Genomic DNA, 57671 nt, shown 5'->3' with positions numbered 1-57671 from the left:
ATACAAACTAACTATGTTACCAGATACAGTGATAGACAATCGTTATAAAATTATCAAGTCGCTTGGTGGCGGGGGCATGGCCAATGTTTACTTGGCTTATGATAAGTTTCTTAATCGCCACGTGACATTTAAAATGATGCGATTGGATATGAAAGACGATACCAATCTGGCTAAGCGTTTTAAACGTGAAGCAATTGCTGCAACAGAGCTTGTGCATGATAATATTGTGCAAGTCTATGATACTGGTGAATATGAAGGGACACAGTATTTGGTGATGGAATATGTTGAGGGGATGGATTTAAAAACATTCATTACCGATAATTTTCCAATTCCTTATCAGCAAGTCGTTGACATTATGACACAGATTTTAAGTGCCGTTCAAGCCGCCCACGCTGCTGATATTATTCATCGTGACCTTAAACCACAAAATATTCTAATCAATGATGCTGGGCAGGTCAAAATTACTGATTTTGGTATAGCTGTTGCTAAGTCACTGCAAAATATGACGCAAACCAATACAGTTATTGGCTCAGTTCACTATTTGTCACCCGAACAGACACGTGGTGGCATGGCTTCTACTAAGTCAGATATTTATGCACTTGGCGTCATGCTTTATGAGATGCTGACTAAACAAGTCCCGTATGAAGGCGATACACCTGTCGCTGTTGCGATGAAACATGCTACAGAAGACATGCCTTCTGTGCGCGATTTTGATCCACGTATCCCACAGGCACTTGAAAATGTCATACTCAAAGCAACAGCCAAACGACCACAAGATCGTTATAGCAGTGCAGCTGCGATGTCAGATGATTTGAGTACGGCACTATCACCAAGAAGATCTGATGAAGAACGATTTGCGCCGATGTCTGAAACCACTGATGAGACACGAATCATACCGATGGCGCAAATTCAGGATCAATTAAAAACTGGTGTTTCGTCCGATAAATCCTTACCTGATGACGCGCCAGAAGAGCCATCGATTAAAGATGCGATTATCGAGCATGGTAAAAAGGGATATGCGGTTAAAAGTATTGCTAAAATGGTTGATCGCACCCCAAGTTATGTCCGTCAAGTATTGAAAGAAAATGGCATTAAATTTCGTAAAGCGCCAAAATGGCCGTGGGCCATTTTGGGCGTAGTCATCTTGGGCACATTGGTTGTGATGTTTTTAAATTATCAATCCAGTAAATTGGTCGTGCCTGATGTAACCAATCTGACGCAGGATAGTGCAACGAACAAATTGCAGAAAGCTGGTTTGACAGTGGGCAGTGTCAGTTCAACGACTTCAACGACAGTTGATAAGGGAAATGTGGTTAGAACAAGTCCTAAGAGCGGATCAGAAGCCAAAAAGGGCGATACCATTAACCTCATTATTTCTTCTGGTCGTGCTAAAGTACGTTTTGGTGACTATGTTGGCTCAGATTATGCGATGACAGCAGCACAATTAAGAGCACAGGGCTATACGGTGAATAAACAGGATAGCGCATCTGATGATGTGGCTGAAGGTAAGATTATGTCACAATCTGTTGATGCCGACGGAAAAGTTGATCCGACATCAACGACAGTTGTGTTTACCGTTTCAACTGGTGCAGCTAAAGTCACAGTACCAGATTTTACAAATAAAGCAACACAACAACAAGTGCAAGACTGGGCGTCACAACACGATATTGTTGTGAATTTCAACACGCAGTACGATGGCACAACTAAAAAAGATTACGTCATTAGCCAATCAATTCGCGGTGGCTCTAATATTACAAAAGATATGGTTTTGCTGGTAACAATCTCTCGTGGCCCACAAACAGATAGTAGTTCGTCGTCTAGTGTTAGTTCATCATCAAGTAGTAGTGACGCATCAAAAAGTAGCTCTAGTTCAGCAAGTAGTAGTGACAGCAGTCATAAAAACTAGTATATCGTTAATGAAAGTCGATTAATATCGGCTTTTTTTGTTACAATAAATATATGGAAAAAGGACGCATTATTCGCTCGTTGAGCGGTTATTATGATATAGAAACAGACAAAGGTAAAATTCAGCGTACGCGGGCGCGTGGGGAATTTAGAAAATCAGGTCAAAAGCCAATTGTGGGTGACTTCGTTGATTTCGAAAGTGAGAATGATGACGGGTTAATTTGGAAAATTTATCCGCGCATCAACGCTTTAGTGAGGCCGCCAATTGCAAATATTGATATTGCTGTGATTGTCACTGCGCTAAAAGAGCCAAATTTTGCTGCGAATTTATTGGACAGACAATTGGTGGCTTTAGAAGCTGCACATGTAAAGCCGGTCATTTATTTTTCAAAAGCTGATTTGTTAACTGACGAGGCTTACGCGGCAATAACAACAATTGCTGAGGACTATCGTCAAATTGGGTATACTGTTCTTTTGCCAGCAAGCAACAATAATGTTGTTGCACGTCAAGCGCTACAAAGCCTTTTGGACGGGCGAGTATCAGTATTTATGGGGCAGACTGGCGCTGGAAAATCGACCCTACTCAACCAATTATCGCCTAAATTAGGTTTAGAGACCGGTATCGTTTCAAAAGCACTGAGCCGTGGTAAACATACTACGCGTCAAGTTACGCTAATTAAAGTTAACGATGCCTTAATTGCTGATACGCCTGGATTTTCATCATACGAGGTATTTGATTTTCCAGCGGAGGCATTAGATGACTACTTTCCAGAATTTGTGGCGGTACGCGATGGCTGTCGTTTTCGTGGTTGCTTACATTTAAATGAGCCTGCTTGTGCTGTGAAAGAAGCCGTCTCTCTTGGCGCAATACCCGAATCACGGTATAATAGTTACAAGGCGTTCTACGAATTAATCAAATCGCAAAAGCCAAAATACAAAACAGATAATCGGAATTTTTAGGAAGAAGGAAACAATAATGTCAGGAATTATTTCACCATCGATTTTGAGCGCGGACTATACTAATTTAGAACGTGATGTTAAGTTAGTTGAAAAGGCCGGTGCTGAATACTTACATATTGATGTCATGGATGGTAGTTTTGTACCTTCAATTTCTTATGGACCAAATTGGGTCAAACAATTACGCCCAGAAACAGATATGATATTGGACGTTCATTTGATGGTTATCAATCCTGAAAAAATTGTTGATGCGTTTGCCGATGCTGGTGCAAATATTATTGGTGTCCATGTTGAGGCGACAGCACATATTCATCGTGCCCTACAAATGATTAAAAATAAAGGGGTTAAGGCTGAGGTTGTAATTAATCCTGGGACACCAGTAACCGCGATTGAACCTGTTTTAGACATGGTTGACCAAGTCCTTGTAATGACGGTTAATCCAGGATTTGGTGGACAAAAGTTTTTGCCATCAACAATTAAAAAGATTGCACAATTAAAAGCGTTGAAAGATGCTATGGGTTATCAATTTGATATAGAAATTGATGGTGGCGTCAATAATGAAACTATTACAGCTGCCTATGAAGCAGGGGCAAATGTTTTTGTAGCCGGTTCATATGTTTATGATAAAGTTGATCCAGCTGCTAAAATTGCAACATTGAAAGCGTTGACAGATTAATGCAAATTAATATCTTGGCGGGTGGTCCCAAGACATTATGGCCAGATAATTTATTTGAAACATCAGGCGACTGGATAGGTGCTGATAGAGGGGCGTGGTGGTTATATCAACACGGTATTCCCATGCAAATGGCAGTGGGGGATTTTGACTCACTGACACCCAGTGAGTATCAAGAATTAACGACTCATCTATCTGCGCATAAGATTGTTCGTGTCAAGGCGGAAAAAGATGAAACGGATACTGAATTAGCATTACTATATGCACAAAAAAAACGACCTGATCACATTACGGTTTTTGGTGCAACAGGTGGCCGTATCGATCACTTGCTGAGTAATCTTTGGCTAATGGCTAACCCAGTATTTAAGGATATCGTTGACAGAGTTACTTTTGTTGATCGCGTGAATCATATAGCCTATGCATTGCCAGGAAATGTTACAGTACATCGGCAACCGGCAATCAAATATCTCGGATTCATGCCTTTAAATCAAGTTGAAAATTTTCATATAATAGATGCTAAGTATCCATTGAGATTAACGAGCAACATCGCCAAAATGTGGTCTTCCAATGAATTTTTAGAAGACACGGTTCATATTAGCTTTGACACAGGCATAATCATGATAACGCAGACAAAAGACTGATATAATCAATAAAGAACAATGTAAGGATTAATAGGAGGTAACAAATATGGTAGTTAAAGCAATTACAGACGCCGAATTTAAGGAAGACACAGCTAAGGGTGTTAGTATTACTGATTTTTGGGCTACTTGGTGTGGCCCATGTCGTATGCAATCACCAGTCTTGGAAGCACTGTCTGAAGAAACAGAACATGTTAATTTTGTTAAGATGGACGTTGATCAGAACCCGGAAACACCTTCTGCATTTAGTATTCGTGCAATCCCAACACTATTAGTACAAAAAGATGGTGAAGTTGTTGAACGCCTAACTGGCTTTCATACAAAAGATCAGTTGGCCAAAGTTTTGGCAAAATACACAAATTAACTTGCCAAAGTATTTAAAATCTGGTAAAATTTACTAATGTTGTAGAAAGAGCTTTTTAAAACTAATGGCTCGAAAAGGAGGGTCGAACATGGCAAAGGATGCTATTACAGGCGCACGCACACGTTTTGGTAACCAACGTTCACACGCGTTGAATTCAAGTCGTCGTAGCTGGAAGCCAAACTTGCAAAAAGTGACTGTTAAGATTAACGGTGCTGCCGCAAAGAAAGTTTACTTGACAGCGCGTACTTTGAAGGCCGGGTTGAAGAACGGTTCTATCGAACGCGTTTAATCAATTATTGTAATTTATTGCAATGACTTGCTTAAGATAAGCATAGTTGACATAAAACGACCACCTTACTGGTGGTTTTTTTATGTTAAAATAGTAGCAGTAAACCTTTAAGGAGGAAATGCAATAATACACTAAATAGTCAGCGTATTATTGTTTTGAATATTATGGCAATCAAAATCAAAGCTAAAAATGGTGACATTACAATTGAAAACGATGTTATCGCAACAATAGTTGGTGGATCGGCCATTGAGAATCCAGGTGTTGTGGGCATGGCATCTAAAGCCGCTTTTCGTGATGGTATGAATCAAATTTTAAATCGTGAAAATTACGCTAAGGGTGTTGTTGTTCATCAAGGAGGCAGCGGGGTTAGTGTTGACGTGTATTTAGTTGCACAGTATGGCACTAAATTATCAGAAATTTCGAAATCGGTTCAAGGAAAAGTGAGATATAATCTTGATGCGCTCTTGGGCATTCACGCAGCTGAAGTTAACGTGATTGTTCAAGGCGTGCGTGTCACAGACTAGGAGTGTCATGAGTAAAATAACAGTGATTACCAATGTTGAGTTTGGTAAAATGATTAATGCGGCTTCAGCTGCGCTTGCGGCTAATGCTGCAAAAATTAACAAATTAAATGTTTTTCCGGTACCAGATGGTGATACTGGTACGAATATGAGCTTATCGATGGCAAGTGGTGCACAGTATGAGCGTGATGCGTTAGATACACATATCGGGGCATTGGCGAAGGCGACCTCAAAGGGCTTGCTTATGGGTGCCCGTGGTAATTCAGGTGTTATTCTGTCACAAATTTTTCGTGGGTTTGCTACTTCAGTTGAAAATAAAGAGACATTAACCGCGCGCGACTTAGCTGATGCATTGATGTCTGGTGCACAAATTGCCTATAAATCAGTGATGAAGCCGACAGAAGGGACAATCCTAACGGTTATTCGTGAAGCTGCTGCAAAAGCTAATCAAGTAGCTAATGAATCAGACGATATTGTTGTTTTGATGCGTGCAGTAGACGAAGCAGCTCAAGTAGCTTTAGCATCGACACCTGACCTATTGCCTGTATTAAAAGAAGTTGGGGTTGTGGATTCTGGTGGGCAGGGCCTTGTTTTTGTTTTGAATGCTTTCTACCAAGTTTTAAGTGGCGAATTTAACGAAGATGAGCTCAAAACGCCTGATAATGCTGAGTTAGACCAAATGGTCAAAGAACTTCATGCTGGGGCTCAAGCAAATGTTAATCTTGATCCTAATGATATTGCCTATGGCTACTGTACTGAAGTTATGGTACAAATTGGCAAAGGGACGACCTATGATCATGAGTTTGATTACGACACATTTTATAATCATTTAGCTGAATTAGGTGACTCACTTCTGGTTATCAACGATGACGAGATTGTGAAGGTACACGTTCATACTGAAAACCCTGGTGAAGTTATTAGTTGGGGCACGCATTTTGGCTCACTTGTTAAAGTGAAAGTTGATAATATGCGTGACCAACAACAGGCCGTGATTGATGCGCAACGTGCTGAAGAAGCCCAAGTCGCTAAAATAGCGATGACGCAAAAACAAGTTGATACAGCTGTTATTACTATTGCTGCCGGCGATGGTATTGCAGCGTTGTTTAAAAGTTTAGGTGTCCAAACTGTGATATCTGGCGGACAAACTATGAATCCAGCAACGTCAGACCTCGTGGATGCTATCAATGCCAGTGATGCTAAACAAGTTATTATTTTGCCTAACAATTCAAATATTTTTATGGCTGCAGAACAAGCCGTTGATTTGGTGGACATTCCTGCACAAGTAGTGAAAACGCGGACTATTCAACAAGGCCTAACAGCAATGATGGGTTATAATCCAGAAGCTAAGTTGGATGATAATGTACGTGAGATGGCAGCTATGATGACTGAGGTTAAGTCTTTACAGGTCACACAAGCTGTACGCGATACCATGTTAGACGGTGTCGAGATTCATCATGGTGATTGGATGGGTATTATCGATGGTGATATTGCTGTTGTGTCTAAGAAATTACAGGATACAGCCATTGAATCAGTTGCCAAAATGTTGGATTCAGATTCAGAAATAGTAACAATTATCGTTGGTGAAGGCACTAAATTAAAAGATGCTGATAGATTAAAAAAAGCCATTGAGGCACTTGATGATGACCTAGAAATCGAAGTTCATGAAGGGAAGCAACCTTTGTATCCATTTTTGATTTCAGTTGAATAAATGAAACATGACAAAAAGGAAGTCGCAGATCATCTGCGACTTCCTTTTTGTCATGTTATTAGAACCAGCCTAATGCGTTGGCAGCGGCATAAAAAATACCACCAACCATTAAGACGACCATAAACCATGACATGACAAGTGTCATCTTTTCAATGCGTGTTCGTGATTTCTGTTCGTACTTGGGCATACGATGTTGATTCAGCTTTGCATCAATTTCGGCTTGTAATTTTGCGTTACCAGCTGATTGATTCATTTTTTCTGCCATAATTCACCTCGACATTATTTTCAAAGGTAAGTTTAACATAGTTTTAGCTCGGCATGCAATAATATCCTATATATCGCGTTAGGTTAGCTTTTGAAACTTGTTTTTTAAAGCGGGTTCAGGTATGGTTATTAGGATAAAGAAATAAATGAGGTAAAGTAATGCATTGGTGGACTTGGCCAATTTTGGCAATCGGGTTAATAATTCTAACAATTGTTATTTGTCGTTGGTTGCGTATACCGCAACGATACCGTATACAAGTGATTGATATTTTGGTTGTGCCGATGTGGTATATTGTGCATGAAACTATGGGTTCGCGTTTTGGTACAAGTTATGTATTATGGTTTTTACTCATTTGGTGGTTTGTGGGTGCTATATTGGCTTGGTTCTTGATGTCTAATGGCTGGTCTTTTAGAAGTTTTTGGCGTAAATATTGGGTATGGACTGGTTTATTAGCCTGTGTGTTATTAATCATTGTGACAATATTGGGTTTTGTATACCACTAATCCCCACTTATAAAAAGCACTGTTATCTATTAGATAACAGTGCTTTTTAGTGTCTTGAAATTTACTAAAATATGACAAATTGATAATTAGGTGGAGGGAAATGGGGAAATGTGGTAAATTAATAGTATAGAATTTTTAATGGAGGTGGTCCCGATGTTCATGGGCGAATATTCACATACGCTCGATGTCAAGGGGCGACTTATAATTCCGGCGAAATTTCGAAACCAATTAGGCGAAAAATTTATCGTAACACGTTGGATGGAGCATGCATTACGTGCTATGCCAATGCCTGTTTGGGAAAAATTAGAACAACAACTCAATCAATTACCATTAGGAAAAAAAGAAGCACGTCAATTTAAGCGTTTTGTTATGGCTGGTGCGATGGAAGCTGAAATTGACAAACAGGGACGTATCATTATCCCATCTAATTTAAAAACGTATGCTGGACTGGCAAAAAATGTGATTGTTACAGGATCGGGCGACTCATTTGAAATTTGGAGCGATGAGAATTGGCAATCATATACAGCTGAGACTGCTGAAAATTTTGATGACATTGCCGAAGGACTTGTGGACTTTGATTTCTAAACAAAAGGACGGATGTTAATGGCTGAATTTGAACATGTCACAGTATTATTGCACGAAGCAGTAGCTTTATTAGCTATAAATCCCACTGGCACATATGTTGATGCAACATTGGGCGGTGGTGGCCATACAGGTGAAATATTAAAACAATTGACTACTGGGAAATTGTACAGTTTTGACCAAGATGATACCGCAATTAAGTACAATCAAACGCGTTATGCGGATGAGATTGCTGCAGGTAAATTAATCTTAATACATCAAAATTTTCGACAATTAAAGGTTGCATTAGCAGAACAACATGTAACAGCTGTTGACGGCATTGTTTATGATTTAGGCGTTAGTTCGGTACAATTTGATGATGGTCAACGTGGTTTTAGTTATAACTATGATGCTGAATTAGACATGAGAATGGATCAACGTCAAACGTTAACGGCCAAGACTATTGTTAATGATTGGCCCTTTAATGATATATTGCGTGTCCTGAGTCGCTATGGTGAAGATCGCTTTCCAAAACAGGTGGCACGGAAAATTGAGCAGCATCGTGATAAAGGACCCATCAATACAACATTTGAGCTTGTTGATATTATCAAAGAGGCGATTCCTGCACCGGCCCGTCGTAAGGGCGGACATCCAGCAAAACGCACATTTCAGGCTTTGCGTGTCGCTGTGAATGACGAACTGGGTGCATTAGAGGATTCATTGACGCAAGCGTTAGAGTTGTTAGCACCCAGTGGTCGCATTAGTGTGATTACTTTCCAGTCACTGGAAGATCGGCTTGTTAAACAAATGTTTCGGGAAAAAACAAGTATGCCTGACTTGCCAGCAGGCTTACCAGTATTGCCCGGGCAATTTGAACCAGATTATAAGTTATTAACGCGTAAACCAGTTTTGCCAAGTGAAACTGAAATGACTGATAACCATCGGTCAGAATCAGCAAAGTTACGTGGTATTGAACGACAATAAGAGTTAGGAGCTGTCGCATGGCACAGAATGCATATCAATATACAACATCAGCAGAAGCAATTCCCTTTGCACCATCTCAGACACGTGTTAAATATAAGGCAGCACGTTGGACAAGACGTGAACGATTAATGGTGACGTTTGTTTCTGCAGTTATTATGATACTAATGATTGGTGTTGTGTTTTCAAGTATGCAAGCAAATGCGGCACGTACAAACGCAGCAACAATGCAATCAAAAATAGATGCAACAAAAGAATCAAATGATGCCTTGCGTAGCGATATCCAGAGTAAGACAAGCAAGAAAAATCTAGATGAGGTCGCCAAAAAGTATAATATGACGTTATCAAATAATAATGTCAGAAATATTAATCAATAATTATGAGAAATAAAGTGAGACGGATACCAAATAAAAGAGTCACAAAAAATGCCAAGATTTTTGGCGGTGTATTGTTGGGTGCAATGACCATCGTGATTCTTGGACTTGGCGTGCGTCTTTTTATTATTGCTGGTGGTTCAGTTGATGGCCATAACTTAAATGATGCCACACGCCAAGCCTTTATGGCTAAACAGATAGTACCGGCTAGCCGTGGTAAAATTTATGATGCTACTGGGCAAGTTTTGGCCGAAAATACAACAGTTTATGATATGTATGCGGTGTTGGACAAGAAAGCAACGCGTGTGAAAGATGCTAAGACTGGTAAATATGTGGCTGGTTCAGGTCATGTTGTTGATAAAGAAGCAACAGCTGATAAGTTAAGTCAAGTGATTAATATGAGTAAAGAAGATATTTTAAAGCGACTAGATAAAAAAGCTTATCAAGTTGAATTTATCTCAGACAAAGCACAAGCTAGTAAAAACCTTAGCATTGAACAATACAAGAAAATACAGGCGTTTAATTTACCAGGCATTAATTTCACACCACATCCATCACGTGTTTACCCTGAAGACAGTACAGCTTCTCATTTAATTGGTACAATGAAAACAGATGAAGATGCTAAAACAGGTCAACCAACACAATATGGTTTTATGGGAATAGAGGCAGCAGAAAACAGTGTCTTATCTGGTAAAAATGGTGTGAAGAAGTATGATGGCCAGACGGAAAATATACAAGATAGTAAAACAGTTGAAAATGGGCACGACGTCTACTTAACATTGGATTCTGGCCTGCAAAATACCTTAGAGACACGTATGTCAGAATTGTTTGACAAAACAAAGGCTGACTCTGCTGTGGGTGTGTTAATGGAAGCTAAGACAGGTCGCATTGTTGCTGCGACGCAGCGCCCTAATTTTAATGCAAATGACAAGCCGGTGGCGCCCAAGCTTTGGGCGAATTTATTAGATCAAAATCCTTTTGAGCCTGGTTCGACAATGAAAGGCATTACTTTAGCTGCTGCCATTGAAACTGGTAAGTGGCGGCCAGAGGATACCTATCAATCAGGGACGTTGTTGATTGATGGCAAAAAAGTGGTTGATGCGTTTGGTCAAGACCAAGGCATGTTAACCTACCGTGAAGGTTTTTGGCGTTCATCTAACGTCGCCTTTGCACGTGTAGAGCAGCAACTAGGACCGACAGTTTGGCGTAATTATTTGGAAAAGTTTAGATTTTTACAGTCAACAAATTCTGGATTGAATGGCGAGCAATCTGGTGGTATTTCATTTACTTATCCAATTGATCAAGCCAACACGGCCTATGGTCAAGGGATTAGTGTGACACCCCTGCAAATGATACAGGCTTACTCAGCCATTGCTAATAATGGTCAAGAAGTGAAGCCATACTTTGTGGATAAGGTTGTTAATGCTAGTACTGGTGCGGTTATTAAGCAAAATAAAACTGAAAACGTTGCTAAACCTATTAAAGCCAGTACAGCTGAACAAGTACGGCAATATATGATTGATGTTGTCAACCAGCCAACGGGAACGGCAAAAGAATTTGATTTGCGACCTTATGGCTATCAGATTGCTGCTAAGACTGGTACTGCACAAGTGGCTGAGCATGGTCAGTATCTACAAGGGCTAAATAATGCGATTCACTCAGTCATGGTGTTGGCACCTGAAAAAAATCCTAAGTACATTTTTTATTTGGCTGTTAAGCAACCAAAGGTCTTCCCAGATCCAACAATTCAGACAACAATGAATAAGGTTTTTCAGCCATTAATGCTACAAGCTTTAAATGATAGCGATAGTGCGATAAAATCAAAGACAACGAAACAGACTGTACCAAATGTCATGGGGCAGTCAATCAAGCAGGCATCTGATGATTTAACAAAGGCTGGCTTCAGAGTAGCTGTTGTGGGTAGTAACGGAAAAGTGACGGAACAATCGTTGTTACCACAGCAAAAGTCATTAACCAATCAATTAGTGATTCTAACTGCCAAAGGTAACACGCATCTGCCCGATATGACTGGTTGGAGTTTAACTGATGCACAGGCATTTGCTCATGCGGCTGGTTTTGACTTAACTTGGTCTGGGTCGGGATATGTGACAAGACAATTGACCCCCAAAGATCAACTCGTTGTGGGCAATAGCAAGGTTGCAATTGAATTAAAAGAGAAGCAATAGGGAGAGAAAAATGTCTGATAATTTATGGGCACTAGCACGAGCGTTTATTATTACTGTGGTTTTCATGCCATTCTTAATTAAATTTTTGAAACAATCCAAAGAACAAGCGGTTATTCGAAAATTGGGACCTGATCACCAGTCAAAAGCTGGCACACCAAGTATGGGTGGTCTCTTGTTTGTTTTAGCTGCAGCGATTAGTGCGTTTATTGGTGGCGCTGCATATCATGGCATGTCTGGTGTTGTTGCTATGATTATTCCTGTATTTGCATTAGTCGCTTATGCTATTATAGGCGGCATTGACGACGCATTGAAACTCATTAATCATGCTGATGATGGGTTTGCCTTTAAGCCCAAACTCCTAGCACAAACCTTAAGTGCAGTAGTTATTATGTTAATCATGTGGCTGTTAGGAGTGCCGTTTACGCTCTATATTCCCATGATTGGAACAATTAATTTAGGGCTTTTCTACTTTGTTTTCCTGTGGTTTTGGTTAGTTGGCTGGTCAAATGCAACCAATTTAACCGATGGGTTAGATGGTTTGCTTGCAGGTAATAGTGTGGTTGTATATGCCGCTTATACAGTTATTGCCATGCATATGCATAACCATATCATTGTTTTATTTAATTTTTCAATTATTGGTGGTTTGTTAGGTTTCTTAATCTTTAATCGACCAAAAGCAAAAATTTTCATGGGTGATACGGGATCGTTGGCTCTGGGTGCTGGTTTAGCTATTGAATCAATTTTGCTTGGGGTACCATTTTCGTTGATCTGGTTTGGTTTGATATTTGTGATTGAGACACTATCAGTGATTATCCAAACAGTCGGTTATCATTTTTGGCATAAAAGAATTTTCCCTATGGCGCCAATCCATCATTCATTTGAGAAGTTTGGTTGGAGCGAATGGCAAATTGATTTGCTATTTTGGATTGTTTCATCAATCTTGGCTGTAGCCGGTATATTCTACATGAATTAACAAGCGATGTATGTCGCGTACATATTAAATTTTTAAGAAATCAGGTTAATGATGAAAATACAAGATTTTAAAAATAAAAAAGTGATGGTATTTGGTTGGGCACGCTCAGGTAAAGCTGCTGCGCAACGTTTAGTAGAGTTGTCAGCCATTGTGACTGTTGTTAATGGTGGCGCATTTGATACCGACGAGACAATTTATCAAAAGTTGCTAGCAGCAGGCGTAACATTTATCAATCATGATGATGATCAAGCAATAGATAAATCATTTGATTTTTTGGTGAAGAATCCTGGCATTCCATATGAAACGGCAATCGTTAAAAAAGCACTTGGTCTTGATATTCCGGTCTTAACAGAAGTTGAAGTGGCGCTAAGTTCGTTTGATGGACGACTCATTGCTGTGACGGGATCAAATGGCAAAACCACAACGACGTCTTTGATACGTGACATGCTAAAGGCAAGTGGACAAACAGTCACAACTGCAGGTAATATTGGCACGCCTGTCAGTGAAGTTGTTGGTCCATTAACTAGCCAAGATACCTTATTACTCGAGTTGTCTAGCTTTCAATTAATGGGCTTACCAGATATTAAACCTGATATTGCACTCATTACCAATATATTTGCTAACCATCTGGATTATCATGGCGATCGGGCACATTACGTTGCTGCCAAATATCAAATTACAAAAAATCAAACAGCAAATCAAAAGTTAATTCTAAATGCGGATGGCGCTGACACCCCAGACTTTGCTGCCAAAACACAAGCACAAGTCGTCTTGTTTTCACGAGATAATTCCTCTGATATGGCATGGACCGATGGCCACGATTTAATTATTGAAGGAGAACATGTTATGCCACTAACAGCAATTAAGTTAGTTGGACCACATAACTTAGAAAATATTTTGGCAGCTATCACCGTCTCTAAAATAGCTGGGGTCACTAATGAGGCTATTAAGTCAGTACTTGAAGTGTTTGGCGGGGTGCCACATCGGTTACAATACCTTTTGACTGAAAATGGGGTTAGATATTATAACGATTCGAAGGCCACTGATATAGAAGCGACACAAACAGCGCTAGATAGTTTTCACGAACCAACAATTTGGTTGGCGGGTGGGCTAGACCGTGGTGACGACTTAACACGATTAATACCAAACTTATCGCATGTTAAGCTAGTCATTGCATTTGGTGAAACGCAACAAAAAGTTGTTGCCATAGCACGTCAAGCACATAAGCCAGTTATTACAGTTACAAGTGTTAAAGAAGCGGTGCCAGTTGCCATCAGTAGTTCTTCAGCTGGAGATGTTGTTTTGCTTTCGCCAGCGGCGGCGAGTTGGGACCAATATCCCAACTTTGAAGTCCGCGGTGATGAATTTGTCAATGAATTGAAAGAAAATTTGGGGGTATAATATGCGTGTTATTTTATCTGGTGGTGGTACAGGTGGTCACATTTATCCAGCACTTGCTTTGGCAGAGGTTATTAAGCAGCATGAACCAGATGCAGAATTTTTGTATGTTGGCTCAGAACGTGGCGTAGAAGCTAATATTGTACCAAAAACGGGAATGGCATTTAAGCAACTTGCAGTTCAGGGTTTTAGTCGATCACTTTCTTTACATAATATTAAAACTGTGCAACTATTCCTGAAAGCGGTCAAAGTATCTAAAAAAATTATTAAAGAGTTTAAACCAGATGTTGTCATTGGCACAGGCGGCTATGTTGCTGGGGCGGTTGTCTATGCTGCACAGCGCATGAATATTCCGACAGTCATTCATGAACAGAACTCTGTTGCAGGTGTAACAAATAAATTTTTAGCACGTGGTGCCACAAAAATCGGTGTGGCCTTCGAAGTTGCCAAGCAACAATTTCCGAGTGAAAAAGTCGTTTTGGTTGGTAACCCAAGAGCACAGCAGGTTGCGCAGTTAAAGTCAACATTTTCATGGCAGACAATTGGCTTGCGGGATGATAAAGCAACGGTACTTATATTTGGTGGGTCTCAAGGGGCGCCAGCCATTAATCTAGCCGTTATCGATGCTATACCAGAATTTAATGAACGTAGCTATCAAGTTGTTATTGTGACTGGACCAAAACGTTACGATAATGTGCTAGATTTATTGCGTGAGAGAAACATTGAGGCCGCTGATAATATTCGTATATTGCCTTATATTGATAATATGCCGAATGTATTAAAGCAAACAGACGCCATTGTATCTCGTGCCGGGGCAACGTCAATTGCTGAAATTACAGCATTGGGAATTCCTTCAATATTAATACCGAGTCTACATGTGACAGGTGATCATCAAACTAAAAATGCACAAAGCTTAGTAGATGTTGGTGCTGCAATTAACATTAATGAATCTGATTTGAATGGACAGAGTTTGATTGCGGCGGTTGACACATTGTTATTAGATGAAAATGTGAGTGATAAGATGGCCGCTCAGGCAACAAAAGTTGGTATGCCAGATGCGGGTGAGCGCTTGTATCAATTAATTTTACAGGCGATGGCTAATAAGAAAGATTAGTGAATTGAATGTTGAACAGTTTAACAACAGAATAATGACTCGGCGACCAAGACAGTTATGGCTTAGTCTCGTTATTTTTGCCATTTTGATTATAGGGACGTTGGCAATCATTCGGCCTTGGCAATCTATTAAACAAGTGACTGTTAACGCCATGGAATTGCCAGACAAAAAGGTGCAGACATACGCGCAAGTCATGGTGGGCACACCTTATTGGCAAGTGGCTGGGCAAACGCAATTTATTGCTGAGCGTCTAGTAAAAAGCAGTGATAAAATTGATTCTGCGCAAGTGAAGCAGCAAGGTACCCATGTGACCATTAAAGTGATCGAAAAAGTAACCGCTGGATATATTCAGAAAAAAGGACAATGGTATCTTATTGATCGCAATGGGTATTTAACAACAATTGGACAACCAAAAGGGGATGCGCCAATTTATGCTGGTTTTCGAACACAGACAGCACTGCAAGAAGTGGCAACGCAATTTGTCACTTTGGAATTGACGTTGCGCCAAAATATAAGTCAGATTACTTTTTCACCAGTCAAAGACAATGCAAAACGATTAGTTATTGTCATGGATGATGGCAACACAGTCTATGCGACACAGGATACTTTTGGCAAGAAGATTAGTTTTTATCCAGGTATTGCCGCCCAGATGCCAGATAAAGGCATTGTTGATTTACAGTTTGGCGCCTATTCATATAAGTATGGGACCAATGCGCAAAAAGATGATAACAAAAAGAAATAATATGTATTAAAAAGTCATAAAATGAAAGCAAATGAAACCAGCTAATTGGTAGCGGGAAGTGCGTCATTTATGATATTATTATTATTAGGTATAATTTATTAAAAAAAATTGTAAAGGGGCACGACGCATGAATAACTCAGGCGTGACAGTTGGTTTAGACATTGGCACAACATCGATTAAAGTTGTCATTGCACAAACAACTGGCAACCAATTCAATGTGATTGGCGCAGGTAATGCACCTTCTCGTGGTTTGCATAAGGGTGTAATTGTTGATATTGATGCAACAGCCGGTGCAATTCGTGAAGCCATTGATCAAGCACAAGAAAAAGCTAATTTTCAAATTAATGAAGTCGTTGCTGGTGTGCCAGCAAACCAAATTGAAATGTTACATGTTGATGGACTCGTTTCCATTGCAAATCAAAATAAACGTATTACGTATGAAGATGTGCAGCACGTTGCACAACAAGCATTGTCAAATAGCTTGCCCTCAGATCGTGATGTAATAGATTTAATCGCTGAAGAATTTAGTGTTGACGGTTTTGATGGTATTAAAGATCCCCACGAAATGATTGGTGTTCGCCTTGAAATGCACGGAACTGCTTACCTTGGGCCAACTAAAATACTAGATAATACACGTATGGCGATCCAAAAAGCTGGCTTGACATTGCGAGAATTCGTGTTGGCTCCATTAGCTGTTGGGACAAGTATCTTAAACGATGGCGAGCAAGACTTTGGCACAGTATTGATTGATTTGGGTGGCGGTCAAACTACTACTTCAATTATTCACGATCGCAAACTGAAATTTAATAGTGTTGACTTAGAGGGTGGTGACAACGTCACAAAAGACATTTCAACTGTATTAAGTACCTCTTATGCCAATGCCGAAAAGCTAAAGCGCGATTATGGGTTTGCTGACCCAACGCAAACAAACGTTAAAAATGAATTTGCAGTTGAAGTTGTTGGTGATGCAACACCTAGAACCGCAAATGAACATTATCTTTCAGAAATTATTGCAGCTCGGCTAGAACAAATTTTTACTAGGGCATTTGAACCATTGAATACTGTAAATGGCTTAAATATGCCTGGTGGCTTTGTTCTTACTGGTGGAAATGCTGCATTACCCCGTATGGTTGATTTTGCAAAAACAATTTTGGGCGAAAATGTGCGTTTATTTGTACCAGATCAAATTGGCTTAAGACATCCATCTTATACTAGAGCAATGGCTTATGCGATGTTTGCATCACGTGAAAGTATGACACAACAAGTGATTAAGCAAGTGATTATGGCACGACATGATGACACAAGTTATGTACAGCCAACGTCACAAGTTACAAGTCAGGCTCCTGTGACTTATATCGAGACTTCCGAGTCAAATACACAAGCACAAGGTTTTGATGAGTATCACTATAATAGTAATCAAGGTAATCAAATAGAGCAGCCTAAAAAAGGTTTCTTTGGGCGCTGGATGCAGACAATTAAAAATTTATTTAGAGAAGACTAGTATAGTTTAAGGAGACAACTCATGGATTTTTCAATTGATGACGCCCAACAAGCAGGCGCAATCATTAAAGTTATCGGTGTTGGTGGCGGCGGTTCTAATGCTGTCAATCACATGATTGAAGAAGGGGTTAACGGTGTTGAATTCATCGTTGCTAATACAGATGTACAGGCTTTGGACAAATCAAAAGCCGACGTTAAAATTCAAATTGGTCCCAAGTTAACTGGTGGTTTGGGTGCTGGTTCTAATCCTGAACGTGGTACAAAAGCCGCAGAAGAAAGTGCCGAAGATATTGCCTCTGCACTTTCAGGCGCAGATATGGTTGTTATCACTGCTGGTATGGGTGGTGGTACTGGAAACGGCGCTGCACCCGTTGTGGCACGTATTGCCAAAGAGCAAGGGGCATTGACAGTTGCCGTTGTAACACGACCATTTAAATGGGAAGGACCAAAGCGCGGTCGTTTTGCAGCTGAAGGGCTCCAAGCACTATCAGAATCAGTTGATTCACTAATTGTTATCACGAACGAACGTTTGAAAGATCGTATTGATTTACGCACACCACTATCAGAAGCCTTTAAGGTCGTTGATGAAGTCGTGGCACAAGGTGTTCGTGGTATTTCAGAATTAATTACTAATCCAGGGTTCATTAATCTGGACTTTGCTGACGTTAAAACAGTTATGCAAGATGCCGGCCCTGCATTAATGGGTGTTGGTCAAGCTAGCGGTGAAACACGTGCTGCTGATGCAACAAAACAGGCAATTTCATCACCATTATTAGAAGTTGATATGTCGGGTGCAGAAGACGTTTTGCTCAACATTACTGGTGGCTTGGACATGTCTTTGTTTGAAGCACAAACAGCTTCTGAAGTTATTGCTCAAGAGGCCGGTCGTGAAGTCAATGTTATTTTTGGTACATCGATTGATGAAAATCTTGAAGATTCAATCCGCGTAACGGTTATTGCAACTGGCCTTCAAAACATTACAAGTGATGGCACGCAAAAGAAGGGGGCTAACCCTAAAGCTAACGCAGCTAGCGTTTTCGGTAATGCGGCTAACACTGATAACAAGACATCAACTTCGGCGCCACAGTCGTCAGTGTTTGAAAAGCCAGCTACGGAGCAGACTAGTCAACTAGTACAACCAACACAAAAAGATCCATTTGCTGATTGGAATATCAGTGGTGCTTCGAAGGATGCTTTTGCAGAAGATAATCGTTTTGACGGTGTGCAAAAGCAGTCATTTGATGTATTCAATACCCCTACATCAAATACTTCATCCGTTGATTTCTCAAGTACAGATGATGATAATGAACAACCACCATTCTTTAAAAAACGTTAAAAAAGGAATCGTGAATTGGTGCAACTAATCATGAATCGTGTCAACTAAGACTAGCGCCTTGATTGCGTTTGAACTATTGGCCACATGACAAGCCCCAGTTGCGTGTTTAAGGAGAAAACATGGCAGTAGTCGACACAATTAAGCGTCTATTTAGTAATGAAGAAGACGATTTATATGAAAAAAATTATGGCAGTACAGCATATCAAGAGCAACCTCAGCCACAGCAGACAGCACAGCGTCAATCGCAACAACAAACAGCGTCTTATTTTGCTGGTCGACAAACAGTGCAACAGTCTGCTATGACGGATCCAAATAATGCAAATAGCAAGATTGCCTTATTTGAACCGAAAGTTTATTCCGATTCGCGTGCTATTGCATCACAGATTTTAGGTGGAGAAGCCGTCATTGTGAATTTTACACAAATTGATGAAGCGCAAGCCAAGCGAATTTTAGATTTTCTAGGTGGTGCAATTTATGCTGTCAATGGCGAAATCGAACGCATTGGACAATCTATTTTCTTAGTCACGCCAGACACGTTTGAAATTTCGGGTACATTGACTGATAATTTAGAACCAAATACAAGGTACTAAGCCTATGCTGGAAATTTTAGATTGGATTATTCGCATTGCACGTTATTATGAGTATGCAATAATTATTTATGTTTTAATGTCATGGCTACCGGGGGCTCAACAGTCTCCAGTGGGTCGGTGGTTAGGTCGCATTGTGTTACCATATCTTAATTTATTTAGAGTCATACCACCGATAGCCGGTATCATTGATATCTCGCCAATTGTTGCTATATTAGCTTGGAATTTTGCAGTCAGTGGCCTAGCACATCTTATCTTATTGTTGGTCTAGTGCGACCATGTCAGATGTTTCTATAGCAATTGAACAGCATTTTAGACCAGATGAGGCAGACTTTATACAACAAGCAGGTGATTGGATAAGACAAAGTCAAGATGAGTATCGGTTTATTTTAACTTACTTTTTAAATCCACGAGAGCAATATATTTTAAAGACACTCGTTAACCGAATGAACGATTTGAAAGTAGTATTTAATGGTGGCGTTGATGGCGCTGAAAGCCAACGAGCAATTATTTCGCCAAACTTTTATTCACCAGAACTTGATGATTTTGAATTAGCTGTGTTCGAGATTAAATATCCAAAAAAGTTTACAACATTACATCATAGTACGATTCTAGGTACTTTAATGCATTCAGGCATTAAACGTGCTATTATTGGGGATATCCTAAATGATGCACAGCAGTGGCAAATTATTGTGGATAAAAAAATGTTAGCTTATATCCAGCAAACAGTTTTGACAGTGGGACGTACCAAAGTATCATTGGTAGCGACAACACTGAATCATGCGATTCAACCCAAGGATGATTGGGAAGAGACCTTTGTATTACTAGCTTCTCTACGTATTGATACGGTAATTGCTACCATTTTTGATTTACCGAGAAGCGTGACGAAAAGTTTGGTTGAACAACAGCAAGTTCGTTTGAATTGGCACACAGTCATTAAGCCGGATACTACTGTGACCGTTGGTGATGTTATTTCTGTACGTGGATATGGTCGTATTCAACCAAAAATGCTTGACGGATTAAGCAAAAAAGATAAAATTAAAACGGTAGTAAATGTTATTCGGCGTTGATTAGCATGGCTACACTGTAATTAAAAGGAGAGTATGATGGCACTAACACCTGACGAAATATTAAATCATGATTTTACTAAGAAAGGCTCTCGTGCTTATATTGCATCCGAAGTTGACGCCTTTTTAGACCAAGTAAACGGTGATTATGAAGCAATTATTGCAGAGCGTGATCGTTTTGCAAATGAAAAGGAACAGTTACAAGTTAAGGTTGATGAGCTAGAAGCTAAGCGTGAGCAAGTTAACCAGTCCATCTTTGTGGCACAAGAAGCGGCTGAGCGCTTGAAAAAAGATGCTGATGCAGAAGTAAAAAAGCAATTAATGCATGCACAAGAGTCAGCCACAAAGATTATTAGTGATGCACGTACAAAAGCTGAGGCAGAAGCCACAAAGTTGGCACAAGAAAATGCTGATTTAGTTGCCGAGCAAAACGAATTACGTCAAGAAGTTGAAAGTTTTAAAGATTCGTTCTTGAAATTATTGACAGTTCAGCGTACACTATTAGACAACGATGAGTTAGCCGAGGCAGTTCATCGTTTGCCAATGGGTCAGGCAACTGCCGCTCGTATTGAAAAAGCTGATTTGAATTCAGCAGCTGAAGCAGCAACTAATGTTGCTGACGAGATAGTTGACGACGCAGCAACGTCTGATACGACGGTTGAACAAGGACCAGTAGTTGTGTTTCCAGAGACGGAAGACACAGCAGATAATAAATCATAAAAAGCGTAACACAGCAAGATTGGCGTACATACGCGCAGCGAGTCATGGTGGTTAGAGATGATCGTCCCTGTAGCCTTTCAGATCAGTTACAAGTTTGTTGAACTGAATTTTAAGTAAGTTCAAACGGTGCAGATCGTTAAAACTGATTTGAGGGTTATTTTATGAGTATAGCCGAATGTATGGGTGGTACCACGCGTAAGCGTCCCTGTGTCGATTGACACAGGGACGCTTTTTTATTTTTTTGATACATAATGATTATTACTGCGATATTAGAGGAGAAACAGTATGAAATATAAAGATACATTAAATCTAGGAAAAACAGGATTTCCCATGCGTGGGTCATTGCCTAAAACAGAACCATTGCGTCAACAAAAATGGTACGATGCCGATTTGTATAAGCAAAGATTATCTCAAAACGAGAAAAAGCCACATTTTAATTTGCATGATGGACCACCATATGCCAATGGAAATATTCATCTCGGTCATGCCTTGAATAAAATCTCCAAAGATATTATTGTGCGCTACAAAAATATGGCTGGTTTTTATGCACCTTATGTTCCTGGGTGGGATACGCATGGTTTGCCTATTGAGCAACAGCTAACTAAGGCAGGGCATGATCGTAAATCAATGCCTAAGGCTGCTTGGCGTAATTTAGCTAAAGACTTTGCTTTGGCTCAAGTCGATAAGCAGCGTAATGACTTTAAACGGTTGGGTATTATGGCAGACTGGCAGCACCCATATATCACGTTACAACCTGAATTTGAAGCCGCACAAGTTCGTGTTTTTGGCGAAATGGCAGGTAAAGGCTATATTTTTAAAGGCTCAAAGCCAGTTTACTGGTCATGGTCATCTGAATCAGCTTTAGCTGAAGCTGAAATTGAATATCACGATATTGATTCAACATCTTTGTACTATGCTAACAGAGTCAAAGATGGTAAAGGTATTTTGGACAATGACACGTATTTTGTTGTTTGGACAACCACGCCATTTACAGTAACAGCATCACGAGGGATTACATTAGGTCCTGACATGTCGTATGCGGTTATTCGACCAGAAGGTGAGACGCGCAAATTTGTTGTGGCAGTTGGTCGTTTAGAAGCTATTGCGCCTAAGTTTGGTTGGACAAATTATGAAACACTGGCAACATATAAGGGACAGGAATTAGACCGCATCACAGCTTATCATCCTTGGGATGAAGCGGCTGAAGAACTTGTTATGAATGCCGACCATGTGACGCTAGATTCTGGTACTGGTTTGGTCCATACAGCACCTGGTTTTGGTGAAGACGATTTTAATGTTGGTAAAACCTATGGTCTCGAAGTCGCTGTGACAGTTGACGAAAAAGGTTACATGACGAAAAGTGCTGGCGCTGATTTTGAAGGCAAGTTTTATGACGATGTTGTCGGTTTAGTAATCAATAAATTAACGGCCGCTAATCTATTTTTAGCCAAAGAAAAAATTACGCATTCTTACCCATTCGATTGGCGTACCAAAAAGCCAATTATCTGGCGTGCAGTGCCGCAATGGTTTGCATCAGTTGAAAAATTCCGTCAAAATATTTTGAATGAATTAGACAATGTGAACTTTTATCCTGAGTGGGGTAAGAAGCGTTTATACAATATGATACGTGATCGAGGTGACTGGGTTATTTCTCGTCAACGCGTGTGGGGCGTGCCATTGCCAATTTTTTATGCCGAAGATCAAACGCCTATTTTAGATCAATCTATAATTAACCATGTGGCAGATTTATTTGAAAAACACGGTTCAAACTATTGGTTTGAACACGAGGCTAAAGATTTATTGCCTGAAGGTTATACGAATGAACATTCACCAAATGGGCTATTCACAAAAGAAGAAGATATTATGGATGTTTGGTTTGACTCTGGTTCATCTTGGGCGGGTGTCATGAACACGCGTGATCAACTTGATTATCCAGCGGATCTCTACTTAGAAGGCTCAGATCAATATCGTGGTTGGTTTAACTCATCTTTGATTACTTCTGTGGCGGCTACTGGACATGCACCATATAAGAATGTGTTATCACAAGGCTTTACATTAGATGGTAAGGGCAATAAGATGTCTAAGTCACTTGGCAATACTATCTCGCCATTAGCTGTTGCTGATCAAATGGGGATTGAAATTTTGCGTCTTTGGACAATTTCTGTTGATACATCGCAAGATATGCCAGTATCAAATGATATTTTGAAACAAGTATCAGAAAGTTATCGTAAAATTCGTAATACGTTGCGCTTCTTAATGGCCAATACTTCTGACTTTAACTATGCAACCGATGCGATTGCTTTTGAAGATAGGGCGGGGCATGATCAATATTTCTCAGTTGTTTTAAATGACTTTGTTAAAGATGTCCGAGCATCATATGATAACTATCAATTTAATGATATTTTTAAGCGCGTCATTAACTTTGTCAATGTTGATTTGTCAGCATTTTACTTGGATATCGCGAAAGATGTTGTTTATGTTGAAGCACCAACTGGCCACGCACGTCGTTCAATGCAAACAGTCTTTTATGATACATTACTAGCCTTGACTAAGTTACTCTTACCAATTTTGCCACATACAGCTGAAGAAGTTTGGGAGTATTTACCAAACGAGAAAACTGAATTTGCCTATTTGTCAGATATGCCTGAAGTGCAAGATTTTGGTGATACACGTGCATTATTGTCACATTGGGCTGACTTTATGTCATTGCGTGATTCCGTGAATAAAGCATTAGAAGAGGCGCGTGCTGCTGAGTTAATCGGTAAAAATGCCGAGGCCGCATTGACATTGTACTTGACACCAGAGCAACAACAATTATTAGCTAATCTCCATGCTGATGTCCGTTTGTTATTAATGGTATCGCAACTGCATATCGAAGATGCTTCTAACGCGTCGGCAATAAAAGATTATGATGGCTTTTTAATTTCAGTACAGCATGCAACGGGTGGTGTTTCACCACGTGATAGAATGTTCCATGAAGATTTAGGCGCCGATCCAGCCTTCCCAGAATTATCAAAACATGAAGCAGAAATTATTCGTGAATTTTATCCCCAAGCTTTGACTGAAGGGTTTGAATAATTTCGACACAACGCAATAACATGGTATTATTGCGTTGTTTTTTTATTTAAATGAAAGCGTTTACATAGTCTTTGGAAAACAGTATAATGAAGGTGTAGCAAATTGATAGTATGACCTAAGGAGAACAAGTATTATGGCAACAAAAACGATTATGTTAGCTTGCGCGGCAGGTATGTCGACTTCATTATTAGTAGCCAATATGCAAAAAGCTGCCGAATCCCAAGGAAAAGATTATGAAATTTTTGCAACATCAACGGCTGATGTTGATGCAAAACTAAATGAAAAACATCCAGATGTCGTTTTACTTGGTCCACAAGTGGCATATATGAAAGAGGAAGTTAAAGGGCAAACTGATAAGGCTGGTATACCGCTTGATGTGATTAATATGATGGATTACGGCATGATGAAAGGTGATAATGTACTTAAAGCAGCAGAAACTTTGATGGGAGTATAGTATGGTAGAAGACGAACGCATGCAAGTCATCATGGGCTTAATTATGCATGGTGGTAACGCCAAATCACAAGCTTTTCAAGCAATTCAACTAGCAAAAGTAGGTGACTTTGATGGTGCAAAAGCTGCCATTGCCCAAGCAGATCAGTCGATTAAAGCAGCTCATGATACGCAAACTGATATGTTGACCAAAGAGGCGCAAGGCGAGCATGCAAAAGTAGATTTATATATGGTTCACGCGCAAGATCACGTTATGAATGGGATTACGTTCCGTGATTTGGCAGTTGAAATGATTGCTATTTATCAAAAGATAACTGATAAATAGGCAAAATAAAAATGGCTTATTACCACTTTATTTCTGGTAAGCGCCATTTTTTTCGTTCTCAAGCTAATTTATACGTTAAATGTTGTGTTATCTAGCCACGCTACGATACAATAGAAGTATTAAAATTTAAGATGGATTAATCACATGACAAATAAAAAAACAGCTTACTACATTGTGACAACTTTGTTTGTTGCTATTGTTCTATTACAGATGCTCATACCATGGCTAGGAATCATGCCATTGGGTGCTTTTATTATTGGCGCAAGTGCTACCATTATACAGTTCACTGTAGCACTGTCAGGTATAATCCTTGGTCCTAAGTATGGCGCAGTCGTGGGTTTCTTTTGGGGCGGTTTATCATTTATTAATGCATTAACACATCCTGGCACGATTGGCTCGTTAATGTTTCAAAATCCGGCGACGGCATTTATTCCGCGTATTTTAGTTGGTTTAGTCATTGGTTGGTTGTTTAATTATTTTTTACGCCAAAGGCCAATAGTGACTCGGACAATTGGTTTAGGCATACTAGGCGTTTTAGCTGCGCTCGTTAACACGGTCGGGGTTGTTATCTTAACCACAATTGGTTTTACTGTGATGCATACGAACTTTACAGGCATTCCCAATCATAATATTTTGAGCTGGTTAATCGGCATTGTATCATTTAATGCCATTTTCGAAATGATTGTTGGCTTTATATTAGTCATGCTCATTGGAAATATATTGTTGCCTATTGCTGAGAGGGCAGGAATTAAGGGGTAAAAAAAGCGACTAGAGCGTGTCTAGTCGCTTTTCTAATGCACTAACCCAGACTCGAACTGGGAGCAAAGACTTAGGAGGTCCCCGTTTTATCCTGTTAAACTATTAGTGCAAGCTATTTTATTATACCGTAAGTCAGTTGAAAAATAAAATGAGACTTGACACATTTTGTTCATTATGTTTTAATAAAAACATCAAATAAAAAAGGGAAAATAACATGGTCAATTCAGCTAAGACAAATGTACAAATTATTATCAGCATTATCATTATTTCGTGATAGGTGCTGACAATTTGTTGAGCCTATCAGATATGATAGGCAGCTGATTTTCATGCAAAAGGCATGCTGCTTAACTTAAGCAGTATGCCTTTTTTATTTTCTAAAGGAAGAGTGAGAATATGGGATTATCATTAGAGCAGCAACAACTAGCACAGAAGTTATACGAGGCCTGGGTGCATAACAAACCATTGCATCGTGACACTTACATCGGTGTGGTGAATGATTTTAAAACAGCCTATGATGTGCAAGACGCTGTTATGGCAAAAAAAAGCGAAGCCACGGCAGGATATAAAGTATCATTAACTTCACCAGAAACACAAGCCATGTTTCATACAGATGCGCCACTTTATGGCGCACAGGTTGCCAGTCGTTTCGTTACCTCGCCTTATACACTCGATTTAACAAAATATAATGAACCACTGGTTGAAGTTGAATTACAATTTACAGCTAAAGCTGATTTAACCCCAGAAATGTCATTAACAGACCTTTTAGCTAACACAACTGTTGCGCCGACTCTGGAAGTACCAGATGCGCGGTTCAAAAACTGGTTTCCTAAGTTAGACAAATTTTTAGTGTTAAGTGATTCAGCAGTCGGTGGTGCTGTTGTTTCCGCTAGGCCACGTGATGGGAAACAAATGACGGTTGATGACTTAGCAACCGTTGAAGCAACGCTTTACCATAATGGCGACAAAGTAGCTTCAGGATTCGGTTCAGAAGTATTAGGGAACCCTTTAGAATCATTACAATGGTTAGTTACAAAACTGGCATCACAAGGTAAATTATTTAAAGCGGGCACGCGTGCTACTACTGGTACATTTTTACTACCGCCAACACTGAGAATAGGCGAGTGGCGCGCGACATTTACCGGCGGCTTTAGTGATGTTGTGTTAAATGTCGTCACGGAGGTGAGCGCTAATGCATGACAAAAAATTAACTTGGCGTGAATTGGTGCTAGTCGCCTCACTTATCTTTGGCATGTTTTTTGGTGCTGGTAATTTAATTTTTCCAGTACAACTTGGTCAACTATCGGGTGGTCATTGGGTATTAGCGACAATTGGCTTTTTAGTAACTGGCACAGTTGTCCCATTTTTAGCCATGCTGGCCGTGAGTGTCACACGTAGTCGTAGTGTTTATGATGTTGCAACGCCCGTAGGCCATTGGTTTGGTCTGGCATTTCTAGTAGCTATTCATTTAACAATTGGGCCATTCTTTGGAACTCCGCGTACGGCTGCAACTGCTTTTTCAATGGGAATCGCACCGTTTATTGCGCCCAAGTATCAAAGTTTGGGTATGTTAATTTTCTCAGCATTATTCTTCGGATTAGCTTATTTTTTAACTGTCAAAGAAACAGGCTTGATGAAGTGGGTTGGCAAGTACTTGAATCCGGTGTTTATGATACTTTTGCTCATCGTCTTATTAATGGCTCTATTTATGCCAATGGGTAACACATCACAAGCTGTTAGTTCAGCCTATCAAAGTCATGCCACCTTTCAGGGTCTATTAGACGGATACAACACGATGGATGGCATTGCCTTGTTAGCTGTGGCTGTTTCTGTTGTTTACGCTGTCAGAGGATTAGGCTTTCGAGACCATCAAGTATCATCTGTTTTAGCAAAAGCAGGCTTGTTAAGCATTGTTGCAGAAGCTATCTTATACACAGCACTTGTTCTATTGGGCGTATCCAGTTTGGGCCAATTTAAAGTTGCGGCAAATGGTGGGGATGCTTTTGCTCAAATTATCGCGCATTATGCAGGTAATTTTGGCACAGCACTAACAGGTGTAGTTGTGACTCTAGCTGTCTTTACGACCGCAATGGGATTATTTGTGTCTTTTGCACAAGATTTACATTTGGCTTTTCCAAAGGTGAGTTATCTATGGTTTTTACGTATTATTGCTTTGGGATCATTTGTCACAGCGAATGCAGGATTAACTAACATTGTGGCTTGGTCTGTACCAGTGTTAATGCTTCTTTATCCTTTTGCATTAGTATTGATTTTATTGTCTTTGACGGGCAAATTTTTCGATAAGTCACCACTAGTTTACCGAAGTGTTGTTGGCTTCGTGGCTATGCCAGCTTTTTTAGATGCTTTAGCTGCTTCTCCCTTCATGTCGAGTCACACCGCACAACAACTTATAGGCGCATATCATCAAGTCGTACCACTATCATCACTTGGTTTTGGTTGGGTTGTACCAGCCTTACTGGGCGCAGTGATGGGCGAAGTATTACTCGGCGCTAGTCGTGTCGCGCAAAGGCAAAATCAAATCATTGAAGGAGACTAATTTAGCATCTGTACTGGTTTCCAGAATAAGTTAATTTTTGTTATAATAGACACAGTAACTAACTTGGAAGGAAGAGCTGTTTGTCAATAATACACAGCTTGAAATAATAATCATGGGAAAATTTGTCGAAATGGATCATCCCCTCATCCAACATAAACTGACAATGATTCGAAACAAAAATGTTGGTACCAAGGATTTTCGTGCATTAGTTGATGAAATTGCAATGTTGATGACTTATGAAGCGAGTCGCGACTTGCAATTAGAAGATGTTGTCGTAGAAACGCCAGTGGCAACAACGACTAAGAAGCAGTTAGCTGGAAAAAAGTTGGCTGTTGTGCCAATTTTACGGGCTGGTTTAGGCATGGTTGATGGCATTGTTCAGTTGATTCCTGCGGCAAAAATAGGCCATATTGGCATGTACCGTGATGAAGAAACATTAGAACCGGTTGAATATTTTATTAAGCTGCCTGAAGATATTGATCAACGTGATGTTTTGCTCGTGGATCCAATGTTGGCAACAGGTGGTTCAGCAAAGGATGCCATTTCGGCATTGAAGAAGCGCGGTGCAAAGCATATCAAATTGATTACACTAGTTTCTGCTCCGGAAGGTGTTAAAGCTGTTCAAGAAGCGCATCCCGATGTTGATATCTATACAGGTTCGCTTGATGAAAAGTTAAATGAGAATGGTTATATTGTCCCAGGTTTGGGGGATGCCGGTGATCGTCTGTTCGGTACGATGTAAAAAAGATAACACAGCTTGTGTTATCTTTTTTTATGAGAATATTCTGATTTTAAATAAAAGTGTTGACATTTTAAATTAACCTATGTATAGTAATACTCATAAAGAAACAGCAAGTAATTGCTCAACAAGGGAGACAGCACATGACTAACACATTCAATAAGCAAGTTAATAACGCACTTCTCCTCAACCTCCTTCTCATCTGAGTCTAGTAGGTTGTTATTTGAGCAAGATCAGCTACTAGACTTTTCGCAAGGTTAGTAGCTGGTTAGGAAAAATACGTGAAAACGTCCTAACGAGCAATCGTTGGGGCGTTTTCTTTGTCTCCAATGATTGCACTGCTCATTTGAAGTGTAAGTAAAGGGAGAAAACATTATGGCACAAAACGCGGTAGCAAATGAACGTCAAATTGACACGGAAAAAATTCAAGAAAAAGTAGGTGAAGCAAAGGAATCAGTTCGAGATTTGGTTTATAACACCTCAGCGGCAGTTTCAAACGCCATTTTAGTAACATTGGGTATGGGCTTGTTGTTACAAACAATCGCTGGTTTTATTCATTGGGCACCAATGGTACAAATGGGGGCAATCACTAAAGTGATGTTGCCAGCAGCTTTTGGAGCCGCAGTTGCATCACAAATGAAAACTAATACAATGGTCATGTTTAGTGCGATGGCAGCGTCAACAGTTGGTGCAAATGCTATATTCTTTAGTAAAACAGCTGTTCAAGGTGTAACAGCCACAGGATTTGCTGGTACACAAGCTGTTGGTTCAACTATTATCACGACTGGACAACCGATATCTGCCGTTATTGCAGCCGTTATTGCTGTTCTGTTCGGTAAATGGTTAAGTGGTAAGACGCCATTAGATATGGTGATTGTCCCAGCGGCAACAACAATTGTGGGTACAGTTAGTGGTTATTACTTGGCAATGGTAACCACACCTGCCTTGGTAGCTATTGGTCACTTCATTGCTTCGAGTGTAGCCATCAACCCAATTATTGGTACGGCTGTAGTAGCCATGGTCTTTGGTGCTTTGACAATGACGCCTGCTTCAGCTGCTGCATTGGCAGTTGCCATTGGCGCGACTGGGGTAACCTCGCCAGAAGCTGCCGGTGCAATTTTAATCGGTACTACTGCTGTGTTTGTTGGTTTTCCAGCCATGTCTTTCCATGAAAATAAAATTGGTGCCACAATTGCACAAGGTATTGTTACACCGAAAATTCAATTTCCAAATTTAACAGAGAACCCAGCACTGATTGTGCCACCAATGATTGGTGCAGCAATTGCGGCGCCCATTGCAACAATGGCATTTCATGTGACGGCCCCATTTGCTATGGCTGGTATTGGCTTTAATTCATTCATTGTCCCCTTGGCATTGGCAGGATCAAATCCCGTTGCTTTTGCTGCTTACATGATTGTTGGGGTTGTCGTGCCGGTGATTGTATCTTTCATCGGTTACCGTGTGATGCGTAAGATGGGTTGGGCAAAGCCAAACCAGTTACATTTGGAAATGATTTAATATAACAAAAAATCTTGGGAGACATATCATGAAAAAAATTATTGCGATTATTGTTGCGTTTGTTGTCGTTGTTGGGGGGGGAATAGGGATTGGCATCGCTAAAAAATCAGCTGATAAATCCAGTACTACCATTAAGATTGGTGGCGTATTTGACACATCAGGTGCCGCGGGGGCTTATGGGCAGGCTGAACAAAAAGGTGCAGACTTTGCTGTTAAACGTATTAATGCTGCTGGTGGCGTTAAGGTTAACGGTAAAACTTATAAGATGCAAATGGTTAACAAAGATAGTAAGTCCGATAATACCGAATCAGCATCAGTGACAACAAACTTGATTAGTAATAACAAGGTAAATGCCATTGTTGGACCCGTGACAACGTCTGCAGTTCAGGCAGCTGTACCAGCAGCGACAAAGGGTAAAACACCCATGATGTCACCAACCGCGGGTGCTGATAATATTACGGTTCAAAAGGATGGTAAGGTACAACCATATGTTTTCCGCGCACAGTTTAAAAATTCATATTTAGGCACTAAAATGGCGCAATTCACAACGGACACAGTGAAGGCTAAAGATGTCGTGATCTTCCAAGATAACTCTTCAGATTATGGTACAGGTATTACTAATGCTTTTAAGAAAGCTTATAAGGGCAATATTGTTGAGACGGATTCATATCAAGCTGGTGACAAAGACTTTCAAGCAATGTTGACTAAGATTAAGAACAAAAAATTCGATGCCATTGTGATTAACGGCTATTATACAGAAGCAGGGGCTATTTTGAAGCAGGCACGAGATATGGGTATTAATGTACCAGTAATTGGACCTGATGGCTTGGGCGATCCAAAGTTGGCAGAAATTGCTGGTAATCAAAATACAAGTAATGTTTACTATGCTGCACACTTTTCAACGCAGGCGCCAGCGACAGATGCTGCAACACCATTCGTAACAGAGTATAAGAAAGCCTATAATCAAGAGCCATCACAATTTACAGCTTTGGCTTACGATGCTGTTTATATGATTAAACAAGCTATTGAAGATGAAAAGTCTACTGACAAAATGAAAATCACTGAAGGATTAGCTAAAATTAAAAACTTCAATGGTGTCACAGGGAAAATGACCATGGATGATTTTCATAATCCTAAAAAGTCAATTGTAATGGTTGGGGTAACAAATGGGAAAGATACCACAGCTACTGTGGTTAAATAAAGGTAAGTGCTTTGTCAAATATCATACAACAACTGATCAACGGTATTATTTTAGGTAGTGTCTATGCATTGCTGGCATTGGGCTATACCATGGTTTATGGCATTATTAAGTTAATTAACTTTGCACATGGCGATGTGTATATGTTAGGCGCTTATTTTGGTTATTTCTTTATTCAAGTCTTGCACCTTAATTTTTTCATTGCTTTAGTGTTATCAATGGCTGTTAGTGCGTTACTTGGTATGTTAATTGAATTCGTAGCCTATCGACCTTTGCGTCATTCACCACGAATTGCTGTCTTAATTTCGGCTTTAGGCGTTTCTTTTTTACTTGAAAATGGTATGAGTTATTTTTACGGCTCTGACAAAAAAGCATTTCCACAAGCAATTCGTACTATCCAATATCATATTGGCAGTTTACAAATTTCAAATATTCAGCTGTTGATTATTTCAACGGCTATCACGTTAATGATTCTTTTAACAATTATTGTGCAAAAAACTAAAATGGGGCGTGCCATGCGTGCTGTGTCTGCTGATCAAGAAGCAGCCATTTTAATGGGCATCGATGTTAACCGAACAATTTCATTTACGTTTGCTATTGGGTCGGCATTGGCCGCTGCTGGTGGGGTGTTGATTGGTCTATATTACAACAATATTGATCCGCTAATGGGGATGACACCAGGTATTAAGGCTTTTGTTGCTGCTGTTTTAGGAGGAATTGGTTTAATTCCGGGCGCAGCTTTAGGAGGATGGTTAATTGGTATCTTAGAAACCATGACGCAGGCTATTGGGCTATCAGACTATAAAGATGCGGTGGTCTATGCTATCTTGATTATTATTCTGCTCTTTAAGCCAACAGGTATTTTGGGTAAAAACAAGCGGGAGAAGGTTTAAACGCATGGATAGAAAACATCTAAAATATACTTTGACTTGGGCACTGCTTATCACGATGCTCTTTGTACTAATTGAATTATTAACTGTATTCGATATTATTGGGCAGTATGGTATCACAACAATTGTGTTAATTGGCATCAATTTAATCGCCGCAGTTGGTCTTAATTTGGTGATTGGCATGTCGGGTCAATTTTCACTGGGTCACGCAGGCTTCATGGCTATCGGTGCTTATGCGACAGCATTAATGACGACAGCATTACCATCAATTTATGGATTTATACTGAGTTTATTAGTTGGCGGCTTAATTAGTGGACTTGTGGCATTGGCTGTCGGTATACCAACGTTAAGGCTACGCGGCGATTATTTAGCTATTGCGACACTAGGGGTCTCAGAAATTATTCGAATCATTATTATTAATATGAAAATCACGCGTGGCCCTGCAGGTATATTTGGCATACCTGCCTTTGTCAATTGGCAGATGGTATTTGTCCTAAGTGTTATAGTAATTATCATTGTGGTCAATTTTGTGCGTAGTACAAGCGGGCAAGCAATTATAGCTGTACGAGATAATGATATTGCAGCAGAGTCATTAGGTATTAATACGACAAAATACAAAGTCATGGCATTCGTAGCCGGGGCAATACTGGCAGCGATTGCAGGTGGCTTACGTGCGAGCTTCATTCAATCAGTATCGCCACAAGATTATACATTTATGCAGAGCATCACTATTCTGATTATTGTTGTGCTTGGTGGTATTGGTTCGATTAGTGGTACCGTGGTAACGGCAATAATATTGGGCGTTCTCGATGTCATTTTACAAAATTTTGGGACACTACGTATGGTTATTTATGCCTTAGTCTTGATTATTGTGATGATTTTTAGACCAAAAGGGTTATTAGGAACCACGGAATTTTCGTTACAAAAGTTGCTATTTGATTCAGGAGGATCACATGACCACAACGATTCTAAAAACGCACGATCTTAGTATTAAATTTGGTGGGGTTACTGCGGTTGATTGTGTCAATATTGAAGCACATGATAATGAGTTGATTGGTTTAATTGGGCCAAATGGTGCCGGCAAAACGACACTATTTAACTTATTAACTGGTGTTTATCAACCAACACACGGCACGGTATCACTTTTTAATGGTGAAAAGTTGGCTCAAGTTAATCACGTGTCAGCTTATAAAAGAGCTCAGTTAGGCATTGCTCGCACATTTCAAAATATTCGTTTATTTAAAACACGTACGGTGATTGAGAATGTTTTAATTGCTATGACAAATCAAACGGCAGCCAAAACAATTCACGCTATTTTTAGAACGCCAAGCTTTTATCAACACGAAGCGAAAAAACGCCAACATGCTATGGCTCTGCTTGACATTTTTAATATGGCACATGTGGCTGATGAATTAGCAAGCAATTTACCTTATGGGCAACAGCGTCGTTTAGAAATCGTTCGCGCATTAGCTACAAATCCAAAAATATTGTTTCTTGATGAACCGGCTGCTGGTATGAATCCACAAGAAACCGCTGCACTAACAGCTTTAATTAAGCAAATTCAACAGCAATTCCAATTAACGATTATTTTAATTGAACACGATATGAATTTGGTCATGACGGTGAGTCAGCGTGTGTATGTTCTAGAATATGGCAAAATCTTAGCAACGGGGACGCCAACAGAAATTCAACAAAATCCAGCAGTGATTAAAGCTTATTTGGGGGACGATATGCCATGACACAATTACTAACAGTTAATAATTTAAGTGTCAATTATGGTGCAATCAAAGCAGTCCAAGGTGTCAGCTTGTCAGTTAATCGTGGTGAAATTGTGACATTGATTGGGGCAAATGGTGCTGGGAAAAGTACAATTTTGCGAACAATAGCTGGGCTCGAAAAAGTAGCTAGTGGCCTTATTACTTTTGAAAATCAAGGGTTCAATCGTATGCCCTCTGATAAACGTGTCCAAAATGGTGTTGTGTTAGTGCCTGAAGGTAGACGTGTTTTTCCAGGAATGACGGTACAAGAAAATCTCCAATTAGGTGCATTTTCAGTCAAAGATAAACATCAAGTACATGCCGCCTTTGATACTGTGTATGAACAATTTCCCATTTTAAAAGCGCGTTTAAATCAGGATGCTGCAACATTATCAGGTGGCGAGCAACAAATGCTGGCTATTGGCCGTGCCCTGATGGCTAATCCAAAGATGATTTTATTGGATGAACCATCTATGGGCCTGGCACCGTTATATATTCAAAAAATATTTGATATTATTGAAAATATACGTAACCGTGGTGTCACAGTGCTAGTTATTGAACAAAATGCAGCACAAGCACTACGCATTGCTGATAGGGGATATGTTATAGAAAGTGGTAAAATTATTGCCACGGATACCGGAGAAGCTTTATTAGTATCTGATGATGTGAAACGCGCTTATTTAGGTAGTGACGTTTTAATTAAATGAAACGTTTGACATTAAAATCTTTTATTGGTATCATAAAAATAACTTAGAAGAGATGATACTTATTATTATGGTAGCAAAAGAGAGCCGATAATTGCTGAGATAAAGGCCTGCCTGGATAAGTTGATGGTCTTGGAGTGTCATTGTCGTGAGCAAATCCCCGGTACAAGGTTTGGGATAAGGTTAGCGATTATCGGTTCAGCGCGATATAGCTCCATTTAATTCAGCAATTAAAATGTGTCAGAATACATTGCATTGCTGTTTTTCAAAGGTGTGTTCTGAACACATAAATAACGGGTGGTACCACGAATCATCATCGTCCCGCAGTCTAATGATATTTAGATTGCGGGGCTTTTTTTAGCAATGACATGTGTAACATTAAGGGGGAAATTATGGCGACAACATTAAAAAGAACAATGCGGACTAGACATATTCAAATGATTGGTCTAGCAAGCGGTATTGGCACAGGATTATTCTTGTCATCTGCCTATACAATTCATACAGCTGGGGCACTTGGCACAATTATTGCTTACAGTATTGGCGCTTTATTAGTGTATTTGGTGATGTTGAGTGTTGCAGAGTTATCTATTGCAATGCCAGCTACTGGCGCCTTTCATTATCATGCGCAGCAGTTAATTGGTCCAGCGACAGGATTTTTTGTAGCGATTGCTTACTGGCTAACTTGGACAATTGCCTTAGGTTCAGAATTTACAGCGGCTGGTATTATCATGCAAAGGTGGTTGCCTCATTTACCAGTTTGGTCTTTTTCTGGTCTATTTTTGCTGGTGATTTTATTAAGTAACTTTTTTTCTGCTCGCATCTTCGGTGAGAGTGAGTATTGGCTAGCGGCAATAAAAGTCGTGGCTATTGTTATCTTTTTGCTTGTTGGTGTCTTGATTCTGACCGGAATAATTCATTCACCACGTACGGCTTCTGCCGGCTTTCAAAACATTTTAAGTCATGGTGCTTTTCCAAATGGTATATGGGCCGTATTCACCACGATATTGGCTGTTAATTTTGCTTTTAGTGGCACGGAATTAATGGGTATCACAGCTGGTGAAGTCGAAAATCCTGAAAAAGCGATTCCTAAAGCCATTAAAGCAGTCTGGTGGCGGCAAATTATTTTCTTCATTGGCAGCATTGTTATTTTAGCAGCGGTTATTCCTTACGAAAAGGCTGGTGTGACTGAGAGTCCCTTTGTGACAGTTTTTAGTATGGCTGGTATTCCGTATGCAGCAGACATCATGAACTTTGTGATTTTGACAGGAATTTTATCTATGGCGAACTCAGGGTTATATGCTTCAACACGAATGCTATGGTCTTTAGGACATGAAGGGCTTATTTCATCAAAATTTACAGTAACTAATAAACATGGAATACCACAATTAGCTTTATTTGTGAGCTTACTTGGTGGAGTCTTGGCATTAGGATCAAGCTTTATGGCTGCTGGACAACTGTATTTGATTTTAGTGGAAGTCTCTGGCTTAGCAGTTGTCTTTGTTTGGATTGCGATTAGTTGGTCTCACTACCAGTATTATCTTAAATTAAAAAAAGCACACCAGTTAAACCAATTGCGATACCCAAAGTGGGCTTATCCAATCTTACCGCTAGCTGGATTTGCTGGATCATCATTATCAGTCATATTAGTCATATTTGACCCAGCGCAACGCATGGCACTATTGTGGTCGATACCGTTCATACTATTAGTGTATGGATATTATGCATTGAGATTTAAACTATTGAACAAATATCAACACAAACGCATTAAAATATCACAGGAGAGACAAGTTCATGACAAAGTTTAGTGAGTTATTATTTCAAGGACCAGTAATTTTAGATGGTGGTTTGGGAAGTGAAATTGACAAGCAACATATTGCTGTGGCCAATAATTTATGGTCTGCTTCTGCACTAATACAGGCACCCAATCTTGTGCGTGATATACATCAATCATATTTTAATGCAGGAGCACAAATTGCTATTGTCGATACGTACCAAGCACACCCACAGACATTTGTGGATTCGGGCCTATCAGAAAATGAAGCCTATGAACTCATTGATTTAGCTGTTGCATTGGCACGAGATGGTTTGAAAAAATCAGAGAAATCATCAGGTATCATTGCTGGTTCAGTGGGACCTTATGGGGCGTATCTAGCCAATGGGGCTGAATATACCGGTGATTATGACCTCTCAATCCAGGCATATCAGGCATTTCATAGACAGCGAATAAAGCGCTTAGTGCACAATAATGTCGATATATTGGCTTTAGAAACTATGCCTAACTTTAAAGAAGCTCAAGCGATAGCGCTATTGTTACAAAACGAATTTCCTGAGGTTGAAGCCTATTTATCATTTGCTACCGAAGCAGGAGATTATTTGTGGGATGGCACACGTTTAGCACATGCTGTAGCTTATTTTAATCAATTCGAGCAAATTAAGGCCATTGGCATCAATTGTACAGCACCAGATAACATTTTACCTGCCATCACGCGAATCAAACCCAATACGGATAAAAAAGTAATTGTTTATCCTAATGCTGGTGAAGTGTATAATCCAGAAACAAAACGCTGGGTGACTAATAACGAACCAATTAACTGGCGACGATTGGTGCCGTTGTGGCAACATGCTGGTGCTGACATCATTGGCGGTTGTTGCCGAACAAGTCCGGAAGATATTCGTGAAATTCACGACATTTTACAAAAGCAATAAAGCCATCATGTTGCGTAAAAAAGCCTGAAAAGAGTCACGCTCTTTTCAGGCCTTTTTACGTCGTTAATGCGCACAGCGTTAGCTTTTGCGTTTAGTGACGACAATAAGTTAGTTTGTAATTTTCTGATTGGCCGGGTAGCCATTTAAAACGCGTCAGTGGATTAGATTTTGTCCCCCATATATCGAGTAACGCGGCAATCGCAATATGAACTGGTGCTTGGGAGTCAAAGGTTACAGTCAGTTGATTATAAATACCGTCAGGACGAATGTTAGGCTTCACGGAAAGTAATTTTTTGGTATTATGTGTAGTGAGGTATCGACCAGCCATAAAATTGCCAGAGATTAGCCAGCCAAGTTGACGAACATAGACAAGATCGCCAAGATGACCGAGGGTGAAACTAATCGAGCCAACTGTGTGTCCACGATAGCGTAATGAAAAGCGTGGTAACATGCCATAAGAAGTTTGTTGAATACGCACTAAAACACGACCGGACATATCCTGAACATGCAATTCATCATGTTTTTTCCCTGTACGGCCAGATACTAAATAACTTGCTTGAAAGTTTTCATCAAACACGATATTGACGCCGTCATCAATGCTATGCCGTTGTCTTAAATAATATTTTGTCATGATCGCCTCTTGCACTCATTTTAACATGAAAGTAGTCAAATTATGCCATTATCTCATACAACTTGGGCACCTTATATTAATGCCAAGTTAACACCTGAACAAATTAATAATATTAAGCAGTTTTTAGATGTGCAATATCAGGAGCAATCCATATTTCCACCAAAAGAAAAAGTCTTTGCTGCCTTGTCAATGACGTCGCTTGATCATACAAAAGTTGTGATCATGGGGCAGGATCCTTATCATGGCTTAGGGCAGGCACAAGGGCTCAGCTTTTCTGTACCAGACGCTGTACCTGCACCACCATCATTGCAAAATATTTTAAAAGAATTAGCAACTGATATTGGGCCGCGTGCTTCACATGACTTAACATCGTGGGCTAAACAAGGGGTCTTACTTTTAAATGCGGTGTTGACTGTTCCTGAAGGCCAGGCTAACGCGCATGCTGGCTTAGTTTGGGAGCCGTTAACAGATGCTATTATTCAAGCTGTATCTGACGCAGGCGAGCCAACCGTATTCATTTTATGGGGAAAATTTGCGCAGTCAAAACGACAGTATATTGATGAGTCAAAACACTTAGTACTGGCGGCGGCCCATCCGAGTCCATTATCAGCATATCGTGGTTTTTTTGGTAGCCATCCGTTTTCCAAAGCAAACCAATTTTTAACGCAAAATGGGCGCGACAGTATCCACTGGTTAGAGTGAGTGAATAAAATCACAAAATGTAGTAAAATCACAGACAAATGGCATGTGTTCTGTTACAATGAAGTTGTAAATTAAAAACAGTGTTTGTTTGAACACGCTGGAGGGAATGCTTGTGGTGGAATTATTTGAACAATTGAAGGGGAAAATTAGCGGTCAAAACAAAGTGATTGTTTTTCCTGAGGGTGAAGATGTTCGTATTCAGGGCGCAGCGGTGCGTTTGGCTGCTGAAGGCCTAATTAAGCCAATTTTGTTGGGCGCACAAAAGGCTATTGAAGCAACAGCGGTTGCCAATAACTATGATTTATCGGACTTAGTAATCATTGATCCAGCAACATATGATGAAAAAGCGCTTGCCAAATTAAATGCCGCCTTAGTTGACCGTCGCAAAGGAAAAACTGATGCAGAAACGGCAGCAAAGTGGTTGGCTGATGTTAATTACTTCGGCACAATGCTGGTTTACACTGGTCAAGCTGACGGCATGGTTTCGGGTGCCACACATCCAACCGGTGATACAGTTCGGCCGGCATTACAAATTATTAAAACAGCGCCAGGCTCGTCACGTATTTCAGGTGCCTTTATTATGCAAAAAGGTGAGGCACGTTATGTATTCTCTGATGCAGCTATTAATATAGATGTTGATGCAGAAACAATGGCTGAAATTGCTGTACAATCAGCCAAAACTGCACAAGTCTTTGACATTGAACCAAAAGTGGCCATGTTATCATTTTCAACTAAAGGCTCTGCAAAATCACCACTAGTCGATAAGGTTGCAGAAGCTACGGCTATAGCTAAAAAACTGGCACCTGATTTAGCTGATAGTATCGATGGTGAGTTACAATTTGATGCGGCTTTTGTAGCTTCTGTTGGTGAGGCAAAGGCACCAAACTCAAAAGTTGCTGGCCATGCCAACACATTTATTTTCCCAAGTTTAGAGGCTGGTAATATTGGTTATAAAATTGCGCAACGTCTAGGCGGTTTTGAAGCAATTGGGCCTATTTTGCAAGGACTAGCCAAGCCAGTTTCTGACTTGTCACGTGGCGCAAATGAAGAGGATGTGTACAAAGTTGCAATTATTACAGCAGCACAGGCATTAGTATAAAGCACAAATAAAAAACACTGAGATTCGCTCAGTGTTTTTTATTTGTAATCAACAGCGCAGGGTGGTTATTTTTAGTGGTTAATATTGATTGCTTATCTTTTTGTAATTCTGATAAGAGACGCTTAGCGTCACTATCAGACAATTCTTGATGATAGGCACCAATTGTGAGAAAATAGCGGTCAGCCATATCATAGAATTGGATTGAGGCAGAGACACCGGGTTTTTGGCGTAATTTATCTTGAATAGTTTGGACTGTTATCATTTGTTGGACGCTTTTATTATTCGAATTGTGCATCGTATAATTTCTTATAAATACCTTTATTTTTTAGTAGTGTATCGTGAGTACCGGATTCAGCTACTTGACCCTCATCCATCACAATAATTTGATTAGCTTTATGAACAGTACTCAGACGATGTGCAATCACAATAGAAGTTTTGGTGACCATTAGATTATCTAATGCATGCTGAATGGCCTTTTCAGATTCATTATCTAGTGCCGCGGTTGCTTCATCTAAAATGACAATTGGTGCATCCTTTAACAAGGCGCGTGCAATGGACAGTCGTTGCTTTTGCCCACCTGAAAGTTTAATACCACGTTCGCCAACGGGCGTGTCTAGCTGTTGTGGTAATTGTGAGATAAAACTGGCAATGTCAGCTAATTCAGCAGCTCGCCAAATAGCTGCTGCGTCGGTTGGTTGACTGCCATAGGTAATGTTATCACCGATTGTGCCATCAATAATTGTAACCTCTTGGCTCACTACGGCAATATTTTGACGTAAATCTTTTAGGGCAAATGACTTTATATTTATATTATCAAAAGTAATGTGCCCGCTAGAGCAATCATATAAACGTGTCAGTAATTTGACAATAGTTGATTTTCCGGAACCGGATCGGCCAACTAATGCAGTAGTTTGACCAACTGGTATAGTCAGAGATACATTTTTTAAAGCGTAATCAGTACCTGATTGATAATCAAAGTTAACATCATGAAGTTGAATACTGGTAGAAAGCGGCAGTGGAAATGGCGCCGGTTGCGTAATTTCTGTAATCGTCGGCGTATAGCTTAGGATATTTTTAATGCGATCATAGGATACTTGTGCTGTTTGGAAGACGTTCATGAGCATTGAAAATGAACGAATAGGATCTTGTAACATAGTAACGTAGGCTAGATAAGCCACTAAGTCACCAATAGTCATCTGATGGTTCATCACTAATAAGGCACCGAACAATAGTACGGTAGCTGTACCAATGGTATTGATTAAGGTAACCAACGGTTGAAAAATAGCTTGCCACTTAGTTGCAGTATGGGAGTATGTGTTGGATTCGTTGGCGATGGATTCAAATTTTTGCGTTTCGGGTATTTCAGTAGTATACGATTTAATGAGTTCAATTTCGGTGAGTGTTGCTTGTAGTTGATTATTAATTTTACTTTGGGCGGTACGAACATTGGCAAATGACTCGCGAATCCGCGTCCGGAAAAACCGTATCGTAATGAATAGAATAGGAAAAGTCACAGACACTAGTGCTGCCAACTGCCAATTTTGCCAAAATAAGAAGCATAATACGCCGACAAAAGTAAATAAATTACCAATAATGCCAAAAGTATTCGCACTGATTAACATTTGTAGGTTGCTAATATCGCTAGTGAGTCTGACCATTAAATCACCAGTCTTAGTATCTTGAAAAAAAGCATAGTCTTGCTTTAAAATAAATTGGTAAGTTTTAATACGTAATTCAGTAATGGCGCGTTGTGATAACATTTGCATCATATAAGTTGAGGCAAATGTTATTATGCCAAGTAAAATTGTCGTCAAAATTAATAACGTAACATTGCGGTACAGCTCAGTTGTGATTGAATGTGGTAGGGCATGATCAATAATATTTTTTGTAAACTGTGGCACAACAAAATTTAAGCCAGCCATCATCGTCAAAAGCGCAACGTTAAGGGCTACAAGACCACGGCGCTTTAAAACGGACCCGAATACAAAACGAATCATTTCGCTAGTTGTGGTGTCAGAGGCTGCTAGTTGTTCTTTAATTTGAGAGGGGCTCATTCGCCCAGGTCCATTTATCATAATGGCATTATTATACGCTAATTACGTTATAAATGTTTTTTTAATGTTTGAGGCTAGTTAAAATAATATAGCTTCCATATAGTAATAAACCTGTTAGATAAAGCCAACCAATGATACGCCACCATTTGATGTGGCGCTTTACAGTAGGTCGTCGTCCCATATTACAATACTCCGATTGTTATTTTATCCTAATATAATCTGATTATATGACGACTGTGTAACAATAAGGGATTGTTTAGAAAATAATATGTTTTTTTAATATTTCTTAATAAAAAGGCAGCTTGATTTAACAAGCTGCCTTTTTATAATGATGCCGCTGACAGGAATCGAACCTGCACGAGATTGCTCTCATACCGACCTGAACGGTACGCGTCTGCCAGTTCCGCCACAGCGGCATTACTCATTCATTATACTAAAAAAAGTATTAAAATAAAAGATTGACTTTAATTAAAGATATAGTAACATGAAAATAGTGACTTGAATTGCAATAAAGTTTGTTTTTTTGTTCTAAAATTGATTTTATTTTAGCTTTTTTGCGAATTATTGTCATTATTCAGCTGTTTTTTTTCTAAATGTTCGTTAAATTGTTGACGTCTATTTTGAAAATTGTTTTTTATTAAGGAAGGATGTGCGCTAGCACGAAATTATGGCAAAAACTTATAATTTTTCTGCGGGTCCTGGTGTTTTGCCAGATGAAGTCATTACCCAGATTAAGCAAGAATTCGAACGTAACGAACACACACATATGAGTATTATTGAAATATCTCATCGATCCGCACAATTTCAAGCCATAGTTACCGAAGCTGAGCAAAAGTTGCGTGAGTTAATGGCTATTCCAGAAGACTATGCCGTTATATTTTTGCAAGGCGGTGGGTCAACGCAGTTTGAGATGATTCCACTTAATTTTGCAACAAATCAGTCACATATTGCCATTCTTGATTCGGGCAACTTTGCAGCTAAAGCAAGTGAAGCAGCAGAAATGTTAGGGAAACAAGCCACAGTATTGAACAGTACAAAGGGAATAAATTATCAAAAACTACCAATTTTACCCGAACATTTCGACCCTGAACTTTACGATTATTTGCATATTGTAACTAATAACACTATCGAAGGCACAACATTTCATCAGGACAATTTGCCAAGTACAACAGGCCGACTTGTAGCCGATATGAGTTCCAATATTTTAGCTGAACCCTATGATATTAACGCATTTGATGCTGTCTTTGCTGGTGGTCAAAAAAATCTTGGCCCAGCTGGTGTGACAGTTGCCATCATTAAAAAAGACTGGTTAGCACAGCAAGATGTACGTCATGTTGGACCGATGATGCGCTATCAAAATCATATTGACAAACAATCCATGTATAACACATCACCAGTGTTTTCAATTTATGCGCTTAACCTTGTATTGGATTGGGTTGTTGCGCAAGGCGGTGTCACTGAAATGCATCGGCGCAATCTAGCAAAAGCCCACAAACTCTACGCCTTCTTAGACCAGTCGGATTTTTATACAGCTCCGGTTGAAACAACTGCACGTTCATTAACCAACGTGGTATTTACCACAGGCGATTTGACACGCGACAAAATGATTGCTAAGCGTGCTGAGTCAGAAGGACTATTTAATTTGAATGGTCACCGCTCAGTTGGTGGCTTTAGAGCATCTCTGTATAATGCACAATCTATGGCAGCTGTTGACGCATTGATAACATTTTTGAAGAAAGTTGAAAAAGAGCAAGTATGACAAATATTAAAACATATAATGCCATTAGTGCAAAAGGCTTAAACTATTTAACAACTCATGGCTATGAAATTGATACCACTGAAGAGCCGAAAGCGATTCTGTTACGTTCTCAAAATTTGCATCAGGAAACTATTGCTGATAGCGTGCGTGCAGTTGTCCGTGCTGGCGCCGGCTTTAATAATATTCCCGTTGATGAGTTGTCAAAACGCGGTATTGTTGTCTTTAATACACCAGGTGGCAATGCTAATGCTGTGAAAGAATTAACTATTGCGTCATTGATTTTAGCTGCCCGACCAGTAGTTGGCGCTATTGGTTTTGCTAATGAGACACGCGGTGGAGATGTGTCATTGCGAACAGAAGTGAATAAAGGTGGTTATCGCGGTACAGAATTAGCAGGCAAAACATTAGGGGTTATTGGTTTAGGTAATGTGGGTTCGAAAGTTGCAAATACGGCTTTAGCATTAGATATGGATGTTATTGGCTATGACCCTGGTTTGAACGCCAATACAGCTTGGCGTATTGACCGGCATATTGCACATGCTAAAAGTGTTGATGAAGTGTTGCAACAATCAGATTATGTTACAGTTCACATCCCACTAACTGAAAAAAACAAATTCTTTATTGCTGCTGATAGCCTTTCAAAAATGAAGCCCGGCGCTGCGTTACTGAATATGTCTCGTGGCGGAATTGTCGATGATTTGGCAGCTAAAGCGGCATTGGATCAAGATAAGTTACGTGTCTACATTACAGACTTTGCCGATGAAGCCTTATTCGATCATCCCAAAGTGATTATTACGCCACATATTGGTGGGTCTACTGTAGAAGCAGAAGATACTAGTGCTTTAATGGCTGCTCGCCAATTAGACACATACTTAACAACAGGGAATATTGTCAATTCAGTTAATTACCCGGATATTAATGAGCCGTTTGTAACAAAATACCGCGTGGGCATTATCCATGAAAATGTTCCTAATATGATTAGCCAAATTTCAAAGTTTTTTGGTGACAATGGGATTAACATCGAGCAATTAAGTAATCGTGCTGTTGGCGCTTACGCCTATACGTTGGTTGCAATTAACGATTTCACAGATGAACAACAAGCGTATGTTAAGACTGCTTTGGATGAGATTCCACATGTTATTTTGACACGACGCTACTTGAATGAAGATTATTGAGGAGTAAAATGATGAAAGATTTACAAGAAGCAGCAATAATCAAACTAGCAGAACGTGGTGTGACCATTGATGATATAGCCGATGGTACACGCATATTTCTGTCAGAAAAGTATAAAGATGCTGTTGACGACACGACATTGATGTCATCCATTGCAAAAGTGTTGCACAAGGACGAAGTAGCTGACATCATTTTGACAGCGCTTTATCTTGATGAACAAGCTGAAACAATGCCAGATAGTCAACCTCTAAAAGCACGGTTACAGCGTGATGCGAATGGACACAATGTTGATGAAATTTTAGCTATTGCGATTACCCAACAGTTTTCAGCAGCAGCAACAGTCCATTATGGTCTATTAGATGATCTTAAGCCAGGATTAATTGGCGAAATTAATGATCGAACCGATACGATTAATGTTTACCTAGATGATATTCTAGCTGCTCTAATTGCAAGTGCTGCGATGACATATCTGGAACTGCTTGGTGGTAATACTTATTAAGTTGATTTCAAAAATAATAAAGTAGCAAAGGCTTTTTGTGTTAAATTTATCACTAAAACTAGTCATTGTTACTTTTTTTTGTTAAAATTAAAATTATATTGACAATTTCAAGGAGATGTTAACATGTCAGGACATAGTAAGTGGCATAACATCCAGGGCCGAAAAAATGCCCAAGATGCTAAGCGTGGTAAAATTTTCCAAAAACTAGCACATGATTTATATGTGGCTGCAAAAGCTGGTGGCGCCGACCCAGAAATGAACGCTTCGTTGCGTTTAGTTGTTGAAAAGGCTAAATCTGCTAATATGCCAAAAGACAATATCCAACGTGCGTTAGATAAGGCTTCAGGTGCTGGTGGCCAAAAGTTTGAAGAAGTAACTTATGAAGGTTATGGGACAGCTGGTGTAGCCATTTTGGTTGAAACATCAACTGACAATATCAATCGTACAGTATCAAGTATTCGTAACTCATTTAAGCATTTTGGCGGTGCTTTAGGAACGACAGGTTCAGTCGCATTTCAATTTGATCGCAAGGGCTATTTGGCTATTAATCGTACGGATTTTCCTGATCTTGACGAAGACACGGTGCTAGAAGCCGCATTGGAAGCTGGCGCGGAGGATGTACAGACACAAGATGAAGTGTTTGAAATTTATACAACGCCAGCTGATTTTCAAACTGTTGAAGCTGCTTTGACAGCTGATGGTTATGTTTTTGAAGAAGCAGAAGTAACGATGATTGCACAAAATCCAGCTGAAATTTCTGATGACGATCGTGACAAGCTTGATAAGCTAGTCGATGAGTTAGAAGAAAACGAAGATGTTTTGGCAGTTTATACAACGGCTGATTGATTCGTATATAAAAAGCACTATCTTGATCAAGATAGTGCTTTTTATTATGACCGTGCTTGTGCAGCTTTAATTAATTGCTGTGCAAACGCATTGAGTGTCAGTGTATCTTTTTCGTCTGGTCTGAGGTTAATTTTAACCCCTTCAGCACCTTTAATGGCATGCGTCTTAGCAAATTGGGCTTCGAATTTTGGAACGGCAACGCAGAAATCATCCAAGTAATAGGTGTCTCCAGAACCTGCAACGCCATAAATGACATTATCTAAATCAACATCGGCTAATTCTTCAAAGAAGTCTAAGCCCTCATCAGGTAATGAACCATTATCATAGGTGTAGGGCACAACGACAGCAATATCACTTTCTGCTAACTCTTCTACCTCAGTCTGTGATATTTCTGTTTTTTTGACAGTCACATGGGCAGCTCTTAAGGCCGTGATGATAACATCAGCGACATCCTCATTGTTTCCGGTGATTGTTGCATAAACAACGTGTGCATTCATAACTTATCGTTGACCATACATCGTTTGTTATGGCCATCCTCCCATTAATATATTACTTTCCATTATAAGGCAAGATGACTTAAAAAAGTATCATCATACTTCGTGAAACAAAACACGAAATGTGACGGTTTGTTGACAAAACTATAAAAAGGCTTTACAGCGCCTATTCAAGGCCTTAATATAAGGAATGGAAAAATAACATAAAAAACCGCGACTTCTTGATAGATTTGCGACCGCTTAGGAGATTACAAATGATACACCAGTTGTTGGCTGAGTTCATGGGCACAGCCCTAATGATCATTTTTGGTGTTGGCGTACACGCTGACGAGGTATTAAACCGGACGAAATATCACGGTTCAGGGCATATTTTTGCGATTACGACTTGGGGATTTGGTATCACAATTGTGCTATTTGTATTTGGGGATGTGTTTATTAATCCAGCAATGGCGATGGTTCAGCTGGTATTGGGCAAAATAGATATAACTTATTTTTTAATTGTTAGTGTGGTCGAAGTGTTAGGGGGAATTGCGGGTTCTTTAATTGTTTACGTGATGTATGCTGACCAATTTAAATTATCAGAAAAAGATATTGATCCAGTCATTGTCCGCAATATTTTCTCAACTGCGCCAGCTATTCGCAACCTACCACGTAATTTCTTTGTGGAAGCTTTTGCGACATTTGTGTTTTTGACTAGTATTCTAGCCATTTCAGCAAGAGCAGGTCATGTACCAGGAATGGTGCCATTAGCCATTGGTTTTCTTGTTTGGGCAGTTGGCATGGGAATGGGTGGCACAACTGGCTTTGCAATGAATCTAGCGCGAGATATGGGGCCGCGTTTGGCCTATGCCATGTTACCATGGCAAAATCGCGCAGATGCTGATTTTAAGTATGGTGTCTTGGTACCAGGACTAGCACCTTTTGTTGGTGCCATTTTTGCAGCACTGTTTTCAAAATATTATCTAGGTCTCTAGTGAGACCTTTTTATTTACAATTCAGTGGACCTGTTTGTACTTGAATTTTGCCGTCCCTTCGTTATAATTAAAGTATTAATTTATTTTTTAGAGAGAAGATATTATGACACTAACAAAACAGCAGTATGATGCATTAAAAACGGCTTTTGACAATGGTATTTTAGATCATGATGCAGTGGCTAAGGAAGCATTAGCGCTTGTATTAACAGAAATCAACCCAAAGTAATTGTTGCACAACGGTGTGAACAGTGCTAAAATAATCACAATAACGTTGATAAGGACAACTGGACTGTTTGCAATTTTTAAGAGAATCCATGTTTGGTGAAAATGGGTAATTTGCACGGAAAAGACTACCTTTGAGTAGTGGTAAGTAAGTTTTGAAAACCATTCGGGTGACACCGTTAGCTGTCATTTAAGTCGCACTTTATGTGCTAAACTTGGGTGGTACCACGGTGAAACGTCCCTTTGAGTCGCATGACTCAAGGGGACGTTTTTGTTTTTATAAATGTCAGAAACGTTTGCATTAAAACAAACGTCAAATGAAAGGAATATTGTTAATATGTCAGAAATTAGTCTTACTTTTCCAGATGGTGCCGTTAAAGTTTTTCCCGAGGGGACGACACCTTTAGCTGTTGCAGAAAGTATATCAAAGTCATTAGCCAAAAAATCTGTATCGGCTAAGTTGCATGGGGCTTATGTGGGTATGCACGACATGATACCAGCATCAGGCGATTTCCAATTAATTACGACTAGTGATGATGAAGCAATATCATTATTGCGTCATGCTGCTTCACATTTATTGGCACAAGCCTTGAAGCGGATACCAAAGTTTGCTAATATGCATTTTGGTGTCGGACCATTTATTGACAATGGTTTCTATTATGACACTGACAATGGGGCTGGTAACCAGGTTTCTGTGGAGGATTTCCCTGAAATCGAAGCTATGATGCATAAAATAGTTAAAGAAGATTTGCCAATCGTATCACGTGAAATTACCCGTGAAGAAGCGTTAAGCATGTTTGCGGAAGATCCTTATAAAATTGCGTTAATCTCTGATTTGCCAGAAGATGAAAAAATTACGATTGCGGTTCAAGGGGATCATATCGAATTGGATAAAGGGGGCCTGGTGCCATCTACTGGCTGGATTAAGCATTTTAAGTTGACTTCTGTTGCTGGTGCCTACTGGCGTGGAAAATCATCCAATCCGATGATGCAAAGAATCTACGGTGTTGCTGAATGGAAGCAAGCAGATGTTGATGCTGAAATTCAACGACGCGAAGAGGCAAAAGAACGCGATCATCGTACGATTGGGCGTGACATGGATTTGTTCTTTACTAGTCAAGAAGTCGGCTCTGGCTTGCCCGTTTGGTTACCAAACGGTGCAACGATTCGCCGTCAGGTAGAACGCTATATCATTGATAAAGAATTAGCTAATGGTTATCAGCATGTGTACACACCAGTTTTGTCAAATTTGAACTTATACAAAACTTCAGGCCATTGGGATCATTATCGTGAAGATATGTTCCCACCAATGGACATGGGCGAGGGAGAATTTTTAGAATTACGACCAATGAATTGCCCATCACATATCATGGTTTTCAATCATAAGCCACGATCATACCGTGAGTTACCAATACGTATTGCCGAATTAGGCATGATGCATCGTTATGAAAAGTCAGGTGCTTTAACAGGGCTATCACGTGTTCGCGAAATGACGCTTAACGATGGTCATACATTTGTTGAACCAGAAAAGCTTGAAGAAGAATTTAAATCAATTTTGACGATGATGATGGGCGTTTATCGTGACTTCAATATCACTGACTATCGTTTCCGCTTGTCTTATCGTGATCCTGAAAATACTGAAAAATATTTTGATGATGACGATATGTGGGAAAAATCTCAAGCACAGTTGAAACGTGCCATGGACGATTTGAAATTGGATTACTATGAAGCAGAAGGTGAAGCTGCTTTCTACGGACCAAAGTTAGATGTTCAAACGAAAACAGCTTTGGGCAGTGAAGAAACGATGTCTACTATTCAATTAGACTTCCTATTGCCAGAACGATTTAATTTGACATATATTGGCGCAGATGGCCAAGACAATCATCGCCCTGTGATGCTCCATCGTGGTATTGTTGGAACGATGGAACGTTTCACAGCGTACCTTATTGAAATGTATAAGGGCGCTTTCCCAACATGGTTATCACCATTACAAGTGCAAATTATTCCGGTTAACCTTGGTGCTCATGGCGATTATGCTAATGACATTCAAGCACAGCTACAAGCTGCGGGACTTAGAGCACACGTTGAAACAAAAGATGCTAAAATGGGTTATTTGATTCGTGAAGCACAAACTAATAAAATCCCATATACATTAGTATTAGGTGATTCGGAAGTTGACGGACAGACAGTTACAGTACGTAAGTACGGTGAAGAAAAAACAAGAACAATGCGTTTTGCAGATTTCCAAAGTGAAATTCTAGCTGATGTTGCCAATTACTCACGTCCAGTAAATGACTAACTAATTGATTTGTAAAGCATTGAACACAAAGTCGTTCAGTGCTTTGTACATAGTGTGTTAAACGTTAATTGTAGTATAAAGAGGAGATATTTTTTTATGTCAGAAACAACAGAAGACAATGGTCAACCTGCCAAACGAGGTTTACAAAATCGGCATGTGCAGCTTATTGCTATTGGCGGTACTATTGGGACTGGGCTATTTATGGGGGCAGGGAATTCCATTCATTATGCTGGCCCAGCAATATTACTAGTCTATTTGACCATTGGTTTATTCATGTTTGTGATGATGCGGGCGGTTGGTGAATTACTTTATGCCGACCCTACCCAACATACATTTATTACTTTTATAACGAGATATATCGGCAATCGTACCGGCTTTTTTGCGCGTTGGTCTTATTGGCTAACGATTGTCTTCATGGGCATGGCGGAATTAACAGCTGTTGCTAAATATATTCAATATTGGCTGCCAGGTATGCCCAGTTGGCTTATTCAAATTATCATGCTTGTAGTACTAACAAGTGTTAATTTAGTTGCCGTGGCACTTTACGGCGAAACTGAGTTCTGGTTTGCTATGATCAAAATTGTTGCCATACTTGCTTTGATTGTGACTGGTATCATTATGGCATTAACAGGTTTTAAGACCCCAGTGGGCGATGTTGCGTTTAGTAATGTCTGGCAACATTTGTCGCTTTTCCCAAACGGCGTTGGTAATTTTATTAATGCCTTTCAAATGGTCATGTTTGCTTTCGTTGGTATGGAATTTATTGGTATGACCACAGCAGAGACAGATAATCCACGGGCTGTTCTACCTAAGGCAATTAACCAGATACCTTGGCGTATTTTGTTTTTCTACTTAGGTGCCTTGTTTATTATTATGACAATCTATCCTTGGCAAAAAATTCCCGCTGATCAGAGCCCATTTGTTATGGTTTTTCAATTAGCTGGTGTTAAGTGGGCGGCTGCATTAATTAATTTTGTGGTGTTAACCAGTGCAGCATCTGCATTGAATTCAGTATTGTTTAGTGCAAGTCGTAATTTTTATGCTTTGTCTTTTCAATCGAAATCTGCCTTTTTAAAGCCTTTTAGAAAAATGTCTAAGACACAATTACCAACCAATGCGGTTCTTTTCACGGCATTGATGGTTGGCTTTTCAGCGGTTATATCAGTTGTTCCGGCAGTGACCAACGCATTTAGCTTTGTCACAAGTGCTTCAACAGATTTGTTTTTGATGATTTATATTTTGATATTGATAGCCTACATGAAATATCGTAAGTCAGATCGTTATATGCCAGATGGCTTTCTCGTGATTGCACCACGTGTGTTAGTACCATTAGCAATTGTGTTTTTTGCCTTTATTTTTGTGACGTTATTCTTTAACCCGGATTCCCGCGTGCCAGCAATTGGCGCAACATTATGGCTAGTTATCTTTGGTTGGATAGCTTCCCGCCAGCCTAAAACGTTAAAAAAATAATCTTTAATATAAAAGCTATTCAATTTAAATTTAGATTGAATAGCTTTTATTGATTATGATAAACTAGAGGCATTGCAAAAAAAGGGGACGCAAGGCATGAATAATAAAATTTTGAATCTCAGTATTATCCATTTGGTTGTTTTCCTATTTTTCCTATTCGTTCATACCACACCAACACGTTTTACTTTTTTGAACTGGAATGTTTTTTTAGCTTTACTACCATTTGATTTTGCCGTCATTGTTTCGATTGTTCCAAGCCGACTTCTAAAGTGTTTGTTTGGTGTATTGTGGCTATTATTCTTTCCCAACACCATGTATATGATGACGGATTTTATTCATCTCTATGCCATTGGTTCTGATTTGAGCCAAGCGGGACAGTATTTCAATTATGCTATTTTAGCGACGGGCATATTTATTGGCGTTGGCTTGGGGGTCTTGAGTTTAGAAATTATGACACGAGCAGTTTTTCATCGTCATGTTCACCTCACTTATTTTAGTATTACCGCACTGGTATCAGTATTATCTGCTTTAGGGATATATATTGGACGGTACCTACGCTTGAACTCCTGGGATATTTTTGTGAATTTTCATGTTGTTTTACGTAACATCGCCATGTCAATGGGTTACCACATGTTTACTTTTGTCATTTTATTTGCTGGCGCCCAGTTTGCCGTCTTGGTAGTATTTCACTATGGTATTCGCATGATTAAATTAGAGCAAACTCAAGCTTGACAATAACTTAATAGTAAGATAGAATAATAACTGTTGAACAAGTAGGAGCACCCGCTTCTCGCCAAGTGATTGTGTTGCTTGGCAGATACAGTTATCCGTATGGATTGCAAGTGTTGAAGTGGGTAAAGATTAGGTTCTTTGTCCACTTTTCTTCTTGATTCACAAAATAAATTTGGAGGTGCCTGACAATAGCACGTCAACCACGACAAGTTGATTTAATCAACGATAATATTCGCGCACCTCGCGTATTGCTTATCCATGAAGGTAAGCAGACAGAAATGTCTACGCGAGACGCACAACAGATTGCTAATGATTTAGACCAGGATTTGGTATTGGTTCAAGCTAACGCTGAACCACCAGTTGCCAAAATCATGGATTGGGGAAAAGCTAAGTTCGAAGCGCAAAAAAAGCAAAAAGAACAACGCAAAAACCAAAAAATCGTGCAAGTGAAGGAAGTTCGTATGTCACCGGTCATTGATTCAGGCGATTTCGAAACACGTAAGAAAGCTGCTATTAAGTTCCTTGGACAAGGTAACAAAGTGAAGCTTAATTTGCGTTTCCGTGGTCGTATGATTACCCACCAAGACATCGGACGTCAAGTATTAGACCGTATGGCCGCAGAACTTGATGACATTGCCAAGGTTGAGCAACGTGCCAAGATGGACGGCCGCCAAATGTTTTTGGTCTTGGCACCTAAAGACGCCAAGTAATTAAAGGTTTAATTGCTTGTTTACAAGCTTAAACAAAATCACAAAGTAGGAGAATTAGTCACATGCCAAAGATGAAGACACACCGCGCATCAGCAAAGCGCTTTAAAAAGACAGCCAACGGTGGCTTGAAGTCAGCTTCAGCTTATACTTCACACCGTTTCCACGGTAAGACAAAGAAGCAACGTCGTCAATTGCGTGGCACACGCATGATGGATTCAACGACTGTTAAGACATACGCTAAGATGTTGTCAAACATCTAATTCGCGTTGCGATAGTTCATCTATCTACATTTTGGATTTTAGTCCAACAAGTTATTTTTAAAATTCTAGGAGGAATTACCCATGCGAGTTAAGGGTGGTACAGTTTCACGCGCACGTCGTAAAAAGATGGTTAAGTTGGCCAAGGGTTACCGTGGCCAACGTCGTATTAATTTTAAGGTTGCTAAGCAACAAGTTTGGAAGTCATACTTGTACGCATACCGTGATCGTAAGAACACAAAGCGTAACTTCCGTAAGTTGTGGATTGCGCGTATTAACGCAGCAGCACGTATGAACGGTTTGTCATATTCAAAGTTGATGCACGGTTTGACACTTGCCGGTGTTGAATTAAATCGTAAGATGTTAGCTGAAATCGCTGTAACTGATTTTGATACATTTGCAAAGTTGGCTGACCAAGCTAAAGCAGCTTTAGCATCAGACAACGTATTAGTTCAAGAACGCGTTGCCGCAACATTGGAAACAACTGTTAAGGTTGACCGTTAAGAATAATCAAAAGTGTGGCATGACGCCACACTTTTTTATTTACTATAAACACAGCAAAAAAAATAGCCTACTTAAGGGCTATTTTTTAGTGTTATTGTAAACCAGATTGTACTTTATAATTAGCAACCAATTGCAAATTTTTGTTATCGCCAGTTGGTGTAAAGACAATTGTAACTTTTGCGCCACTCGTACTAATCCAGTTAGCAGTGACCGTGTCAGAAGCAACTAAATTAGTAGGGTTCCCGTAGCTTGCTTTAACTTGATCATAGGTAGCACTACCTAACTTCACCGTATTAAAATTAGCAAGGGTCCAATTACCAAATGTAACAGCTTTAGGGGCTGGTGCTGGTGTTGCTACACTGCTTGACGCTGCGACTTGCGGTGCAGACGTCTGGTTATCGGCAATCGGTGTTTGTGTGCCATCATTGACCACTGCATGAATGGCTTCTGAGGCTGCTGAACTAGGAACAGATGGGACAACAACTGAAGAGGCTTCATCAGTCGATGACACAGGCGCATTGGAGCTAGTAGCACTAGTTGAACCAGTGCTGTTTGATTTGTTCTGGCTTTGAGAAGATTGACTAGTCGATTGTGATGTTTCTGATGTTTTTTTACCACCATGTTGACCTAAAATCACGGTTGCCACAATAATAACGGCGACAATTAGAAGACCGACAAGTAAGTAACGAAGGCGGTGAGACTGCTTAAATGGTTTGCGTTGCATAATTAAAATCAGGACGCATTGTCCTGTTCCTTTCCTTAGATAATGATAACAGAAAATGCTTAAAGTATGTTAAAATGGATATAATTACGTATCGAGACAAAAAATAGGATGACTCCGCGTTTTAGAAACCAGCAGTATCCACTTGTTTATATTTACGAAAAAATTATGGCTTATAGCATAAGTCTATTTATAAAGGGAAAAAGATGACAGATTTAAGTATTATTCCATTTGGCGGTGTCCGCGAAAATGGTAAAAACATGTACGCAATTACAGTAAATGATGAAATTTTTATTTTTGACGCTGGTTTGAAATATCCGGAAACAGATCAATTAGGTGTGGATGTTGTCGTACCTGATTTTGATTATTTAATAAAAAATAGTGATAAAATTGCCGGTGTTTTTTTGACACATGGTCACGCTGATGCTATTGGTGCCTTACCTTATTTTTTGCAACAAGTACAAGCGCCAATATTTGGTTCAGAACTAACGATTGAGTTAGCTAAGTTAGCTATCAAAGATCAAGAAGCGCTCAAGGATTACGACGATTACCATGTTGTCAATGCAAAAACTGAAATTGACTTTGGAACTGTGACTGTATCGTTTTTTAATACAACACATTCCATTCCAGATTCAATGGGCATTGTGTTAGGCACACCGTTTGGACAAATTGTTTATACGGGCGATTTTAAGTTTGACCAAACAGCAGAAAAAAATTATCGAACTGACATTGCTCGACTAGTCGAAATTGGTCAAGGTAAAGTATTAGCATTACTTGCCGATGCTGCAGGGACAGAAGGGGATACTGACTCTGTTAATGAATCTAAAATTAGTGATTACATTTTAGAGACATTCCGTGATAATAAAAAGAAACGCATTATTATTGCTGCAGTTGCTTCTAATATTCAACGTATTCAACAGGTCATTGACGCCACTGTGGCAACAAAGCGTAAACTAGTGTTGTCCGGTAATGATATTGAAAATGTTGTTCGAACAGCTATCCGCCTTCGTAAATTATACCTTCCCGTACCGGAAAGTAAATTACTTGTTAATCTTAAAAATGCTAAAAACTTAGCTGCTTCAGAGACAGTGATTCTGGAAACAGGACGTATGGGAGAGCCCATCAAGCATTTGAATCGCATGGCTAATGGTGAAGATCCTTATGTTCGTATAGGAGAAGATGACCTTGTCTTTATTACGACAACACCTTCTACGGCAATGGAAAGTGTTGTTGCCAAAACACGTGATATGCTCTTCAAGCAAGGCGCCAATGTTAAGCAAATCAGCAGTGACTTACGCTCAAGTGGTCATGCATCACGTAACGACTTGCAAATGATGATTAATGTCTTAAAACCAGATTATTTCATGCCAATTCAAGGTGAATATCGCGTGATGTCTTCTGCTAAGTCTGCTGCAGAAGAAGTGAATATTGCAACAGACCATATTATGATGGCAATGAAGGGTGATCAATTCAAATGGCTTGACGATCATTTCGAGTTACAAGATTCATTTACGATTGGCGAAACGCTAATTGATGGGGCTGGTATTGGGGACATTGGTAACGTAGTCTTGCGTGATCGTCGCATTTTGTCTGAAGATGGTATTTTCGTTTCTGTTGTGACGATTGATCGTAAGAAACGACAAGTGGTTTCTAAGCCAAAATTGACTTCTCGCGGTTTTGTCTACGTGAAGGCTAACCGTGACTTGATGAAAGAAGCGTCAGAAATAACGGTTAAGCAGATTGAAAATTATCTCAATACAACTAAAAACTTTGATTGGAATGAATTGAAGAACGGCGTTCGAGAGGTCTTGTCGCGTTATTTATTTGATCAAACGCGTCGTCGTCCGATGGTGATGCCAGTTGTAATGGAAGTTAACCAGAATCGTCGGCCAACGTCACATAAGAGCAATAATGCCAATAATAAAACTAAAACGCGTCAAGCACAAAACGTTAAATTAAATAAAGAAAAAAATAACACACCTAAGAAGAAAGCTAAAAAGGTTGTTGTGAAGGCAGAGAAATAACATAATTTAGCATCATTTGAAAGGTTGGAAAGGATAATAGTTATTGTTTTAATAATAGCTATGGTATCGTATGACATTGGAAGATCATCTATCACCTGAAATCAAGCAATTAATCGATCGCGCACAGACAGAGATGTCACAAAAAAATTGGCATGATGCTGCGGAAACTTTAATCACTGTGTATGAATCATTAACAACGTTTGATATTAATTACCGGTTAGTTACTGCACTATTCATGGATGAGCAGTATCAATTAGCCGCTTCATATGCTGATGATTTTTTATATAATTACTTAGAAGAAGAAACCGATTTTCGAATGGTTGTGACGCTTGCCATCCAAAATCAAAACTTTGTCTATGCGCAACAAATAGCCGTATTATGGCATGATGAGGTTGTTAAATCGGCAGTCCTTAAAGATATACGGCGTGCTGAATCCGTAGCACAAGAGACCATGGCCACC

General features: G+C 39.7%; 61 protein-coding genes, 2 tRNA genes and 1 other annotated feature (2 of these 64 only partly in view). Of the genes, 55 read left to right on the top strand and 8 right to left on the bottom strand.

Annotated elements, in window-relative coordinates:
* The 9 genes from C5L21_RS07480 to C5L21_RS07440 form a co-directional block, all read left to right on the top strand.
* Window positions 1-11 carry the end of a protein phosphatase 2C domain-containing protein gene (locus tag C5L21_RS07480; RefSeq protein WP_133286231.1) on the top strand. Its footprint begins 736 nt before the window's first position, so only the last 11 of its 747 coding nucleotides appear in the window; its start codon lies off the left edge, out of view; it ends in the stop codon at window positions 9-11.
* A gap of 2 nt (window positions 12-13) precedes the next feature.
* Window positions 14-1906: a Stk1 family PASTA domain-containing Ser/Thr kinase gene (pknB, locus tag C5L21_RS07475; protein WP_004904278.1), complete on the top strand. Its 1893-nt coding sequence runs from the start codon at window positions 14-16 to the stop codon at window positions 1904-1906.
* 53 nt (window positions 1907-1959) lie between these two features.
* Window positions 1960-2865, top strand: coding sequence for a ribosome small subunit-dependent GTPase A (gene rsgA / locus C5L21_RS07470; RefSeq protein ID WP_085698818.1), 906 nt, complete (start codon window positions 1960-1962; stop codon window positions 2863-2865).
* Between the two features lie 16 nt (window positions 2866-2881).
* On the top strand, window positions 2882-3538 hold the full coding sequence (gene rpe / locus C5L21_RS07465) for a ribulose-phosphate 3-epimerase (protein WP_085698820.1): 657 nt from the start codon (window positions 2882-2884) through the stop codon (window positions 3536-3538).
* Window positions 3538-4176 (top strand): thiamine diphosphokinase, encoded by a 639-nt coding sequence (locus tag C5L21_RS07460; protein WP_004900514.1) that lies wholly within the window; start codon window positions 3538-3540, stop codon window positions 4174-4176. The genes rpe and C5L21_RS07460 overlap by 1 nt, the downstream gene beginning before the upstream one ends.
* A 46-nt stretch (window positions 4177-4222) precedes the next feature.
* Window positions 4223-4537, top strand: a complete 315-nt coding sequence (gene trxA / locus C5L21_RS07455; RefSeq protein WP_004904273.1) for a thioredoxin — start codon at window positions 4223-4225, stop codon at window positions 4535-4537.
* Between the two features lie 88 nt (window positions 4538-4625).
* A complete protein-coding gene (gene rpmB, locus C5L21_RS07450) occupies window positions 4626-4826 on the top strand; it encodes a 50S ribosomal protein L28 (RefSeq protein ID WP_004900506.1) in 201 nt (66 codons plus the stop codon).
* 164 nt (window positions 4827-4990) lie between these two features.
* A complete protein-coding gene (locus C5L21_RS07445) occupies window positions 4991-5350 on the top strand; it encodes an Asp23/Gls24 family envelope stress response protein (RefSeq protein ID WP_085698822.1) in 360 nt (119 codons plus the stop codon).
* 7 nt (window positions 5351-5357) lie between these two features.
* A complete protein-coding gene (locus C5L21_RS07440; protein ID WP_004900500.1) occupies window positions 5358-7055 on the top strand; it encodes a DAK2 domain-containing protein in 1698 nt (565 codons plus the stop codon).
* Window positions 7056-7113: 58 nt separating this feature from the next.
* On the opposite strand, the gene C5L21_RS07435 is transcribed toward C5L21_RS07440, so the two are convergent.
* Window positions 7114-7320, bottom strand: a complete 207-nt coding sequence (locus tag C5L21_RS07435) for a DUF4044 domain-containing protein (protein WP_004900498.1) — start codon at window positions 7318-7320, stop codon at window positions 7114-7116.
* A gap of 158 nt (window positions 7321-7478) precedes the next feature.
* Here C5L21_RS07435 and C5L21_RS07430 point away from each other — a divergent pair, with 158 nt between their 5' ends.
* The 19 genes from C5L21_RS07430 (at window position 7479) to C5L21_RS07340 (ending at window position 25975) form a co-directional block, all read left to right on the top strand.
* Window positions 7479-7823, top strand: coding sequence for a hypothetical protein (locus C5L21_RS07430; protein ID WP_004900496.1), 345 nt, complete (start codon window positions 7479-7481; stop codon window positions 7821-7823).
* A gap of 153 nt (window positions 7824-7976) precedes the next feature.
* Window positions 7977-8408 carry a division/cell wall cluster transcriptional repressor MraZ gene (mraZ, locus tag C5L21_RS07425; RefSeq protein WP_004900495.1) on the top strand — a complete coding sequence of 144 codons (432 nt, stop codon included), beginning with the start codon at window positions 7977-7979 and terminating at the stop codon, window positions 8406-8408.
* 18 nt (window positions 8409-8426) lie between these two features.
* Entirely contained in the window at window positions 8427-9368 is a 942-nt protein-coding gene (gene rsmH, locus C5L21_RS07420; protein WP_085698824.1) for a 16S rRNA (cytosine(1402)-N(4))-methyltransferase RsmH, read from the top strand.
* 17 nt (window positions 9369-9385) lie between these two features.
* Window positions 9386-9742 (top strand): cell division protein FtsL, encoded by a 357-nt coding sequence (ftsL, locus tag C5L21_RS07415; protein ID WP_004900487.1) that lies wholly within the window; start codon window positions 9386-9388, stop codon window positions 9740-9742.
* Window positions 9743-9744: 2 nt separating this feature from the next.
* Window positions 9745-11925, top strand: a complete 2181-nt coding sequence (locus C5L21_RS07410; protein WP_004904266.1) for a penicillin-binding transpeptidase domain-containing protein — start codon at window positions 9745-9747, stop codon at window positions 11923-11925.
* Window positions 11926-11935: 10 nt separating this feature from the next.
* Complete coding sequence (gene mraY / locus C5L21_RS07405) at window positions 11936-12898, top strand: phospho-N-acetylmuramoyl-pentapeptide-transferase (RefSeq protein ID WP_004900482.1); 963 nt, start codon at window positions 11936-11938, stop codon at window positions 12896-12898.
* Window positions 12899-12949: 51 nt separating this feature from the next.
* Window positions 12950-14299 carry a UDP-N-acetylmuramoyl-L-alanine--D-glutamate ligase gene (gene murD, locus C5L21_RS07400; RefSeq protein ID WP_004904263.1) on the top strand — a complete coding sequence of 450 codons (1350 nt, stop codon included), beginning with the start codon at window positions 12950-12952 and terminating at the stop codon, window positions 14297-14299.
* A gap of 1 nt (window position 14300) precedes the next feature.
* Window positions 14301-15410, top strand: a complete 1110-nt coding sequence (murG, locus tag C5L21_RS07395; protein ID WP_085698828.1) for an undecaprenyldiphospho-muramoylpentapeptide beta-N-acetylglucosaminyltransferase — start codon at window positions 14301-14303, stop codon at window positions 15408-15410.
* 31 nt (window positions 15411-15441) lie between these two features.
* A complete protein-coding gene (locus tag C5L21_RS07390; RefSeq protein WP_186727993.1) occupies window positions 15442-16152 on the top strand; it encodes a cell division protein FtsQ/DivIB in 711 nt (236 codons plus the stop codon).
* Window positions 16153-16279: 127 nt separating this feature from the next.
* A complete protein-coding gene (gene ftsA / locus C5L21_RS07385) occupies window positions 16280-17653 on the top strand; it encodes a cell division protein FtsA (RefSeq protein ID WP_004900473.1) in 1374 nt (457 codons plus the stop codon).
* Between the two features lie 21 nt (window positions 17654-17674).
* Window positions 17675-18988, top strand: a complete 1314-nt coding sequence (gene ftsZ, locus C5L21_RS07380; protein ID WP_085698834.1) for a cell division protein FtsZ — start codon at window positions 17675-17677, stop codon at window positions 18986-18988.
* Between the two features lie 119 nt (window positions 18989-19107).
* Entirely contained in the window at window positions 19108-19578 is a 471-nt protein-coding gene (locus C5L21_RS07375) for a cell division protein SepF (RefSeq protein ID WP_004900466.1), read from the top strand.
* 4 nt (window positions 19579-19582) lie between these two features.
* Window positions 19583-19846, top strand: a complete 264-nt coding sequence (locus tag C5L21_RS07370; protein WP_004900463.1) for a YggT family protein — start codon at window positions 19583-19585, stop codon at window positions 19844-19846.
* 7 nt (window positions 19847-19853) lie between these two features.
* Entirely contained in the window at window positions 19854-20645 is a 792-nt protein-coding gene (locus C5L21_RS07365) for a YlmH family RNA-binding protein (protein ID WP_004904253.1), read from the top strand.
* A gap of 36 nt (window positions 20646-20681) precedes the next feature.
* Window positions 20682-21362, top strand: coding sequence for a DivIVA domain-containing protein (locus C5L21_RS07360; protein ID WP_085698836.1), 681 nt, complete (start codon window positions 20682-20684; stop codon window positions 21360-21362).
* A 285-nt stretch (window positions 21363-21647) separates the two neighbouring features.
* Entirely contained in the window at window positions 21648-24440 is a 2793-nt protein-coding gene (ileS, locus tag C5L21_RS07355; protein WP_085698838.1) for an isoleucine--tRNA ligase, read from the top strand.
* A 133-nt stretch (window positions 24441-24573) separates the two neighbouring features.
* Window positions 24574-24894: a PTS sugar transporter subunit IIB gene (locus C5L21_RS07350; protein ID WP_004900450.1), complete on the top strand. Its 321-nt coding sequence runs from the start codon at window positions 24574-24576 to the stop codon at window positions 24892-24894.
* A gap of 1 nt (window position 24895) precedes the next feature.
* Complete coding sequence (locus tag C5L21_RS07345; RefSeq protein WP_004900446.1) at window positions 24896-25216, top strand: PTS lactose/cellobiose transporter subunit IIA; 321 nt, start codon at window positions 24896-24898, stop codon at window positions 25214-25216.
* A gap of 144 nt (window positions 25217-25360) precedes the next feature.
* Complete coding sequence (locus tag C5L21_RS07340) at window positions 25361-25975, top strand: ECF transporter S component (RefSeq protein WP_085698842.1); 615 nt, start codon at window positions 25361-25363, stop codon at window positions 25973-25975.
* 36 nt (window positions 25976-26011) lie between these two features.
* Here the strand turns inward: C5L21_RS07340 and C5L21_RS07335 are convergent.
* A tRNA-Arg gene (locus C5L21_RS07335) sits at window positions 26012-26084 on the bottom strand.
* 284 nt (window positions 26085-26368) lie between these two features.
* Here C5L21_RS07335 and C5L21_RS07330 point away from each other — a divergent pair.
* The 11 genes from C5L21_RS07330 (at window position 26369) to mmuM (ending at window position 38041) form a co-directional block, all read left to right on the top strand.
* Window positions 26369-27172 (top strand): 2-keto-4-pentenoate hydratase, encoded by an 804-nt coding sequence (locus C5L21_RS07330; protein WP_004908082.1) that lies wholly within the window; start codon window positions 26369-26371, stop codon window positions 27170-27172.
* Complete coding sequence (gene brnQ, locus C5L21_RS07325; RefSeq protein WP_099044953.1) at window positions 27165-28529, top strand: branched-chain amino acid transport system II carrier protein; 1365 nt, start codon at window positions 27165-27167, stop codon at window positions 28527-28529. Before C5L21_RS07330 ends, brnQ begins: the two co-directional genes overlap by 8 nt.
* A gap of 112 nt (window positions 28530-28641) precedes the next feature.
* A complete protein-coding gene (gene upp / locus C5L21_RS07320) occupies window positions 28642-29271 on the top strand; it encodes a uracil phosphoribosyltransferase (RefSeq protein WP_036058363.1) in 630 nt (209 codons plus the stop codon).
* Window positions 29272-29643: 372 nt separating this feature from the next.
* The gene (locus tag C5L21_RS07315; protein ID WP_004904244.1) at window positions 29644-30786 is read left to right on the top strand and encodes a PTS sugar transporter subunit IIC; all 1143 of its coding nucleotides are present in this window, start codon (window positions 29644-29646) and stop codon (window positions 30784-30786) included.
* A 28-nt stretch (window positions 30787-30814) separates the two neighbouring features.
* Window positions 30815-31987, top strand: coding sequence for an ABC transporter substrate-binding protein (locus C5L21_RS07310; RefSeq protein WP_085698846.1), 1173 nt, complete (start codon window positions 30815-30817; stop codon window positions 31985-31987).
* An 11-nt stretch (window positions 31988-31998) separates the two neighbouring features.
* On the top strand, window positions 31999-32877 hold the full coding sequence (locus C5L21_RS07305) for a branched-chain amino acid ABC transporter permease (RefSeq protein WP_004900420.1): 879 nt from the start codon (window positions 31999-32001) through the stop codon (window positions 32875-32877).
* Between the two features lie 4 nt (window positions 32878-32881).
* Entirely contained in the window at window positions 32882-33862 is a 981-nt protein-coding gene (locus tag C5L21_RS07300) for a branched-chain amino acid ABC transporter permease (RefSeq protein WP_004900416.1), read from the top strand.
* Window positions 33828-34613, top strand: a complete 786-nt coding sequence (locus C5L21_RS07295; RefSeq protein ID WP_085698848.1) for an ABC transporter ATP-binding protein — start codon at window positions 33828-33830, stop codon at window positions 34611-34613. Before C5L21_RS07300 ends, C5L21_RS07295 begins: the two co-directional genes overlap by 35 nt.
* Window positions 34610-35338 (top strand): ABC transporter ATP-binding protein, encoded by a 729-nt coding sequence (locus C5L21_RS07290; protein WP_004900410.1) that lies wholly within the window; start codon window positions 34610-34612, stop codon window positions 35336-35338. Before C5L21_RS07295 ends, C5L21_RS07290 begins: the two co-directional genes overlap by 4 nt.
* A gap of 389 nt (window positions 35339-35727) precedes the next feature.
* Window positions 35728-37140, top strand: a complete 1413-nt coding sequence (locus C5L21_RS07285) for an amino acid permease (protein ID WP_004904239.1) — start codon at window positions 35728-35730, stop codon at window positions 37138-37140.
* Window positions 37127-38041: a homocysteine S-methyltransferase gene (gene mmuM / locus C5L21_RS07280; RefSeq protein WP_085698850.1), complete on the top strand. Its 915-nt coding sequence runs from the start codon at window positions 37127-37129 to the stop codon at window positions 38039-38041. The genes C5L21_RS07285 and mmuM overlap by 14 nt, the downstream gene beginning before the upstream one ends.
* Window positions 38042-38132: 91 nt before the next feature.
* On the opposite strand, the gene C5L21_RS07275 is transcribed toward mmuM, so the two are convergent.
* The gene (locus C5L21_RS07275; RefSeq protein ID WP_004900403.1) at window positions 38133-38672 is read right to left on the bottom strand and encodes an LURP-one-related/scramblase family protein; all 540 of its coding nucleotides are present in this window, start codon (window positions 38670-38672) and stop codon (window positions 38133-38135) included.
* Between the two features lie 42 nt (window positions 38673-38714).
* Between C5L21_RS07275 and C5L21_RS07270 the strand changes: the two genes are divergently transcribed.
* A complete protein-coding gene (locus C5L21_RS07270) occupies window positions 38715-39374 on the top strand; it encodes a uracil-DNA glycosylase (RefSeq protein ID WP_085698852.1) in 660 nt (219 codons plus the stop codon).
* A gap of 106 nt (window positions 39375-39480) precedes the next feature.
* Complete coding sequence (gene pta, locus C5L21_RS07265) at window positions 39481-40473, top strand: phosphate acetyltransferase (RefSeq protein WP_012305091.1); 993 nt, start codon at window positions 39481-39483, stop codon at window positions 40471-40473.
* 28 nt (window positions 40474-40501) lie between these two features.
* On the opposite strand, the gene C5L21_RS07260 is transcribed toward pta, so the two are convergent.
* From C5L21_RS07260 to C5L21_RS07250, 3 genes are all read right to left on the bottom strand, one after another.
* Window positions 40502-40735, bottom strand: coding sequence for a hypothetical protein (locus C5L21_RS07260; RefSeq protein WP_223245999.1), 234 nt, complete (start codon window positions 40733-40735; stop codon window positions 40502-40504).
* A 16-nt stretch (window positions 40736-40751) separates the two neighbouring features.
* Window positions 40752-42548: an ABC transporter ATP-binding protein gene (locus tag C5L21_RS07255; protein WP_133286230.1), complete on the bottom strand. Its 1797-nt coding sequence runs from the start codon at window positions 42546-42548 to the stop codon at window positions 40752-40754.
* 311 nt (window positions 42549-42859) lie between these two features.
* A tRNA-Leu gene (locus C5L21_RS07250) sits at window positions 42860-42943 on the bottom strand.
* 251 nt (window positions 42944-43194) lie between these two features.
* Here C5L21_RS07250 and serC point away from each other — a divergent pair.
* The 4 genes from serC (at window position 43195) to C5L21_RS07230 (ending at window position 46804) form a co-directional block, all read left to right on the top strand.
* Window positions 43195-44286, top strand: coding sequence for a 3-phosphoserine/phosphohydroxythreonine transaminase (gene serC / locus C5L21_RS07245; RefSeq protein ID WP_004904228.1), 1092 nt, complete (start codon window positions 43195-43197; stop codon window positions 44284-44286).
* On the top strand, window positions 44283-45461 hold the full coding sequence (locus C5L21_RS07240) for a 3-phosphoglycerate dehydrogenase family protein (RefSeq protein WP_004900387.1): 1179 nt from the start codon (window positions 44283-44285) through the stop codon (window positions 45459-45461). The genes serC and C5L21_RS07240 overlap by 4 nt, the downstream gene beginning before the upstream one ends.
* 8 nt (window positions 45462-45469) lie before the next feature.
* Window positions 45470-45958, top strand: coding sequence for a phosphatidylglycerophosphatase A (locus tag C5L21_RS07235; RefSeq protein ID WP_004900384.1), 489 nt, complete (start codon window positions 45470-45472; stop codon window positions 45956-45958).
* Window positions 45959-46081: 123 nt separating this feature from the next.
* Entirely contained in the window at window positions 46082-46804 is a 723-nt protein-coding gene (locus C5L21_RS07230) for a YebC/PmpR family DNA-binding transcriptional regulator (RefSeq protein WP_004900382.1), read from the top strand.
* Window positions 46805-46848: 44 nt separating this feature from the next.
* Here C5L21_RS07230 and C5L21_RS07225 read toward each other — a convergent pair whose 3' ends face one another.
* Window positions 46849-47301 carry a flavodoxin gene (locus tag C5L21_RS07225; RefSeq protein ID WP_133286229.1) on the bottom strand — a complete coding sequence of 151 codons (453 nt, stop codon included), beginning with the start codon at window positions 47299-47301 and terminating at the stop codon, window positions 46849-46851.
* 251 nt (window positions 47302-47552) lie between these two features.
* On the opposite strand from C5L21_RS07225, the gene larD reads away from it, so the two are divergent.
* The 8 genes from larD to rplT all read left to right on the top strand — a co-directional run bounded on the left by larD (window position 47553) and on the right by rplT (window position 54466).
* The gene (larD, locus tag C5L21_RS07220) at window positions 47553-48272 is read left to right on the top strand and encodes a D/L-lactic acid transporter LarD (RefSeq protein ID WP_004900379.1); all 720 of its coding nucleotides are present in this window, start codon (window positions 47553-47555) and stop codon (window positions 48270-48272) included.
* A gap of 103 nt (window positions 48273-48375) precedes the next feature.
* Complete coding sequence (locus C5L21_RS09585) at window positions 48376-48498, top strand: hypothetical protein (protein WP_004900377.1); 123 nt, start codon at window positions 48376-48378, stop codon at window positions 48496-48498.
* A gap of 36 nt (window positions 48499-48534) precedes the next feature.
* Window positions 48535-48740 (top strand) — a binding site (T-box leader).
* A 91-nt stretch (window positions 48741-48831) separates the two neighbouring features.
* On the top strand, window positions 48832-50793 hold the full coding sequence (gene thrS / locus C5L21_RS07215; protein WP_004908108.1) for a threonine--tRNA ligase: 1962 nt from the start codon (window positions 48832-48834) through the stop codon (window positions 50791-50793).
* 96 nt (window positions 50794-50889) lie between these two features.
* A complete protein-coding gene (locus tag C5L21_RS07210; protein WP_004900372.1) occupies window positions 50890-52263 on the top strand; it encodes an amino acid permease in 1374 nt (457 codons plus the stop codon).
* Between the two features lie 96 nt (window positions 52264-52359).
* Window positions 52360-52995, top strand: a complete 636-nt coding sequence (locus C5L21_RS07205) for a DUF1361 domain-containing protein (protein WP_004900370.1) — start codon at window positions 52360-52362, stop codon at window positions 52993-52995.
* Between the two features lie 170 nt (window positions 52996-53165).
* Entirely contained in the window at window positions 53166-53705 is a 540-nt protein-coding gene (infC, locus tag C5L21_RS07200; protein ID WP_216769572.1) for a translation initiation factor IF-3, read from the top strand.
* A 62-nt stretch (window positions 53706-53767) separates the two neighbouring features.
* Window positions 53768-53965, top strand: coding sequence for a 50S ribosomal protein L35 (rpmI, locus tag C5L21_RS07195; RefSeq protein ID WP_004900365.1), 198 nt, complete (start codon window positions 53768-53770; stop codon window positions 53963-53965).
* 81 nt (window positions 53966-54046) lie between these two features.
* On the top strand, window positions 54047-54466 hold the full coding sequence (gene rplT, locus C5L21_RS07190) for a 50S ribosomal protein L20 (protein WP_004900351.1): 420 nt from the start codon (window positions 54047-54049) through the stop codon (window positions 54464-54466).
* Between the two features lie 91 nt (window positions 54467-54557).
* Here the strand turns inward: rplT and C5L21_RS07185 are convergent, their stop codons facing one another.
* Window positions 54558-55190 (bottom strand): hypothetical protein, encoded by a 633-nt coding sequence (locus C5L21_RS07185; protein ID WP_085698861.1) that lies wholly within the window; start codon window positions 55188-55190, stop codon window positions 54558-54560.
* Window positions 55191-55393: 203 nt separating this feature from the next.
* Between C5L21_RS07185 and C5L21_RS07180 the strand changes: the two genes are divergently transcribed.
* Window positions 55394-57211 carry a ribonuclease J gene (locus tag C5L21_RS07180; RefSeq protein ID WP_133286227.1) on the top strand — a complete coding sequence of 606 codons (1818 nt, stop codon included), beginning with the start codon at window positions 55394-55396 and terminating at the stop codon, window positions 57209-57211.
* 70 nt (window positions 57212-57281) lie between these two features.
* Window positions 57282-57671, top strand: partial view of a type I site-specific restriction-modification system, R (Restriction) subunit gene (locus tag C5L21_RS07175; RefSeq protein WP_040176722.1) — the start only. 540 nt of this gene lie beyond the right edge of the window; the window shows 390 of its 930 coding nt (coding positions 1-390); its start codon is at window positions 57282-57284; its stop codon lies beyond the right edge, outside the window.

The sequence above is a fragment of the Leuconostoc citreum genome (genome assembly GCF_004354555.1).
Classification (GTDB): domain Bacteria; phylum Bacillota; class Bacilli; order Lactobacillales; family Lactobacillaceae; genus Leuconostoc; species Leuconostoc citreum.
Note: the sequence above shows the minus strand (reverse complement) of the source record. Positions and strands in the feature narration are given on the sequence as shown.

Coding starts and splice junctions, on each gene's coding strand:
- pknB (WP_004904278.1), top strand. CDS start 14: ATGTTACCAGATACAGTGATAGACAATCGTTATAAAATTATCAAGTCG.
- rsgA (WP_085698818.1), top strand. CDS start 1,960: ATGGAAAAAGGACGCATTATTCGCTCGTTGAGCGGTTATTATGATATA.
- rpe (WP_085698820.1), top strand. CDS start 2,882: ATGTCAGGAATTATTTCACCATCGATTTTGAGCGCGGACTATACTAAT.
- C5L21_RS07460 (WP_004900514.1), top strand. CDS start 3,538: ATGCAAATTAATATCTTGGCGGGTGGTCCCAAGACATTATGGCCAGAT.
- trxA (WP_004904273.1), top strand. CDS start 4,223: ATGGTAGTTAAAGCAATTACAGACGCCGAATTTAAGGAAGACACAGCT.
- rpmB (WP_004900506.1), top strand. CDS start 4,626: ATGGCAAAGGATGCTATTACAGGCGCACGCACACGTTTTGGTAACCAA.
- C5L21_RS07445 (WP_085698822.1), top strand. CDS start 4,991: ATGGCAATCAAAATCAAAGCTAAAAATGGTGACATTACAATTGAAAAC.
- C5L21_RS07440 (WP_004900500.1), top strand. CDS start 5,358: ATGAGTAAAATAACAGTGATTACCAATGTTGAGTTTGGTAAAATGATT.
- C5L21_RS07435 (WP_004900498.1), bottom strand. CDS start 7,320: ATGGCAGAAAAAATGAATCAATCAGCTGGTAACGCAAAATTACAAGCC.
- C5L21_RS07430 (WP_004900496.1), top strand. CDS start 7,479: ATGCATTGGTGGACTTGGCCAATTTTGGCAATCGGGTTAATAATTCTA.
- mraZ (WP_004900495.1), top strand. CDS start 7,977: ATGTTCATGGGCGAATATTCACATACGCTCGATGTCAAGGGGCGACTT.
- rsmH (WP_085698824.1), top strand. CDS start 8,427: ATGGCTGAATTTGAACATGTCACAGTATTATTGCACGAAGCAGTAGCT.
- ftsL (WP_004900487.1), top strand. CDS start 9,386: ATGGCACAGAATGCATATCAATATACAACATCAGCAGAAGCAATTCCC.
- C5L21_RS07410 (WP_004904266.1), top strand. CDS start 9,745: ATGAGAAATAAAGTGAGACGGATACCAAATAAAAGAGTCACAAAAAAT.
- mraY (WP_004900482.1), top strand. CDS start 11,936: ATGTCTGATAATTTATGGGCACTAGCACGAGCGTTTATTATTACTGTG.
- murD (WP_004904263.1), top strand. CDS start 12,950: ATGAAAATACAAGATTTTAAAAATAAAAAAGTGATGGTATTTGGTTGG.
- murG (WP_085698828.1), top strand. CDS start 14,301: ATGCGTGTTATTTTATCTGGTGGTGGTACAGGTGGTCACATTTATCCA.
- ftsA (WP_004900473.1), top strand. CDS start 16,280: ATGAATAACTCAGGCGTGACAGTTGGTTTAGACATTGGCACAACATCG.
- ftsZ (WP_085698834.1), top strand. CDS start 17,675: ATGGATTTTTCAATTGATGACGCCCAACAAGCAGGCGCAATCATTAAA.
- C5L21_RS07375 (WP_004900466.1), top strand. CDS start 19,108: ATGGCAGTAGTCGACACAATTAAGCGTCTATTTAGTAATGAAGAAGAC.
- C5L21_RS07370 (WP_004900463.1), top strand. CDS start 19,583: ATGCTGGAAATTTTAGATTGGATTATTCGCATTGCACGTTATTATGAG.
- C5L21_RS07365 (WP_004904253.1), top strand. CDS start 19,854: ATGTCAGATGTTTCTATAGCAATTGAACAGCATTTTAGACCAGATGAG.
- C5L21_RS07360 (WP_085698836.1), top strand. CDS start 20,682: ATGGCACTAACACCTGACGAAATATTAAATCATGATTTTACTAAGAAA.
- ileS (WP_085698838.1), top strand. CDS start 21,648: ATGAAATATAAAGATACATTAAATCTAGGAAAAACAGGATTTCCCATG.
- C5L21_RS07350 (WP_004900450.1), top strand. CDS start 24,574: ATGGCAACAAAAACGATTATGTTAGCTTGCGCGGCAGGTATGTCGACT.
- C5L21_RS07345 (WP_004900446.1), top strand. CDS start 24,896: ATGGTAGAAGACGAACGCATGCAAGTCATCATGGGCTTAATTATGCAT.
- C5L21_RS07340 (WP_085698842.1), top strand. CDS start 25,361: ATGACAAATAAAAAAACAGCTTACTACATTGTGACAACTTTGTTTGTT.
- C5L21_RS07330 (WP_004908082.1), top strand. CDS start 26,369: ATGGGATTATCATTAGAGCAGCAACAACTAGCACAGAAGTTATACGAG.
- brnQ (WP_099044953.1), top strand. CDS start 27,165: ATGCATGACAAAAAATTAACTTGGCGTGAATTGGTGCTAGTCGCCTCA.
- upp (WP_036058363.1), top strand. CDS start 28,642: ATGGGAAAATTTGTCGAAATGGATCATCCCCTCATCCAACATAAACTG.
- C5L21_RS07315 (WP_004904244.1), top strand. CDS start 29,644: ATGGCACAAAACGCGGTAGCAAATGAACGTCAAATTGACACGGAAAAA.
- C5L21_RS07310 (WP_085698846.1), top strand. CDS start 30,815: ATGAAAAAAATTATTGCGATTATTGTTGCGTTTGTTGTCGTTGTTGGG.
- C5L21_RS07300 (WP_004900416.1), top strand. CDS start 32,882: ATGGATAGAAAACATCTAAAATATACTTTGACTTGGGCACTGCTTATC.
- C5L21_RS07295 (WP_085698848.1), top strand. CDS start 33,828: ATGACCACAACGATTCTAAAAACGCACGATCTTAGTATTAAATTTGGT.
- C5L21_RS07290 (WP_004900410.1), top strand. CDS start 34,610: ATGACACAATTACTAACAGTTAATAATTTAAGTGTCAATTATGGTGCA.
- C5L21_RS07285 (WP_004904239.1), top strand. CDS start 35,728: ATGGCGACAACATTAAAAAGAACAATGCGGACTAGACATATTCAAATG.
- mmuM (WP_085698850.1), top strand. CDS start 37,127: ATGACAAAGTTTAGTGAGTTATTATTTCAAGGACCAGTAATTTTAGAT.
- C5L21_RS07275 (WP_004900403.1), bottom strand. CDS start 38,672: ATGACAAAATATTATTTAAGACAACGGCATAGCATTGATGACGGCGTC.
- C5L21_RS07270 (WP_085698852.1), top strand. CDS start 38,715: ATGCCATTATCTCATACAACTTGGGCACCTTATATTAATGCCAAGTTA.
- pta (WP_012305091.1), top strand. CDS start 39,481: ATGCTTGTGGTGGAATTATTTGAACAATTGAAGGGGAAAATTAGCGGT.
- C5L21_RS07260 (WP_223245999.1), bottom strand. CDS start 40,735: ATGATAACAGTCCAAACTATTCAAGATAAATTACGCCAAAAACCCGGT.
- C5L21_RS07255 (WP_133286230.1), bottom strand. CDS start 42,548: ATGATAAATGGACCTGGGCGAATGAGCCCCTCTCAAATTAAAGAACAA.
- serC (WP_004904228.1), top strand. CDS start 43,195: ATGGCAAAAACTTATAATTTTTCTGCGGGTCCTGGTGTTTTGCCAGAT.
- C5L21_RS07240 (WP_004900387.1), top strand. CDS start 44,283: ATGACAAATATTAAAACATATAATGCCATTAGTGCAAAAGGCTTAAAC.
- C5L21_RS07235 (WP_004900384.1), top strand. CDS start 45,470: ATGATGAAAGATTTACAAGAAGCAGCAATAATCAAACTAGCAGAACGT.
- C5L21_RS07230 (WP_004900382.1), top strand. CDS start 46,082: ATGTCAGGACATAGTAAGTGGCATAACATCCAGGGCCGAAAAAATGCC.
- C5L21_RS07225 (WP_133286229.1), bottom strand. CDS start 47,301: ATGAATGCACACGTTGTTTATGCAACAATCACCGGAAACAATGAGGAT.
- larD (WP_004900379.1), top strand. CDS start 47,553: ATGATACACCAGTTGTTGGCTGAGTTCATGGGCACAGCCCTAATGATC.
- C5L21_RS09585 (WP_004900377.1), top strand. CDS start 48,376: ATGACACTAACAAAACAGCAGTATGATGCATTAAAAACGGCTTTTGAC.
- thrS (WP_004908108.1), top strand. CDS start 48,832: ATGTCAGAAATTAGTCTTACTTTTCCAGATGGTGCCGTTAAAGTTTTT.
- C5L21_RS07210 (WP_004900372.1), top strand. CDS start 50,890: ATGTCAGAAACAACAGAAGACAATGGTCAACCTGCCAAACGAGGTTTA.
- C5L21_RS07205 (WP_004900370.1), top strand. CDS start 52,360: ATGAATAATAAAATTTTGAATCTCAGTATTATCCATTTGGTTGTTTTC.
- rpmI (WP_004900365.1), top strand. CDS start 53,768: ATGCCAAAGATGAAGACACACCGCGCATCAGCAAAGCGCTTTAAAAAG.
- rplT (WP_004900351.1), top strand. CDS start 54,047: ATGCGAGTTAAGGGTGGTACAGTTTCACGCGCACGTCGTAAAAAGATG.
- C5L21_RS07185 (WP_085698861.1), bottom strand. CDS start 55,190: ATGCAACGCAAACCATTTAAGCAGTCTCACCGCCTTCGTTACTTACTT.
- C5L21_RS07180 (WP_133286227.1), top strand. CDS start 55,394: ATGACAGATTTAAGTATTATTCCATTTGGCGGTGTCCGCGAAAATGGT.